Source organism: Pseudomonas costantinii (assembly GCF_001870435.1).
In the GTDB taxonomy this organism is placed as follows: Bacteria; Pseudomonadota; Gammaproteobacteria; order Pseudomonadales; family Pseudomonadaceae; genus Aquipseudomonas; species Aquipseudomonas costantinii.
In genome coordinates, this window is the sequence record NZ_MDDR01000022.1 from 1 (window position 1) to 54762 (window position 54762).

General features: G+C 57.7%; 61 protein-coding genes and 1 tRNA gene (1 of these 62 only partly in view). 26 read left to right on the top strand and 36 right to left on the bottom strand.

The window, feature by feature from the left end:
- Positions 1–62 precede the first annotated feature (62 nt).
- Positions 63–1213, top strand: a protein-coding gene (locus BFL40_RS11415; protein ID WP_139213470.1) for an IS3 family transposase whose coding sequence is annotated in 2 segments (ribosomal slippage) — positions 63–300 and positions 300–1213 — 1152 coding nt in all. Because the reading frame shifts where the segments join, the coding sequence is not laid out codon by codon here.
- Positions 1214–1261: 48 nt separating this feature from the next.
- Here BFL40_RS11415 and BFL40_RS11420 read toward each other — a convergent pair.
- From BFL40_RS11420 to BFL40_RS11445, 5 genes are all read right to left on the bottom strand, one after another.
- Positions 1262–1471, bottom strand: a complete 210-nt coding sequence (locus BFL40_RS11420) for a hypothetical protein (protein ID WP_071484086.1) — start codon at positions 1469–1471, stop codon at positions 1262–1264.
- 155 nt (positions 1472–1626) lie between these two features.
- Entirely contained in the window at positions 1627–2652 is a 1026-nt protein-coding gene (locus BFL40_RS11425; protein WP_071484207.1) for a sensor histidine kinase, read from the bottom strand.
- Between the two features lie 10 nt (positions 2653–2662).
- Positions 2663–4123 (bottom strand): ATPase domain-containing protein, encoded by a 1461-nt coding sequence (locus BFL40_RS11430; RefSeq protein ID WP_071484087.1) that lies wholly within the window; start codon positions 4121–4123, stop codon positions 2663–2665.
- Positions 4120–4554 (bottom strand): hypothetical protein, encoded by a 435-nt coding sequence (locus tag BFL40_RS11435; RefSeq protein WP_235864652.1) that lies wholly within the window; start codon positions 4552–4554, stop codon positions 4120–4122. Before BFL40_RS11435 ends, BFL40_RS11430 begins: the two co-directional genes overlap by 4 nt.
- Positions 4555–5185: 631 nt before the next feature.
- Positions 5186–5272: transfer RNA gene (locus BFL40_RS11445), tRNA-Leu, on the bottom strand.
- Positions 5273–5502: 230 nt separating this feature from the next.
- On the opposite strand from BFL40_RS11445, the gene BFL40_RS11450 reads away from it, so the two are divergent.
- Complete coding sequence (locus BFL40_RS11450) at positions 5503–5961, top strand: GFA family protein (RefSeq protein WP_071484090.1); 459 nt, start codon at positions 5503–5505, stop codon at positions 5959–5961.
- A gap of 2 nt (positions 5962–5963) precedes the next feature.
- On the opposite strand, the gene BFL40_RS11455 is transcribed toward BFL40_RS11450, so the two are convergent.
- Positions 5964–6491: a DinB family protein gene (locus BFL40_RS11455; RefSeq protein ID WP_071484091.1), complete on the bottom strand. Its 528-nt coding sequence runs from the start codon at positions 6489–6491 to the stop codon at positions 5964–5966.
- Between the two features lie 125 nt (positions 6492–6616).
- Between BFL40_RS11455 and BFL40_RS11460 the strand changes: the two genes are divergently transcribed.
- Complete coding sequence (locus tag BFL40_RS11460; protein ID WP_071484092.1) at positions 6617–7315, top strand: tellurite resistance TerB family protein; 699 nt, start codon at positions 6617–6619, stop codon at positions 7313–7315.
- Here BFL40_RS11460 and BFL40_RS11465 read toward each other — a convergent pair.
- The 7 genes from BFL40_RS11465 to BFL40_RS11495 all read right to left on the bottom strand — a co-directional run bounded on the left by BFL40_RS11465 (position 7312) and on the right by BFL40_RS11495 (position 14918).
- Positions 7312–8124 (bottom strand): PA4824 family protein, encoded by an 813-nt coding sequence (locus tag BFL40_RS11465; RefSeq protein ID WP_071484093.1) that lies wholly within the window; start codon positions 8122–8124, stop codon positions 7312–7314. The genes BFL40_RS11460 and BFL40_RS11465 overlap by 4 nt on opposite strands.
- Positions 8125–8142: 18 nt before the next feature.
- Positions 8143–8490, bottom strand: a complete 348-nt coding sequence (locus BFL40_RS11470; RefSeq protein WP_071484094.1) for a DUF2493 domain-containing protein — start codon at positions 8488–8490, stop codon at positions 8143–8145.
- Between the two features lie 65 nt (positions 8491–8555).
- Positions 8556–11270 carry a magnesium-translocating P-type ATPase gene (gene mgtA, locus BFL40_RS11475; RefSeq protein WP_071484095.1) on the bottom strand — a complete coding sequence of 905 codons (2715 nt, stop codon included), beginning with the start codon at positions 11268–11270 and terminating at the stop codon, positions 8556–8558.
- Positions 11271–11505: 235 nt separating this feature from the next.
- Positions 11506–11799, bottom strand: coding sequence for a hypothetical protein (locus BFL40_RS11480; RefSeq protein WP_071484096.1), 294 nt, complete (start codon positions 11797–11799; stop codon positions 11506–11508).
- A gap of 318 nt (positions 11800–12117) precedes the next feature.
- Positions 12118–12729 (bottom strand): LysE family transporter, encoded by a 612-nt coding sequence (locus BFL40_RS11485; protein WP_071484097.1) that lies wholly within the window; start codon positions 12727–12729, stop codon positions 12118–12120.
- Positions 12730–12803: 74 nt separating this feature from the next.
- On the bottom strand, positions 12804–13595 hold the full coding sequence (locus BFL40_RS11490; RefSeq protein WP_071484098.1) for an AraC family transcriptional regulator: 792 nt from the start codon (positions 13593–13595) through the stop codon (positions 12804–12806).
- Between the two features lie 39 nt (positions 13596–13634).
- Positions 13635–14918 carry an arsenic transporter gene (locus BFL40_RS11495; RefSeq protein WP_071484099.1) on the bottom strand — a complete coding sequence of 428 codons (1284 nt, stop codon included), beginning with the start codon at positions 14916–14918 and terminating at the stop codon, positions 13635–13637.
- A gap of 139 nt (positions 14919–15057) precedes the next feature.
- Here BFL40_RS11495 and BFL40_RS11500 point away from each other — a divergent pair, with 139 nt between their 5' ends.
- The 4 genes from BFL40_RS11500 to BFL40_RS11515 all read left to right on the top strand — a co-directional run bounded on the left by BFL40_RS11500 (position 15058) and on the right by BFL40_RS11515 (position 16874).
- On the top strand, positions 15058–15273 hold the full coding sequence (locus tag BFL40_RS11500; RefSeq protein WP_071484100.1) for a hypothetical protein: 216 nt from the start codon (positions 15058–15060) through the stop codon (positions 15271–15273).
- 71 nt (positions 15274–15344) lie between these two features.
- Positions 15345–16040 carry an AzlC family ABC transporter permease gene (locus BFL40_RS11505; RefSeq protein WP_071484101.1) on the top strand — a complete coding sequence of 232 codons (696 nt, stop codon included), beginning with the start codon at positions 15345–15347 and terminating at the stop codon, positions 16038–16040.
- The gene (locus BFL40_RS11510; protein WP_071484102.1) at positions 16037–16348 is read left to right on the top strand and encodes an AzlD domain-containing protein; all 312 of its coding nucleotides are present in this window, start codon (positions 16037–16039) and stop codon (positions 16346–16348) included. The genes BFL40_RS11505 and BFL40_RS11510 overlap by 4 nt, the downstream gene beginning before the upstream one ends.
- A gap of 172 nt (positions 16349–16520) precedes the next feature.
- Positions 16521–16874, top strand: coding sequence for a hypothetical protein (locus BFL40_RS11515; protein ID WP_071484103.1), 354 nt, complete (start codon positions 16521–16523; stop codon positions 16872–16874).
- Positions 16875–17019: 145 nt separating this feature from the next.
- Here the strand turns inward: BFL40_RS11515 and BFL40_RS11520 are convergent, their stop codons facing one another.
- The 6 genes from BFL40_RS11520 to BFL40_RS11545 all read right to left on the bottom strand — a co-directional run bounded on the left by BFL40_RS11520 (position 17020) and on the right by BFL40_RS11545 (position 23311).
- Positions 17020–17724: a YoaK family protein gene (locus tag BFL40_RS11520; RefSeq protein WP_071484104.1), complete on the bottom strand. Its 705-nt coding sequence runs from the start codon at positions 17722–17724 to the stop codon at positions 17020–17022.
- Between the two features lie 69 nt (positions 17725–17793).
- A complete protein-coding gene (locus BFL40_RS11525) occupies positions 17794–19428 on the bottom strand; it encodes an ATP-binding cassette domain-containing protein (RefSeq protein ID WP_071484105.1) in 1635 nt (544 codons plus the stop codon).
- Positions 19429–19597: 169 nt separating this feature from the next.
- Positions 19598–20677, bottom strand: coding sequence for a molybdenum ABC transporter ATP-binding protein (modC, locus tag BFL40_RS11530; RefSeq protein WP_071484106.1), 1080 nt, complete (start codon positions 20675–20677; stop codon positions 19598–19600).
- A 5-nt stretch (positions 20678–20682) separates the two neighbouring features.
- Complete coding sequence (gene modB, locus BFL40_RS11535; protein ID WP_071484107.1) at positions 20683–21363, bottom strand: molybdate ABC transporter permease subunit; 681 nt, start codon at positions 21361–21363, stop codon at positions 20683–20685.
- The gene (gene modA, locus BFL40_RS11540; RefSeq protein WP_071484108.1) at positions 21364–22131 is read right to left on the bottom strand and encodes a molybdate ABC transporter substrate-binding protein; all 768 of its coding nucleotides are present in this window, start codon (positions 22129–22131) and stop codon (positions 21364–21366) included.
- A 115-nt stretch (positions 22132–22246) separates the two neighbouring features.
- Positions 22247–23311, bottom strand: a complete 1065-nt coding sequence (locus tag BFL40_RS11545) for an NAD(P)H-dependent flavin oxidoreductase (RefSeq protein ID WP_071484109.1) — start codon at positions 23309–23311, stop codon at positions 22247–22249.
- A gap of 268 nt (positions 23312–23579) precedes the next feature.
- On the opposite strand from BFL40_RS11545, the gene BFL40_RS11550 reads away from it, so the two are divergent.
- Positions 23580–24041, top strand: coding sequence for a GyrI-like domain-containing protein (locus BFL40_RS11550; RefSeq protein WP_083374532.1), 462 nt, complete (start codon positions 23580–23582; stop codon positions 24039–24041).
- Here BFL40_RS11550 and ada read toward each other — a convergent pair.
- From ada to BFL40_RS11565, 4 genes are all read right to left on the bottom strand, one after another.
- Positions 24038–25090 (bottom strand): bifunctional DNA-binding transcriptional regulator/O6-methylguanine-DNA methyltransferase Ada, encoded by a 1053-nt coding sequence (ada, locus tag BFL40_RS11555; protein WP_071484110.1) that lies wholly within the window; start codon positions 25088–25090, stop codon positions 24038–24040. The two genes, BFL40_RS11550 and ada, sit on opposite strands and share 4 nt — an antisense overlap.
- Before the next feature lie 75 nt (positions 25091–25165).
- Entirely contained in the window at positions 25166–25831 is a 666-nt protein-coding gene (gene alkB, locus BFL40_RS11560) for a DNA oxidative demethylase AlkB (RefSeq protein ID WP_071484111.1), read from the bottom strand.
- A 3-nt stretch (positions 25832–25834) separates the two neighbouring features.
- The gene (locus BFL40_RS34065) at positions 25835–26002 is read right to left on the bottom strand and encodes a hypothetical protein (RefSeq protein WP_162843023.1); all 168 of its coding nucleotides are present in this window, start codon (positions 26000–26002) and stop codon (positions 25835–25837) included.
- Between the two features lie 26 nt (positions 26003–26028).
- A complete protein-coding gene (locus tag BFL40_RS11565; RefSeq protein WP_071484112.1) occupies positions 26029–26331 on the bottom strand; it encodes a DUF1883 domain-containing protein in 303 nt (100 codons plus the stop codon).
- 212 nt (positions 26332–26543) lie between these two features.
- On the opposite strand from BFL40_RS11565, the gene BFL40_RS11570 reads away from it, so the two are divergent.
- The 4 genes from BFL40_RS11570 (at position 26544) to BFL40_RS11585 (ending at position 28943) form a co-directional block, all read left to right on the top strand.
- Positions 26544–26897: a hypothetical protein gene (locus tag BFL40_RS11570; RefSeq protein WP_071484113.1), complete on the top strand. Its 354-nt coding sequence runs from the start codon at positions 26544–26546 to the stop codon at positions 26895–26897.
- 175 nt (positions 26898–27072) lie between these two features.
- Positions 27073–27720: a c-type cytochrome gene (locus BFL40_RS11575; RefSeq protein ID WP_071484114.1), complete on the top strand. Its 648-nt coding sequence runs from the start codon at positions 27073–27075 to the stop codon at positions 27718–27720.
- Positions 27717–28637: a c-type cytochrome gene (locus BFL40_RS11580; protein ID WP_071484115.1), complete on the top strand. Its 921-nt coding sequence runs from the start codon at positions 27717–27719 to the stop codon at positions 28635–28637. The genes BFL40_RS11575 and BFL40_RS11580 overlap by 4 nt, the downstream gene beginning before the upstream one ends.
- A 75-nt stretch (positions 28638–28712) precedes the next feature.
- On the top strand, positions 28713–28943 hold the full coding sequence (locus BFL40_RS11585; RefSeq protein WP_071484116.1) for a hypothetical protein: 231 nt from the start codon (positions 28713–28715) through the stop codon (positions 28941–28943).
- A gap of 8 nt (positions 28944–28951) precedes the next feature.
- On the opposite strand, the gene BFL40_RS11590 is transcribed toward BFL40_RS11585, so the two are convergent.
- Complete coding sequence (locus BFL40_RS11590) at positions 28952–29233, bottom strand: hypothetical protein (protein ID WP_071484117.1); 282 nt, start codon at positions 29231–29233, stop codon at positions 28952–28954.
- Between the two features lie 132 nt (positions 29234–29365).
- Complete coding sequence (locus BFL40_RS11595; protein WP_071484118.1) at positions 29366–29551, bottom strand: hypothetical protein; 186 nt, start codon at positions 29549–29551, stop codon at positions 29366–29368.
- A gap of 307 nt (positions 29552–29858) precedes the next feature.
- Here BFL40_RS11595 and galU point away from each other — a divergent pair, with 307 nt between their 5' ends.
- The gene (gene galU, locus BFL40_RS11600; protein ID WP_071484119.1) at positions 29859–30698 is read left to right on the top strand and encodes a UTP--glucose-1-phosphate uridylyltransferase GalU; all 840 of its coding nucleotides are present in this window, start codon (positions 29859–29861) and stop codon (positions 30696–30698) included.
- Between the two features lie 101 nt (positions 30699–30799).
- The gene (gorA, locus tag BFL40_RS11605; protein WP_071484120.1) at positions 30800–32158 is read left to right on the top strand and encodes a glutathione-disulfide reductase; all 1359 of its coding nucleotides are present in this window, start codon (positions 30800–30802) and stop codon (positions 32156–32158) included.
- 6 nt (positions 32159–32164) lie between these two features.
- Here the strand turns inward: gorA and BFL40_RS11610 are convergent, their stop codons facing one another.
- Positions 32165–33166 carry a DNA-binding protein gene (locus BFL40_RS11610; protein ID WP_071484121.1) on the bottom strand — a complete coding sequence of 334 codons (1002 nt, stop codon included), beginning with the start codon at positions 33164–33166 and terminating at the stop codon, positions 32165–32167.
- Between the two features lie 170 nt (positions 33167–33336).
- On the opposite strand from BFL40_RS11610, the gene BFL40_RS11615 reads away from it, so the two are divergent.
- From BFL40_RS11615 to ahpF, 3 genes are all read left to right on the top strand, one after another.
- Positions 33337–34269, top strand: coding sequence for a site-specific integrase (locus BFL40_RS11615; protein WP_071484122.1), 933 nt, complete (start codon positions 33337–33339; stop codon positions 34267–34269).
- A gap of 133 nt (positions 34270–34402) precedes the next feature.
- On the top strand, positions 34403–34966 hold the full coding sequence (gene ahpC, locus BFL40_RS11620) for an alkyl hydroperoxide reductase subunit C (protein ID WP_003173835.1): 564 nt from the start codon (positions 34403–34405) through the stop codon (positions 34964–34966).
- 127 nt (positions 34967–35093) lie between these two features.
- Complete coding sequence (ahpF, locus tag BFL40_RS11625) at positions 35094–36659, top strand: alkyl hydroperoxide reductase subunit F (RefSeq protein ID WP_071484123.1); 1566 nt, start codon at positions 35094–35096, stop codon at positions 36657–36659.
- 62 nt (positions 36660–36721) lie between these two features.
- On the opposite strand, the gene gloA is transcribed toward ahpF, so the two are convergent.
- On the bottom strand, positions 36722–37243 hold the full coding sequence (gloA, locus tag BFL40_RS11630; protein WP_024075354.1) for a lactoylglutathione lyase: 522 nt from the start codon (positions 37241–37243) through the stop codon (positions 36722–36724).
- Positions 37244–37439: 196 nt separating this feature from the next.
- Between gloA and BFL40_RS11635 the strand changes: the two genes are divergently transcribed.
- Positions 37440–37976: a DUF4946 domain-containing protein gene (locus tag BFL40_RS11635; protein ID WP_071484209.1), complete on the top strand. Its 537-nt coding sequence runs from the start codon at positions 37440–37442 to the stop codon at positions 37974–37976.
- A gap of 111 nt (positions 37977–38087) precedes the next feature.
- Here BFL40_RS11635 and BFL40_RS11640 read toward each other — a convergent pair whose 3' ends face one another.
- The 3 genes from BFL40_RS11640 to BFL40_RS11650 form a co-directional block, all read right to left on the bottom strand.
- Entirely contained in the window at positions 38088–38453 is a 366-nt protein-coding gene (locus BFL40_RS11640) for a histone-like nucleoid-structuring protein, MvaT/MvaU family (protein ID WP_071484124.1), read from the bottom strand.
- 195 nt (positions 38454–38648) lie between these two features.
- The gene (locus BFL40_RS11645) at positions 38649–40193 is read right to left on the bottom strand and encodes an EAL domain-containing protein (RefSeq protein WP_071484125.1); all 1545 of its coding nucleotides are present in this window, start codon (positions 40191–40193) and stop codon (positions 38649–38651) included.
- A gap of 107 nt (positions 40194–40300) precedes the next feature.
- Entirely contained in the window at positions 40301–41197 is an 897-nt protein-coding gene (locus BFL40_RS11650; protein ID WP_071484126.1) for a LysR family transcriptional regulator, read from the bottom strand.
- A gap of 77 nt (positions 41198–41274) precedes the next feature.
- Between BFL40_RS11650 and BFL40_RS11655 the strand changes: the two genes are divergently transcribed.
- The 3 genes from BFL40_RS11655 (at position 41275) to BFL40_RS11665 (ending at position 44930) form a co-directional block, all read left to right on the top strand.
- The gene (locus tag BFL40_RS11655; RefSeq protein ID WP_071484127.1) at positions 41275–42198 is read left to right on the top strand and encodes a DMT family transporter; all 924 of its coding nucleotides are present in this window, start codon (positions 41275–41277) and stop codon (positions 42196–42198) included.
- A 246-nt stretch (positions 42199–42444) separates the two neighbouring features.
- Positions 42445–43521: a 4-hydroxyphenylpyruvate dioxygenase gene (gene hppD / locus BFL40_RS11660; protein ID WP_071484128.1), complete on the top strand. Its 1077-nt coding sequence runs from the start codon at positions 42445–42447 to the stop codon at positions 43519–43521.
- A gap of 197 nt (positions 43522–43718) precedes the next feature.
- Positions 43719–44930 carry a dermonecrotic toxin domain-containing protein gene (locus BFL40_RS11665; protein ID WP_174555566.1) on the top strand — a complete coding sequence of 404 codons (1212 nt, stop codon included), beginning with the start codon at positions 43719–43721 and terminating at the stop codon, positions 44928–44930.
- Between the two features lie 69 nt (positions 44931–44999).
- On the opposite strand, the gene rarD is transcribed toward BFL40_RS11665, so the two are convergent.
- Positions 45000–45881 (bottom strand): EamA family transporter RarD, encoded by an 882-nt coding sequence (gene rarD, locus BFL40_RS11670; protein WP_071484129.1) that lies wholly within the window; start codon positions 45879–45881, stop codon positions 45000–45002.
- 257 nt (positions 45882–46138) lie between these two features.
- Between rarD and BFL40_RS11675 the strand changes: the two genes are divergently transcribed.
- On the top strand, positions 46139–46429 hold the full coding sequence (locus BFL40_RS11675) for a chorismate mutase (RefSeq protein ID WP_071484130.1): 291 nt from the start codon (positions 46139–46141) through the stop codon (positions 46427–46429).
- 162 nt (positions 46430–46591) lie between these two features.
- On the opposite strand, the gene BFL40_RS11680 is transcribed toward BFL40_RS11675, so the two are convergent.
- From BFL40_RS11680 to BFL40_RS11690, 3 genes are all read right to left on the bottom strand, one after another.
- Positions 46592–47602: an aldo/keto reductase gene (locus tag BFL40_RS11680; protein ID WP_071484131.1), complete on the bottom strand. Its 1011-nt coding sequence runs from the start codon at positions 47600–47602 to the stop codon at positions 46592–46594.
- Positions 47603–47762: 160 nt separating this feature from the next.
- On the bottom strand, positions 47763–48095 hold the full coding sequence (locus tag BFL40_RS32905) for a hypothetical protein (protein ID WP_083374531.1): 333 nt from the start codon (positions 48093–48095) through the stop codon (positions 47763–47765).
- Between the two features lie 230 nt (positions 48096–48325).
- Positions 48326–49228, bottom strand: coding sequence for a LysR family transcriptional regulator (locus BFL40_RS11690; RefSeq protein ID WP_071484133.1), 903 nt, complete (start codon positions 49226–49228; stop codon positions 48326–48328).
- A gap of 101 nt (positions 49229–49329) precedes the next feature.
- Here BFL40_RS11690 and BFL40_RS11695 point away from each other — a divergent pair, with 101 nt between their 5' ends.
- A complete protein-coding gene (locus BFL40_RS11695) occupies positions 49330–50034 on the top strand; it encodes an SDR family oxidoreductase (RefSeq protein WP_071484134.1) in 705 nt (234 codons plus the stop codon).
- A gap of 43 nt (positions 50035–50077) precedes the next feature.
- Here BFL40_RS11695 and BFL40_RS11700 read toward each other — a convergent pair whose 3' ends face one another.
- The gene (locus tag BFL40_RS11700; protein WP_071484135.1) at positions 50078–51388 is read right to left on the bottom strand and encodes an MFS transporter; all 1311 of its coding nucleotides are present in this window, start codon (positions 51386–51388) and stop codon (positions 50078–50080) included.
- Positions 51389–51548: 160 nt separating this feature from the next.
- Between BFL40_RS11700 and BFL40_RS11705 the strand changes: the two genes are divergently transcribed.
- The 3 genes from BFL40_RS11705 (at position 51549) to BFL40_RS11715 (ending at position 54454) form a co-directional block, all read left to right on the top strand.
- On the top strand, positions 51549–52649 hold the full coding sequence (locus BFL40_RS11705) for a sugar diacid recognition domain-containing protein (RefSeq protein WP_071484136.1): 1101 nt from the start codon (positions 51549–51551) through the stop codon (positions 52647–52649).
- Positions 52650–52746: 97 nt separating this feature from the next.
- The gene (locus tag BFL40_RS11710) at positions 52747–53892 is read left to right on the top strand and encodes a glycerate kinase (RefSeq protein ID WP_071484137.1); all 1146 of its coding nucleotides are present in this window, start codon (positions 52747–52749) and stop codon (positions 53890–53892) included.
- A gap of 49 nt (positions 53893–53941) precedes the next feature.
- Positions 53942–54454, top strand: a complete 513-nt coding sequence (locus BFL40_RS11715; RefSeq protein WP_071484138.1) for a GNAT family N-acetyltransferase — start codon at positions 53942–53944, stop codon at positions 54452–54454.
- On the opposite strand, the gene BFL40_RS11720 is transcribed toward BFL40_RS11715, so the two are convergent.
- Positions 54451–54762: the end of an aspartate/glutamate racemase family protein gene (locus tag BFL40_RS11720; protein WP_071484139.1), read on the bottom strand. It continues 381 nt past the right edge of the window; only the last 312 of its 693 coding nucleotides appear in the window; the start codon falls outside the window, past its right edge — the gene reads right to left on this strand; it ends in the stop codon at positions 54451–54453. The genes BFL40_RS11715 and BFL40_RS11720 overlap by 4 nt on opposite strands.

Consider the following 54762-nt stretch of genomic DNA (forward strand, 5'->3'; position numbering starts at 1 on the left):
TGAATCGCCCCGGGTTTCGTAGACACCTCTTTGCCTTAAACTGAGGCCAATTAGGAGGTGCCATGAGCAACCCGCGTTACCCCGAAGAATTCAAAATCCAAGCAGTCAATCAAGTGACCGAAAAGAAGCTGGCTGTCGCTGAGGTAGCGGCCCGTCTTGGTGTGTCGACGCATAGCCTCTATGCCTGGATAAAGCGCTACAGCAAACCTCAAGAAGAACGGCAGCAGGATGATGATCAGCACGCTGAACTGCGTCGTCTGCGAGCGGAACTCAAGCGCGTCACTGAAGAGCGAGACATATTAAAAAAGGCCGCCGCGTACTTTGCCAAGGAGTGCGGCTGAAGTACGCCTTTATCAAGCAGCGCGCTGGCGACTATTCGATTCGACGGCTTTGCCTGACGCTGAAAGTCCATCCCAGCGGTTATTACGCCTGGCTGTCTGAGCCGCAATCTGCACGCGCCAAAGACGACCAGAGACTGTTAGGTTTGATCAAGCACTCCTGGCTGGAGAGCGGCGGCGTTTATGGCTATCGCAAAATCCATGACGATCTGCGCGAGGTCGGTGAAGATTGTGGTCGACATCGTGTGGCGAGGCTGATGCGTCTTGAAGGTCTGCGTTCTCAGACAGGTTATAGACGCCGCCCTGGAAAGTACGGCGGTAAGCCAGCTGTCGCCTCACCCAATTTGCTGAAGCGCCAGTTCGATGTCGTGGAGCCCAACAAGGTTTGGGTTACCGACATCACCTACATTCGTACGTATGAAGGCTGGTTGTACTTGGCTGTGGTGCTAGATCTGTTTTCTCGCCAGGTTGTAGGCTGGTCAATGAAGTCGCAGATGACCAGCGATTTAGCCATTGATGCTTTATTGATGGCGGTTTGGAGGCGTAAACCGAAACAAGAGGTAATGATTCATAGCGACCAAGGCAGCCAGTACAGCAGCTCCGATTGGCGTAGCTTTTTGAAGGCAAACAATTTGGTTGCCAGCATGAGTCGCCGAGGCAACTGTCATGACAACGCTGTGGCCGAGAGCTTTTTCCAGCTTCTGAAACGGGAACGAATCAAGCGAAAAATCTACACCTCGCGGGAAGATGCTCGTAGTGACGTGTTCGATTACATCGAGATGTTCTACAACGTAAAACGCCGCCATGGTTTCAACAATCAGCTGTCACCGGTAGAGTTTGAAAAGCGTTACGCAATGAGCTTGCAAGGTGTCTAGAGAATCCGGGGCGATTCAAGATCACTCGAGCAACGAGCTATAGTTCGGTCAACTTTGCTCCATCAGCACTGCCAGGGTCGGCTTGATGAATTCCTCGTTCTCGTCGATGGTGTTTAGAGCGCCGCGTACGTTATCAGCCACATCAGCGGAGCCGCGCTGCTCAACCCAGTTCGATAGCTCCACGATGGAAGCCTCGAGGGCCAGTTGGTTTTCGTAGAGCTTTGAAAGGAGGGAAGGGAGTAGATCTGAGTTGGGCATCGGCATTCCTCTGATGGAGTGAACAGCGTAGCAGTTGGCGTTTGGGAATGGCGCTCTGAAGTAAGTTGTGACGTTGACAGCTACGTCTGCAAAAAATGCCTGCCAGATTAAAGCCCTAAACTCGATATTTTCAACCAGCTGGCTCTAAAGAAAAGCTAATGATTTAACAGCGGTATTCTCACCACGAACTCGCTTCCCTTCCCTTCCCCCGCACTCGTGGCGGCCACTGTTCCGCCATGGGCTTCAACCAACTCGCGTACCACAGTCAGACCAATGCCTAAGCCTGCGCCGTTGAAACCAACTGCGTGAACATCCTGGACAAACGGCTCAAAGATGAAGGGCAGTGCTTTGGAAGTGATACCAATGCCGGAATCCCAGATGCAAATTTCCAGCAGATTGGCTTCAACGGAAACTGCAAGTTTGACCGTTCCGCCCTTCGGTGTGTACTTGGCCGAGTTACCCAGCAGGTTACCGAGAATTTGCATCAGTCGTACAGGATCGCCGTTAACCGCTAAACGAGATTGCGAGAGTTCTGAGCTGAAATTTAAGCCGTGAGCGAGCATGACCGGCGTACAAATTTCTATTGCCTCGTTAATGATGTCAGCCATATTGATAACTTGGCAGTTGAGGCGAAATTTACCGGTGTTAGCGCGGGAAATGTCGAGTAAATCTTCCACCAATCGTGACATCTGCTGCACTTGGCCTTCAATCAATAGCTGCATTCGTGGCAACTCTTCGCGAGGAACCCTTACCAGACGGCCAGCAATCATGCTTATGGGCGTCAGAGGATTTCGCAGCTCGTGGGCCACTATAGAGAGGACGTTGCGCTGCTGCTCCAGCGCCTTTTCAGCTGCAACCTGTAAGTCTTGGGCGCTAAGCGCTGCTATCACCAGTTGCTCGTTGGCCTCACGCATCTCCAAGTACAGATGCTGCTCCGCCTGAGCGTTTTTCTGATCTTCAACACTCGACTGCGCCGATAAAATTGCCAGCACCAACTGTTGATTGGCCTCAATGAGTTGCTCGACTTGCAAGCTATCAACGAGCTGGCTGTTAGCGTCGCTGAGTTCTTTATGCAACGCCGCGAGTACCGCACGAGCCGCGACCGTTTTTCGACCCAGCAGGAACAGTTCGCGTGCAGCAGTGGCTATAGCCTGCTCATTCTTGCCGTTGGCCTCACTCATTATTTTTCGCTCATCCATCGACCTTGCTCAAACGCTGCCTTGTCGGTCGACCACCGAGCAAACCTTCTTGCTCCGGTAGCATGTCGCCGATGTGCAGGCCGTTATCGTCTATAACGTACTGACGTAATTCGTCAGAGTGCGCACTGGCTCGGACCTTGACCACGGCCATGATCCGCAGCAACCGGCTCTCTACTTCAATATAGCGCTGGACGATGATCGCATCGGTCAGAAAAGCCGTGCCATAAGGGCTGAAACGCAGATCGGTGTAGCGATCTTCCAGTTCCGATGTCATCAACACACTGACCCCTGAATTGGTCAAGGCTGTGACCATACGCGACAGCGACTCACGGAAGTCCTCGCGGAAGGTCGGCGCCACCGCCAGTTCGAAGCCCGACAGCGAATCAATAACCACACGGGTGGCTTTCAGGCGGGTAATCTCGCCAAGCAGCATTTGGACAATCTCGTCAATCGACAGATCGGGAGCGCGACTGTCGACCAAGCCGACCTTACCACTGCGAATCAAATCCGACAGGGTGGCATTCTGTGAGTGATTGGGTCGTTGCTCGAACACTGCGATCACGCCGGTTTCGCCATTACGCGCCCCTTCGGCGAGGAACGTCGCGGCCAAAATGCTTTTGCCGGAACCCGACGGCCCGGCCACCAGCAACGAATACCCCCGAGGCAGGCCGCCGCCGAGCATTTCGTCAAGCTGCGCTACCCCCATCTTCAGGCGATTGATCGGCAACGTCTGCGGTAATCCCGCTGGGCTGAGTACTACGGGTGCAAACACCTTGATCCCGGACGTTGCGATGCGGAAGGTGTGCAGGCCCGGCAGCGTCGGTTGACCGCGCATCTTCATGATTTCCAGTTTGCGCACCATCGAGTTGCGTTGAACGCTCTGACGCAGCCAGATCAGGCCATCGGCCACTGTGAAAATTGGGTTGGTATCAGTTTCCGTGAAGTACTCGCCGATTAGGAAGGTCGTCGCCTGCCAGGTTGTCATCAACATCCCCAACTGCTGAACGAACTGCGGCAGGTTGTTGTTGGGGTTGTCCTGGGTCTGGCTGGCCAGCACCACGGAGCGGAACGAATCTACAAACACCAGCGCCGGCGAGTGCGTTTCGACCTCGCTGACGATGCGCCGCAAAACCTCATCCAGATCCCCGGCCAGGGTGTCGTCGGCCAGGTTGATATAGCGGATGGACTGGTTGATCGCCTCGCTGTCGAAGAAGTCGAATTGCTGCTGATAGCGCAGCATCTTCAGTGGCGGTTCACCGAGCACGGTAAAGAACAGCGCCGGGCGTTCGGGCGTCGCCAGGTTGAACATTATCTGATGTGCCAGTGTGGTCTTGCCGCAACCCGGCGGGCCGGCGATCAGATTGAACGAAAATTCCGGCAATCCTCCGCCTAGCACCTCGTCCAGTCCTGGCACGCCGGTGGCCAGGCGGTTGATAGTCACTTTGGTGCTCATGGCGAATTTTCCTGCGAGGGGGTGTCGCTCAAAGAAGGTTCCCACACGCCACTCAGCAAACGTGCGGTGAGCGAGGGCCCGATCAATGTGGTCAGAAGCTCGTAAAGGGTGGTCAGCAACACTCCACCCAAAAACAGCGCATCGATGTCTGTCTGCTCGACGAGTACGGATTTGAGGGCAATCAGGTCCATCGCGGCCGGCAGACTTTCATAGGTGCCGGCGAGGCACGGATGGGCAGAGGCGCACAAATGCAAACTGCGCCGGTATAGTGCGATAAACCCATGCTGGCCAATAATCGGCGTTAGGGCTGCATCCATAGCCTGCAATATCGCAGCAATCGCTTCGGCGATGCTTGCAGTGTCAGAATGGGGACCAACACGGTGCGCCAGAGAAGCTACGATCCGGCGGCTCTCTTCGCTAAGTGTGGACATGGCTGGCTGATTCTGATGAGCTTAGTCTGATGGTACACCCTATGGCGAGCTATCTAGGCATCATCTGGCGCAGCATTATCATTTCGGTCATTTGAGTAGCGGAATTGGCCTGTTGCAGAACAATCTGATTGGTTGCTTTGGGTCGAAAGCGATCATGGTGCGCGTCATAAATCTTTGGCTTTTTGGTGGTTTGTGTTCATTCGGCAGGACGCCGGGTCGGACCTCTTCTACGCTTTGTGATAGGAGGCTGACATCTGGGCAGCCTAGTAGAAGTGGATTGAGGTTACCCATGTCCTTCGTAATGGCGTTCGTGGTCCTAGCATTAGGTGCGGCTATTTACCTGGGCCGAGATAGTCCACCTTCCAGACGCTGGTGGGAGGGGCTCGTCAGACCCTGGGTTCCACAATCATGGCAAAAGTGGTTCAAGGGGCTGCTTGGTCTTGGATTCCTGGCTATGGGAACTTTGATCATCATTGTTGAGGTGATTAGGCATCTGGGGGGGAGTGCGTAGGACGCCATTAATTTGGTCGGCAGGACGCCGGGGAGGGTAGTTGCGGTGCAAGGTCTAAAATTGCGGAGCAGAAACAATAAAGGCCTGCATGAGATAAATCATGCAAGCCCTTGATATGTATGGTGCCCGAAGCCGGAATCGAACCGGCACGCCCTTACGAGCGGGGGATTTTAAGTCCCATGCGTCTACCAGTTTCGCCATTCGGGCGGTAGCGCGTTGTAGCAGGGTTGGGAATATATAGACCCGGACGCTTCGACGCAAGGTCGTAAGCCGCCTTTCTTGCACAAAATATTGACTGAAAAAGCCCGACAGATCAGTGATCTACAGACGATTCTTGGCTTGACGCAGAGGATTTAGGCGGCGCGGTATTCGGTTTTGTTCTCGCGCCGGTACACGTTACCCTGTGACGCCAAAAATCATAAAAAAGGAATGAAATGATGAGCGTCGAAAACCTGCCGCTGGAAGGCAGTTGCCGCTGTAACCGGGTGCGTTTCAGCATCAGCGTGCCGCCGGTGATCACCATGGCGTGCCACTGCAGCGGCTGCCAGAAAATGACATCCAGCGCGTTCTCCCTCAGTGCCCTGATTCCCGCGAGTGCTTTCACCGTGACCCAGGGCTGTCCGGTCATAGGCGGATTGCACGGTGTAGACCGCCATTATTGCTGCCCCCACTGCATGAGCTGGCTGTTTACGCGTCCTCACGGCATCGACGAGTTCGTCAATGTGCGCGCGACGTTGCTGGATAATGCCCGCGACTACGTGCCATTCATGGAAACCTGGACCAGTGAAAAACTGCCCTGGGCATCTACCCCGGCCGTCGAAAGCTTTGCACAACTGCCCCAGCCGCAGGATTTCCCGCGCTTGATGCAGGCCTATGCCGAGTTCAGTGCCCGCTGATTTCAGTCAATCAACGCCAGCAGGTCTGTATCGCCTACATCCACTCCCGCCTGGGTCAGCAGGGTCGTTACCTGGCCTCGGTGGTGGGTTTGGTGATTGAAAAAATGCACCAGCAGGCTGAAGAACGGCTTGTCGGCCGCAATGCCGCGCATGTTGTGGTAGTGCAGACGATGGTCCAGGTCAGTCTCGCGCAGGCTGTGGGCCCAATCGATGATCAGTTGATCCAGCCAGGTGCGGCGGGTCGAGAGTTCGCGCAGATTGGCGAAGGCTAGCTGCTTGAGATTCGAGGGCAGGGCGATAGCGCTCAACGCTTCCAGTGCCGGAAACTCGGCGGGGTGCTGAGCAAAACGCTTGAGCCAGACGGTGTCGCCCAGCGTCAGGTGATTCAGCGTGCCGAAGATCGATCCGAAAAACGCGTGCCGATCTGCCGTCAACTCCGCGTCCGTCAGTTTGCCGGCGGCGTCATAGACCTTGCGGTTCATCCATTGGTTGTAGTTGGCCATCAACGCGATGTGCTCGATGTGGTTCACCTGCTTTCTCCCTAAACGGTGTGATGGCATCATCATAAAGCGCGCCCGCCCGGCGGTCATGGTGTTCCGATGGGGGCGGGCTATGGTTGTTGAACGCTAATACTGTGCCCTGGGAGGGTGACTTCATGAATACCGGCGATTTACTGGAACAGCTACTGCGCAGTGCGGGGCAGCAACAAGGCGGCACTTCTTCAAGCGGCGGCCTGGGAGGCCTGCTCGGCGGTTTGTTGAACAGCGCCAGCCCCGGCAATGCTTCGACCGGTGGCGGTTTGGGCGGATTATTGGGTGGACTCGGCGGTTTGTTGGGCGGGGCACCCACCGGCGGTACCACGCAGGCGCGTTCTGGTGGCATGAACTACGCCGCGTTGGCGTCGCTGGGGATGGCAGCATTCCAGGCGTATCAAACCTGGCAACGCCAGCAACCCACTGCGCCGCAGCAAGCCATCCAGACGGCAGACCAGCTCGAAGGCCCGGAAGCTGAAGCCCACAGCCATGCGGTGCTGCGTGCTTTGATCGCGGCAGCCAAGGCCGATGGCAAGATTGATGAGCAAGAGCAGCAGATGATTTCTGCCGAGATTGGACGCCATACCGATGACCCCCAGTTGCAACAGTGGCTCGACGCTGAAGTCGCCAAGCCTCTGAATGCTGCGGACTTTGCCGAGTATGCCAATGACCCGGCGCTGGCCGCGGAGATCTACCTAGCCAGCGTGATGCTGGTTAATGATCAGCAGGAAGCAGAACGCACCTACCTCGATGAATTGGCGGGGCAACTGCGCATTGATCCGCAGTTGCAGCTGCACCTGGAGCAACAGGCCAAACCCTAGAAGCGCAAGGTGGCGCCGGTGGTAAACCACTGGTTGCGGTCACCGGTCAGGCTTTGCCCGACCACCAGGTCCACGTCGACAAATTTACCGATATGGAATCGCGGCCCGGCCTGCCAGGCCTGGTCGCCACCTTCCTGGCCGTAGCGCTCACCGATCAACGTCAGCAGGTCTGCAACCTGATATTCGAAGCCGGTACCCCACGTCAGACGGTGGCTTTGCTCACCGCCGTTATAGGCATGTGTCCAGCCCCCATTCAGGTTCAGGCGCAGCGCTTCCACGGGCTGCCATGTCAATGGAACATTGAAATCCGCGCCATCGAATGCATGCTGGCGGTCCAACGCAAAATGGCTGGTCGCCGAAACAGCCATCTGGAGCCCCAAGTCGTCCCATGACACTATCTGCGCCTTCACTTGTGGGCTGACCTGCGTCTCGGCATCGCCTGCGTTGCTGGCGCGGGAAAGTGCCGCGCTCCACTGCACGGAAGGCAGTGCGCTGAAGGTGCAGGCGGGGTTCAGGGTTTCGTTATGAATGTTGCCGTTGTGCCGATTGGCGGTGTACCAGGCGTCGACATTGCATTCGCCCGGGGCGTTGACCGCACCGTCGTCGACCACATAAGAACCGCCGGCGGCATAGGCTTTTGAAAATAAGGCGACGAGCACAATAAAGCCAAGGGTCGTGCCGATAAAGATCAGGTTACGCCGCAACGCTCGCCGTTTGGCGGGCGGTAGCAGCAACAGGGTATTGCGAGCGCCGCGATAGTGACGTGCGCGGTATTTGGCAAACCCGTCCGGTGTGTTTTTTTTGTGCATGATGCACCTCGCTTGAATTCAGCTTTCTACGGTCAGCACCGAAATGCCGCTGGCTTTGGCCTGGCAGACCAGCTCCGATGTGTCGTCACCACCCGGCAGGGCGATGATCACGTCGGGATGGCTGTCGGTCAGCATGAAATGGTTGCGCTGGCGTTCCGCCTGCTTGCCGTGGCGTTGCCAGTTGGGCGGGTAGCGCACCACGTCGATGCCGATTTCCCGTGCCCACTCCTCGATGTCACTGCCGAGGAACTGGTTGCCGCCGTGGATCAATACCTGCACTGGGCGCAGGCGGTGGTAAGCGTCCAGCACTTGGCGGGACTTTTTGGTGTCGGCGTAATGACGACCTGCACAGATCAAGACGCGCATATTCGAAATCCTTGTGTTGCACGGTGACGGCCGGGCGACCGCCACCGTTTAAACGGCGGGAGTAATCAGTACCACTGCTTGAAGCGGCGGATGTAGATCGTCTTCATCAGTTGGGCTACGCAGCAGTAAGCGAGCAGGGTGCCGACCAGCCATGGGAAGTACGCCAATGGCAGCGGCTCCAGGCCTACCAGGGTGCCCAGCGGCGAGAACGGTACATAGATCCCCAGCGCGATCACCACCGCAGTCATCATCAACACCGGCCAGGCGGCCGTGCTCTGGAAGAATGGGATCTTGCGGGTGCGCAACATGTGCACCACCAGGGTTTGCGAGAGCAGCCCCTCGATAAACCAGCCGGACTGGAACAGGGTCTGCATTTCCACACTGTTGGCGGAGAACACGTACCACATCAGCGCAAAGGTGGTGATGTCGAAGATCGACGAGGTCGGCCCGATCCAGATCATGAAGCGGCCGATGTTTTTCGCATCCCACTTGCGTGGTTTGGCCAGGTATTCCTTGTCCATCTTGTCCCATGGCAAGGCCAGCTGGGAGATGTCGTACATCAGGTTTTGCAGCAGCAAGTGGATAGCCAGCATCGGCATGAAAGGGATAAACGCACTGGCCACCAGCACCGAGAACACGTTGCCGAAGTTGGAGCTGGCGGTCATGTTCAGGTACTTCATGATATTGCCGAAGGTTTCGCGGCCTTTGAGCACGCCTTCTTCCAGCACCATCAAGCTCTTTTCCAAGAGGATGATGTCGGCCGACTCCTTGGCGATGTCCGTCCCGCTGTCCACCGAAATACCCACGTCGGCGTCGCGCAGTGCAGGCGCATCGTTGATGCCGTCGCCGAGGAAACCGACGGTGTGGCCGTTGGCTTGCAGAGCTTTAAGTACGCGGGATTTTTGCAGCGGCGTCAGCTTGGCAAACACCGTGCGCTCTTCCACACGGCGCAGCAGGGTGGCGTCGTCCATCGCTTCGATTTCCACGCCCAACAGCGGCTGGCCTGGATCGAGGCCGACCTGGCGGCAGATTTTGCTGGTGACCACGGCGTTGTCGCCGGTCAGCACCTTCACCGCTACGCCGATTTCCTGCAGCGCAGCAATCGCCGGGCCTGCGGTTTCCTTCGGCGGATCAAGGAAGGTCAGGAAGCCCTGGATCACCAGGTTGCGCTCATCCGTGGTGGTGTACTGCTGGCGTGCCAGCGATTTAGGGATGTTGCGGGTTGCCACCACCAGCACGCGGAAACCATCCTCGTTGTAGTCGTTGGCCAGCGCCAGCAACTCTTCACGACGGCGATCATCCAAAGGCAAGGCTTCGCCAGCCTCCATGACGTGAGTGGAAATGTTCAGCATCTCTTCCACGGCGCCCTTGCACACCAGCAGTTGGTCGCCGGCAGCGTCCTTGACCACGATCGACAGGCGACGGCGTACGAAGTCGAACGGTAGTTCATCGACTTTGCTGTAGGCAAACGGCACCTGGAACTTAGGGTTCTGCTCCGAGAACTGCACCACGGCCTGGTCCATCAGGTTCTTCATGCCGCTCTGGTGAAAGCTGTTGAGCCAAGCCAGGGACAGCACCGAATCATCACGTTGGCCGAAGGCGTTGACGTGGTGTTCGAGGATGATCTTGTCCTGGGTCAGGGTGCCGGTCTTGTCGGTGCACAGCACGTCCATTGAACCGAAGTTCTGGATCGCGTTGAGGCGTTTGACCACCACTTTGCGCTTGGCCATGGCAGTAGCGCCCTTGGCCAGGTTAGCGCTGACGATCATCGGCAGCATTTCCGGGGTCAGGCCGACGGCAACTGCCAGGGCAAACAGGAAGGCATCGCCCCAGTCGCCTTTGGAGAAGCCATTGAGCAGGAACACGATCGGCACCATCACCAGCATGAAGCGGATCAGCAGCCAGCTGACACTGTTCACCCCACGGTCAAAGGCGGTCTGTACTCGTGAACCGACAATCGCCTTGGCCAGCGAGCCAAAGTAAGTGCGAGGCCCGGTGGCGACCACCACGGCTTTCGCCCGGCCGCTGACCACGTTGGTGCCCATGAAGCAGATATTGGGCAGGTCCAGCAGGTTGCCCTGGTCCGCCGCCAAGGAGGACGCGGATTTTTGTGTGACATCACCGAGGGTGTCGTATTTCTCTACCGGCAAGGCTTCGCCGGTCAACACTGCCTGGCTGATAAACAGGTCGCGGGATTCGATCAGGCGGATGTCCGCCGGGATCATGTCACCCGCCGACAGCTGCACGATGTCACCGGACACCAGGTCACGCATCGGCACTTCGCGCAAGGTCGGCTGGGCGCCCACTTGTTCGCGGCGCAGCACGGTGGCGGTGGTACGCACCATGGCCTTGAGGGCTTCGGCGGATTTGGCCGAGCGGTGTTCCTGCCAGAAGCGCAGCAAGCTGCTGAGCAGGACCATGGTCATGATGATGATGACTTTGGTCAGGTCGACTTCTTCACCGGCTTGCAACGGCAACCAATAGTCGGTGACAAAGCTGATGCCGGCCAGGGTCAGCAACACGTAGATGAAGGGGTTGTTCAGTGCTTGCAGGAACTGGACGATGGCGTGAGGTGGCTTGTCGTGGGCCACTTCGTTGTAGCCTTCGCGTTGCAGACGCGCGGCGGCGTCCAGTTCGGTCAAACCATCCTGGGTGGCTCGCACATTGGCAAGGGTGGCGGACAAGCCGTTCTGGGCTTCGCGGGCGGCACGCATCGACAGTTTGGTGTCGGCGTCGGTGCCATTTTTCTTGTGCAGTGGCGTGTTTTTTACGGCGCTCATTGTCTGTACTCCTGTCGCCAATTCTCGACAAAACATACCCGGTACTTACCTGAATACAGGCGAGCGAAAGCATGCCGAGCCGCGGACTTCGCGATCGGTTTAAATAAGGTGTTCACATAACTTCTACAGCGCCCGCTGCAAGCGCTTTAATTAACTAGCGCGCAGCGGGCTACTACTGGACTTGTTCATAAAGAACTCCAGAATATTAATCAGGAAGTTGCTGTTTCCAGCGGGTTTAAGCTGCGCGAGCGCTCATGTACAGATCGAGCATCAGGCTAGCTTGAGCCAGCATGGAAACCTGTCGTCTCTGCGGGTCTTGAGGGTCGGCGTGATCCCAGTGCTGCAGCAATTGGCCGCTGGCTGGGCAGATACGCCAGTGCGCCAGCGGAGGAGCCGGACGTACTTGGGGGGAGGGTGCAGCAAAGGTCGAGCGGGCAGGCGAAAAACCTACAGGCTCGCGGCACAGCTTGGCGCGCAGGGCTGCGGCAAGCGTACGGATGTCAGGCAAAACAATCAGTTGAAAGGTCATAACACACCTCGGGACCGGACGGGCGACCGGTGAGGCAGTTACGGTGGAGCATCAAGCTCTAGCGCAGCTTACCGGACCTGGAAGGCGAGTCCTGTCATATTCTGGGTTTGGCGCCCGATGCCCGCTGATGCGGTGCTCGGACAGCGACTAGATACTGTGTCCATTGGCTTCTTTTGTGAGGTTTAAAAAAGGCCCCAGTTGCGGGCAGGGGCAATCTACTCAGCCAGTTACAAAATGTCAACGCCTGATTAATTAAATCACCCTGTGTTCAGAGTTTATTCAGATAAGAGGCATTCATAAGTTGCCGGGTATATAACGTTAAATACCTAACGCGGCTAGAACAGCCAGATACAGTAATACCAAACCGCACGCGCCATAACTGATCCGTTGCCACGTAGGCGATGCGTTGTTACGCAACAGGTTGACCAGCGCGGCGATCAGGAAACATGACAGAACCGACGCGAACATGAACCCGGCGAAAAACATCAGCGTCTGGCCGTGAGTGGGGGTAGTGCCGACGATGCCGGACAAGGCACTGCCCAACGCGCCCCAATAAACAATGTTTTTCGGGTTGGCCAGGGAGATGGCGGCGCCTACCGCCAGCGCATTCTGCCCGGAACTGGCAGGTGTGCTGCACACTTGAGGTAAATGCCAGGCGTCGATCAGGCTGCGAACACCCAGCCACGCCAGGTACAGCGCGCAGATCACCGTCAGCGGCACGCGCACTGCGTCATGCTGGATCAATAAGGCGATGCCGGTCAGGCCGATCACCGCCCACACGGCGTCGCCCACCAGCGAGCCTACCTGTACCAGCAAGGCCGGGGTAAAGCCGTGGAGCAAACCACGGCGCAACGTCTCCGCCAACACCGCGCCGGGAGAGAGGCAAAACACAAAGCCGAATACCAGCGCGTAAAAAAAGATCGTCAACATGCCCGCGTTCCTTCAAGAGATGGCGGGCAGTGTGGCGGCGGCGGGTGCAGTCGTCTTGAACCAGATTGCGCTGTTCAGCGTTTCAACACGTTTTGATAGTGGACTGGGGTGATGCCGTAGGCGGCGCGGAAATGCCGGTTGAGGTGGCTCTGGTCGGCAAAGCCCAAGTCATGGGCGACTTCACTGGCTGCCGCGCCGTTGCGTAACAGGCCCTTGGCACGCCGGGTGCGCAGTTGCATGGCCCATTGCCTGGGGCTCAGCCCGGTTTCTTTCTGGAAGGCACGCAACAGATGGAACTTAGACAGCCCCAGTTCATCGCCGAGATGGTCCAGCGGTAGCGACTGATGCAGTTGTGAGGCGAGCAGTTCCTGAATACGGCCGATCATGCTTTTGCCCGTTGCAGTGCTGCCGGGCAGGCGCACACCGCTGACACTGACCACTTCACCCAGTAGTAATACCAAGGCTTCTTCATTCAGATCGCGGACCCATGCGTCGCTACTCGGTGCACCCTTCACCGCAGCCGCCAAGCGTTGCGCCAGCTCAGGTTGAAAGCACAGCGAGCGATCAAATTCCAAATGCACCAGCCCCAGGTCCGCCGCCAACTGATCCGCGGTGGCGTACAGGCTGACAAACTGCCAAGGCGCGCCCTGCGCAGCGCCGCCGCCCTGAATCTGCCCAGGGTTGTACAACGTGATGGTCCCGGGCCCTGCCTCGAACTCCCGGCGGTCCAGCCACACCTTTTCCTCGCCGACCAGATTGACGCCAATCACACATTCATCATGGCTGTGGCGGGCGAAGGTCAGGCCGGTACAGGTCGTGCTGCTGACTTCGTAGTTGCCCAGCCAGGCGTGTTGCATGGCGCTCATTCGGGTCGGCTCGCGGCAGGAGGAAAGCGCCGAGCATAACTAAATACTCAGGCGCAAGGCGAGGGCGGCGAGGGTGATCAACAGCACCGGCAGGGTCAGCACAATCCCGACTTTGAAATAGTAGCCCCAGGTAATGTTGATGCCCTTGCGCGCCAGGATATGCAGCCATAACAACGTGGCCAGGCTGCCGATGGGGGTGATCTTCGGGCCCAGGTCGCTGCCAATGACATTGGCGTAGATCATCGCGTCCTTGACCAGGCCCACGGCATGGCTGGACTCGATGGACAGTGCGCCAATCAACACGGTGGGCAGGTTATTCATGGCCGAAGACAGCAACGCCGTCAGTACGCCGGTGCCGAGCGCTGCCCCCCACACGCCATACCCGGCGAAGGTGTCGAGCCACGTCGCCAAATAGGTGGTCAGCCCGGCGTTGCGCAAGCCGTAGACCACCAGGTACATGCCCAGGGAAAAGATCACGATTTGCCAGGGCGCTTCCTTGAGCACCTTGCGCGTGGAAATCTTGTGGCCCTTGGCGGCGATCACCAGCAACAACACAGCGCACACGGCGGAAATTGCACTGATAGGAATGCCCAAGGGTTCCAGGGCAAAACAGCCAATCAGCAAAATACCCAGCACCCACCAGCCGGCGTGGAAGGTGGCACTGTCGTGGATGGCGCTGGCGGGGTCATCCAGGTCCGCCGGATCGTAGGTGGCGGGTATGTCGCGGCGGAAAAACCACAGCAGTACCGCCAGCGTTGCAGCGACGCTGACGATGTTCACCGGAACCATGACGGCGGCGTATTCGTTGAAGCCGATCTTGAAGTAGTCCGCCGAGACGATGTTGACCAGGTTCGAGACCACCAGCGGCAGGCTCGCTGTGTCAGCGATAAACCCCGCGCCCATCACAAACGCCAATGTTGCCGTCGGGGAAAAACGCAGGGCCAGCAGCATCGACATCACGATGGGCGTGAGGATCAACGCCGCACCATCGTTGGCAAACAGCGCCGAGACCAATGCGCCCAGCAACACCATATAAGCAAACAATCGCCGGCCACGCCCACGTCCCCAGCGCGCCACATGCAGCGCGGTCCAGGCAAAAAAACCGGCTTCATCGAGCAACAGGCTGATGATGATCAGCGCGACAAAGGTGCCTGTGGCGTTCCAGATGATCTGCCACACCACTGGGATGTCGGCCAGGCTGATCACGCCGCAGGCCAGGGCCAGGATTGCACCCAAGGTCGCACTCCACCCGACGCCCAACCCTTTGGGTTGCCAGATAACCAATATGATCGTGACTAGAAAGATGCCAATGGCAACGAGCATTGATGCCCCCAGAAAAGGAAAAACAACGTAAGGATTGACCTGCGACAACGCTTATTGATTCAGCGATAAGTGGCTGAAATTAAAATGAAACAATAGTGTCCTAAAGTGCCCGACCATTGGTGATAAAGGAAGTAACCGCGTGACCCGTGCCACTCGCAACCTGCGCAAGATCCTCGATTCCGTCGCGGAAAACAACGAAACCGCGGCGTTTGATTTGATGCGCGCCGTCGAAAAACTCGGCGATGAAGTGCTGCGCCAACGCCTGCTCAATACCATTCATCGACTCAACCAGGACGCCTATGAGCTGCGCGAAGCGCGCGACTCGGTGGAACAGGTGTCGGTCAAGCTCGCCTGAGCAAGATCGTTCAAGACAACCCCCTCATGACGCTGGCATGCTTGTCGACTGCCTGTCGATGAGCCGTCTCCATGCCTACAGCCTTACCCCATTATGCCTTCGCCCGTGGCGCTATCGCCGTTATTCCCTTGTCCCTGGCCTGCGCGCCCTGGGGGCTGCTTGCCGGCTCCATGGCGATTGATGCGCACTTTTCCCCCTTGGAAGCGCAAGGCCTGTCGGCCATTGTGTTTGCCGGTGCCGCACAGTTGGTGGCGATCGGCATGGTCAAAAGTGGCGCCAGCCTGATTTCCATTGTGCTGACCACCTTGCTGCTGACTTCCCAGCACTTGCTTTATGGCATGCACATGCGCCCGACATTGTCGTCACTCAATACCCGGTGGCGCATGAGCCTGGGGTTTCTGCTGACGGATGAATTCTTCGCCCTGGTCAACCACTATGACCGTGAAACCTTCAACCGCTGGTACGCGCTGGGCGTTGGCCTGACGTTTTATATCGCCTGGAACCTGTTTACCCTAGCTGGCATCGTGCTCGGAAAAAGTATTCCCGGCCTTGATCAACTGGGGTTGGAATTTTCCATTGCCGCCACCTTTATTGCCTTGATTACCCCGGTGGTGCGCGATGTGCCCACGGTAGTGTGCGTTGCAGTTTCCCTGTTGTTCTCGGTATGGCTGAGTTTCTTGCACTGGGAATCGGCGGTCGTGGTGTCGGGCATGCTGGGGATGAGCGCAGGCTATGCCTGCAAGCGACTGGGGGTAGGGCAGCAATGATCTACATCATGATTGTGACCATGGGCCTGGCGGTGTTTCTCAACCGTTACCTGTTTATCGAGCCGCGTCTGCCGGTTCGCCTCAATCGCGGCGCACGGGAGTTTCTCGGCTTTGCCGTGCCGGGCATGCTCACGGCGATTTGCGGGCCGATCATTTTTCTCGCTGACCATAAGCTGAACCTGAGCCCGGCCAACCCCTATTTACTGGCCGGTATTTGCGCCGTGGCGTTGATGTTCTGGACGCGCAACGTGTTGATCACCGTGCTGCTGAGCATGGCGTTGTTCTATCTGTTTCGCTGGTGGCTCTGACGCTTAGGCGAAAAAAAGCCCGCGGGAGGGCGGGCAGAAGGGAGACTTCTTAAAAATGAGCCCGGCAACTATAGGTGACACATTGTGCTCTTACAGTGAAACAAAGTTCATGCACGCGTCAGTCAGCCCTGCTGCAATGGTACAGTCGCGTTTTTTCCAAGGAAGCGATGGCATGTACAAGCTGGTAATTGGCGCATTGGTTTTGGCAGCATTGGCCGGTTGCGCAGGGTCGAAGATGAAAGACGCGCGCGCAGGCCAGCCTTACAAGACCCTGGCGTCGGACAAGGCCCCGTTGGTGGTTGCCCAATGCATCCAATTCGGCTGGCAGGACGAAGCGGTATTCGGCGTCGACGCCGGCGGTTTCAAAGAACCGCTTGAAGCAGGCGGCTTTACGGTCTACACCACCGGTGGCGACTATTTTGCAGACGTGCGCAGCGCGGGCGCCGGCGCTACGGTTAAATACTACGCTGCAGAAGACGGTATGCCTGCCAAACGCCGCCAGGCAGCACTTGCTACCTGCCTGTAAGGTTTTGCCTAAGTAATTTTCGGAAATGCCCGGCGGGACAGCCGCCGGACATTCGCTTATCATTCTCAACGCTCGCTCGGCGTATTGGCTCTTTACCAGTACACGGACGTCGAGGCCGAAACGTCGGGCGGGCATCCTTTCCTCCTCATCGCGGCATGTAACCCAAGTGCCAGCGCCGTGGAATCTTCAGTGACACAAGCCCTAGCAGCGCTGCCAACCCCCCGCTGACCAGCAGCGCCTTCAGGCCGAGATGATGCTCGAGCACCGCGCCGATCACCGCCCCCACAAACATCCCGGCCCACGGGATCAGTTGCACCCGCCAACCGTTTCGTCGTTCCCCCAGTAGCCAACGTCCCAGCCCGCGACCAAAACGTGACAGCGCCCCCGTCACATACGTCAGGCCCACCGGCAAACCGTTGACCTCCTCGACCGCGGCGTTGAGCATACCCATGGCAATTATCGCCGCCAGCAGTGCGGGCAAGGTATCGGCCAAAGGCCATAACGCACCGCCGCACAGCAAGGCGGCGATACATAACAGCAAGGGCAGGGCATGCCGTCGGCTAATGCGACTGATCACTGCACCCAAGGCGTTACCTGCGACGAATGTCACGACCAGCAACAGCAAACGCCCAGTCAAGCCAATGTCACCGGCACTGATTGCCACTGCCAGACGCGTGGTATTTCCGCTCATGAACGACACAAAATCCCCACTGGCCATAAAACCAATGGCGTCGGTCATACCTGCGAGCACGGAAAGACTGGCCACCAGCATCAAGCCGACCCGGCCGCGCCAGCGCTGCCGATGGGCGAGTACGGCATTAGCGAAAGGCTTTTGGGACGAAGGCAGCATGCGGCCGGGCTCCTGGGTGAGATTATTCGGCCACTACCGTAGGACGCTTTGATAGCGCGCGCAATGATCTCAGACACACTCAAGTCGCCAGCCTTCACTTTGCCAGGTCAAAAGATGGGTTGGCCTGATCGCTTGCACAAACGCCTCGTCATGGGACACCGCCAGCATCGCGCCGGTAAAACCTTGCAGCGCTTGCTCAAAAGCGATCACTGATTCCAGGTCCAGGTGATTGGTAGGCTCGTCCAGCAATAGCAACTGAGCGGGCGTTTCGCGCCATAGGGCAATCGCCATGGCGGCTTTCAAGCGCTCACCGCCGCTGAGCAGCCCGACCGGTTGTGTGACCCGCAACGCGTCAAGTTGCAGCAATGCCAGTCGGGTACGCAATTCGGCTTCGGCCAGGGGGGTGTCGAGCAGGTTGAGTTGCTCGACGATGGAACGTTGGTCATCCAGCAGTGCCAAGTGTTGATCGATGTAGGCACTGGGTACATGCGCCAAGCATTCGCCGCTGATGGCCTGCCATTGACCGGCGAGCAGCTTGAGCAGTGTTGATTTGCCGCAACCGTTCGGCCCTCGAACGGCTACACGTACCGGGCCCATCAGGTTGATATTGACGTAGGTTGAAGGTCTCAACGGATCGAGCCACGGCAGTTGGGCATTTTTCAGTGTCAGGACTTGCCTGCCGTTGGGCACTACCGAGCCGGGCAGTGCCAGCAAGGTGGGTGTTTCATCCACGACGCATTCGTAAGCTTGGCGTACCTGTGCGTCGAGTTCGTTTTTATGCGCACGATGTGCGCTGCGCACCGTGCTGACGATTTCCGTGGCCGCGCCTTTCCAGGCTGCCTTGGTAAACCGAGCGACGTTGGCGGTTTCTGCATGTTTGCGTGAGCGGGCGGCATTGCGTTGCAGGCTGTCGTGGTCTTTTTGCAGGCGCCGACGCTCGCGGCTGCGCTCCAAGCGCGCGTGCTCGAGTGCGGCAATGGCGGCATGTTGTTCGGTGTCGCGCTGGAACCGGTAAGCATCGTAGTTGCCGCCATACACCCGGGCGCCGAGGGGCGACAGTTCGATGATGCGTTCCAAGGTGTTAAGCAACTGCCGATCATGGCTGACCACCACCAGACCTCCACGCCAATCCCGCAGTACCTGTAGCAGCCAACCGCGTCCCGCGTTGTCGAGGTGGTTGGTGGGCTCATCGAGTATCAGCAGCTGTGGCTTCGCCAGCAGCGCACCGATCACCACGATCCTGGCCAGTTGACCGCCGCTGAGTTGATTGGCCGGTGTGGCAGCACCAAGCGAGTGCAAATCCGCTGTGTCCAGCGCGGTGCGCAAGCGCTCGGCAAGGTCCCAGCGATCGTCGATCAGTTCCAGATCGTTCGCGTGGGCGTGACCCAAAGCCATACGCTCGAGCGCGGCCAACACCTCGGCGGTACCGGTTAAATCAGCTAGGGTCTCTCCCGGTTGTATGGCCAGCGCCTGAGGGACGTATGCCACGCTGGCCAGCCCCTTCAGCGTGCCGGAAGAGGGCGCCAGGCGTCCGGCGAGCAACTTCGCCAGGATACTTTTGCCGCGACCATTACGGCCGACAATCCCGGTGGGCGTGTGATCAATCGACAAAGTGAGGTCTTCCAGCAAGGTTTCACCGTTGGCGAACTGGAAAGACACGTGTTGCAGGGAAACAAGGACGGGCAGCCGGTTGACGTCAGTCATCAGCACCTCCAAAAAATGTCGAATAGGCCAACAAGCGCGCCAGGCGGCTCGTTGCAGATACATTTTGGAAGGCTTAGTTGTTCACGTCGGCGGTCATCCCGTGAGTCAGAAGGGACCCGAAGGCTAACTCACCTTGGCTTTCTTCGGCAAGCCTGGCCGTGTTTGTGGCCTATGCGAGCACGGCCACCGCCTTGATTTGCGCCCAGAGTAATTGGCCGGGGTGCAGTTGCAATTGGTCGCGGGAGAAGCGGGTGATACGTGCCAGCAGCGGTGTGTCGCCCGCGTCCAGGCGTACCAGCACATGGGCGTTGTTATCCGCCGAAATGTCCTGGGTGACCGTCACCGGCAAACGGTTGAGGATGCTGCTGTGTTCTTCTGCCTGCAGGCTGAGGCTTACGTCCCGCGCCTGCACCTTGACCCGCAGCTGTTTACCCAACGCCAGCGGCGCGTGGGCCACGCGTATCTGTAGCGGGCTGTCGGGCAATTGCAGGGTCAGCAGTTGATAGTGTTCGTCATAGGCGCTGACCGTGCCATTGATTACCACACCGGCGTCGTCACCCAAGGCCATGGGCAAATCGAGCCGCGCCAGGGTTTCACCGATGGGGCCACTGGCCAGAGCCTTGCCATCGCTGAGCAAGACGATATGGTCGGCTAGTCGCGCCACTTCGTCCTGAGCATGGCTGACGTACAGCACTGGGATATCCAGCTCGTCGTGCAGGCGTTCGAGGTACGGCAGGATCTCGCTTTTACGCTTGCTGTCTAGGGCCGCCAGCGGTTCATCCATCAACAACAATTTTGGGCTGGTGAGCAAGGCTCGGGCGATGCCAATGCGCTGGCGTTCGCCGCCGGATAAGTGCTGCGGATGGCGCTCGAGCAAGTGGCCAATTCCCAGCAGCTCAGTGGCCTGGGCCATATCCACGCGCCGTTGCTGACGCGGGATGCGCTTGAGGCCGAATTCCAGGTTGGCCCGCACCGACAGGTGAGGAAACAGGCTCGGCTCCTGGAACACATAACCTAACGCGCGCTTATGCGGCGGCACGAATAACCCGTTACGGCTGTCTTGCCAGACCTCATCGTTGATCTGGACAAAACCGTCTTCGGCTTGCTCAAGCCCGGCGATGCAGCGCAGGCAAGTGGTTTTTCCGGAACCGGAATGCCCGTACAGCGCGGTCACGCCACGACCAGGTACATGCAGGTCCACATCCAGTGCAAAGCCGGAATATTTTAGTTGCAGACGTACATCAATCATCGCAATCAGCTCCAGCCCATCTTGGTTTTACGGCTGGAGTAGAGCGCCAGCAATACGAGGAAGGCGAACACCACCATGGACCCGGCCAGCCAGTGGGCCTGGGCATATTCCATGGCTTCGACGTGGTCGTAGATCTGTACCGAGACCACCCGGGTCTTGTTCGGGATATTGCCGCCGATCATCAACACTACGCCAAACTCACCGACGGTGTGGGCGAAGCCGAGAATCGAAGCGGTGATAAACCCCGGGCGTGCAAGGGGCAGGATCACCGTGAAGAATGTGTCCCAGGGATTGGCGCGTAAGGTTGCAGCCACTTCCAATGGGCGAGTGCCGATTGCGGAGAAGGCGTTTTGCAGCGGCTGCACCACGAACGGCATCGAATAGATCACCGAGCCAATCACCAGCCCGGCGAAGCTGAAGGTGAGGGTGCCCAGGCCTAGCCATTGGGTGAACTGGCCGAAATAGCCATTGGGGCCCATGGTCAACAGCAGATAGAAACCGATGACCGTCGGCGGTAACACCAACGGCAACGCGACGACTGCCCCAATGGGGCCGCGCCACCAGGAACGGGTGCGCGACAGCCACAGGGCTATCGGAGTGCCGATGACCAGCAAGATCGCGGTGGTCAGTGACGCCAGCTTGATGGTCAACCAGATAGCGGAAAAATCGGCACTCGACAGCGGCATTTAGAGCTCGTAACCGTAGGATTTGATAACTGCGGCGGCTTTGGGGCCTTTCAGGTACTCAACCAGGGCCTTGGCAGCGGCGCTGTCTTTACCTTTGTTGAGGATCACCGCATCTTGTTTGATCGGGTCGTGCATGGAGGCCGGAACGATCCACGCCGAACCGCTGGTGACTTTGCCGTCTTTATAGATCTGCGACAAGGCGACGAAGCCCAGTTCGGCATTGCCGGTGGACACGAATTGATAAGCCTGCGTGATGTTCTGGCCTTCAACGATCTTGTCCTTGACCTTTTCGGTCAAGCCTTCCCTGGCCAGCACCTGGGTGGCGGCGAGGCCATATGGGGCGGCTTTCGGGTTGGCGATGGACAGGTGCTTGAAGTCATTTTTCTTCAGTACTTCACCCTTGGCATCCACGTAGCCTTCCTTCGCCGACCACAGTGCCAGAGTGCCGACCGCGTAGGTGAAGCGCGAACCTTTAACGGTGTCGCCTTCGGATTCGAGTTTTTGCGGGGTGGTGTTGTCAGCGCTCAGGAACACTTCGAACGGTGCGCCGTTCTTGATCTGTGTATAGAACTGGCCGGTGGCGCCATAGGCGGCTACCAGTTTGTGGCCGGTATCTTTCTCGAAGTCGGCGGCAATCGCCTGGATCGGTGCGGTGAAGTTGGCGGCGACGGCGACCTGCACTTCATCGGCGTGGGCCGAACCGAAGGCAAAGGCGGCAATCAGGGTAGCCAGGGCAGTGGGGGCCAGGCGTGAGGCGCGGATCATCATGAAGCAGCTCCTTTTGGGGTGTGTACGGCTTGTTATAGGTAGAAGGCTTTACCGCTATGTATGGGAATATATAGCGGTTAGCCAGCGCCGGTACAGTGCAAAGTTGCCCCAGGTGTCAGTTTTGCTTGAGCTTGGCCAATGCCTGTTCGGCCAATTGTCGCGTGAGGTCATAAGTGGGTATGTCTTTACCCAGGCGGAGCGCCTGGCCTGACCACAGGTTGCTGAAACCCGCTTCATCCTTGGCCTTGAGTGGCATCAAGGCACCGCCGGATCTGGGGAACGCGGGGGCGGCCGGGTTGATTGCGCCGAGCTCTCGCATGACTCGATTGACGATGCCGCGTGCCGGGCGGCCGGTGAACAGGTTGGTCAGGGCAGTTTCACTGGCTTGGGCATGACGCAGCGCATGGTGATGGGAGGCGCTGATAGTGGCTTCGGGGGTAAACAGGTACGCGGTGCCGATCTGTACCGCTGAAGCGCCCAGGGCGAATGCCGCGACAATGCCTCGCGAATCGCCGATACCGCCAGCGGCAATCACCGGCACGCGGACGGCGTCGACAATTTGGGGCACCAACGCCATCAGGCCGATCTGGCTATTGAGTTCGTCAGTGAGAAACATGCCGCGATGTCCACCAGCTTCAATGCCCATGGCGATGATCGCGTCACAGCCATTTTTTTCCAACCAAATGGCTTCTTCTACGGTAGTGGCCGATGACAGCACTTTGGCACCGGTGGCTTTTACCCGGTCCAGCAGAGATTTTTCCGGCAAGCCGAAATGGAAACTGACCACCTCGGGACGAAACGCTTCAACGATTTGGCAAGCAGCCTCGTTGAACGGTGCACGGTTTGACACCTGAGTGGGTGCATCAAAATCGGCGCCGAGTTCACGGTAGTAGGGTTCCAGCAAATCTTTCCAGCGACGGTCACGCACTTCATCTGCTTCGGGCGGCTGATGGCAGAAGAAGTTCACATTGATAGGGCGTGTGCTGCCCTGGCGAATGGTGATCAACGCCTCGTGCAATTGCTCGATGCTCAGCGCTGCGGCGGGCATTGAGCCCAGGGCGCCCGCTTCGTTGGCGGCGATAACCATGGCGGCAGTCGTAGCTCCGGCCATGGGCGCCTGGATGATGGGCACCTCGATGCCCAGCAAGTCGAGGATTCGGGTGTCTGGCCAGGTGCTCATAGGATGCGTCTCCAGCGTAAGTAAGGCTTTTCGCTGTTTTAGCAGGGCGCTCGACACCCGGCCAGTCCGTTTTATTCACTGGACGACGCTAAAAATTCGTGCAGCGACTATCAGTGAATTGTTAACAGCAGACTGCGGAGCAATTTTTGTCGCCGATTATCGAAGCAGCGGCTAATTTATGGTGGGCCGGTAATTTCATCTTCATCCGTTGGTGCGAGCATCCGGAATAAATCTTGAACGTAAACTGAAGCTTTAAAAGGAGAAGGCTTTGCACGCAATCAAGGAACAGGTGGTGGCGGCAGTCAGGGTTTCCGGGCTGAAAGTTCGGACACGTAATGCCGATGAGGCGCATCCCTTAAATGCGAAAATTGGCCCCCTATGGCAGAAGTTTTTCGGTGAGGGGCTTTACGAGAAAATCCCGGGCAAGCAACTCGATTCGCCGGTTTACGGGATTTACAGCGGTTATGAGTCCGATGCGCGGGGGCTGTTTGATGTCACAGCTGGAGTGGCGACCCATGCACCGGCGCAAGGCTTTGAAAGCATGGTGATTGAACCGGGGCGTTACTTGGTGTTTGAGGCTCGCGGACCGATGCCGGATGCAATCATCAAAACCTGGCAGCAGGTCTGGGCTTATTTCGAGCAGCCAGGTGTCGAGTCGCGTGCGTTTATCACTGACTTTGAGCTCTATCAAGCGGACGATGTGGCGCTGATTTACATCGGTATCCGCTAGCTTTTTACTGGGTTTTCCCGTTCCAGTAACTGCCGTTTGCGCTCTACGCCCCAGCGGTAGCCCGAGAGTTCGCCGTTACTGCGCACCACACGATGACAGGGGATCGCCACCGCCAGGCTGTTAGCACCACAGGCCTGGGCCACAGCGCGAAAGGACTTGGGGGCGCCGATCCGCTGGGCAATCTGTGCGTAGCTGGCGGTACTTCCCACCGGGATTTCGCGCAGCGCCTGCCACACCCGTTCCTGAAAGGCGGTACCCCGTAGGTCCAGAGGCAAATCCAACCCCAGGGCAGGCGTTTCAATAAAGCCCACCACCTGGGCGATCAATTGTTCGAAACTGCGGTCCGCGCCCAGCAACTCGGCTTTGGGGAATTGGTCCTGCAGGTCGCGCACCAGTTTGTCTGGATCATCCCCGAGCAAGATCGCACATACGCCGCGTTGACTTTGCGCCACCAGAATCGCCCCCAGTGAGCATTGCCCCACGGCAAAGCGTATTTCGTTATTGGTGCCGCCGGCTTTGTAATCGCTGGGCTTCATGCCAAGTAATTGGTCCGCCGATTCATAAAATCGGCTGTTGGAGTTGAAGCCCGCGTCATACAGCGCTTCGGTCACTGAGTGTTGGCCCTTGAGACTATCGCGTACTTTGCGAGAGCGAAGGGCGCCGGCATACCCCTTGGGGGTCAGGCCGGTGATGGCTTTGAATACACGATGGAAATGGAAGGAACTCAACCCGGCCAAACCGGCAAGTACTTCCAGGCTGGGTGGCGTTTCAGCCAGCTCTATTTGCTTGCACGCGTCGGCCACTACCTGTGCATGGTGCGCAGCCAGTTGGGTCTGGTCGCTGGAGGCCCGTTTGCTGGGGCGATACCCGGCTGCTTCGGCTTGCGTCGGGGTGTCGAAGAACTCGATATTTTCCGGCCTGGGCAAACGCGAGGAACTGCTGGGGCGGCAATACACGCCGGTGGTTTTCACGCCGTAGACAAACAGCGCGTCGGCTTTGGCGTCGCGGGCGATGATTGCGGCCCAGCGGGGATCTTGTTCGATGGTCATGGCGTGCACTCTTTACGGGTCACGGGCAGATTAGCCGTGGCGATCGCTCTCGACACTCTGAAGCTTGCGGTCAAATTAGCCGGCGGTGCGAAAAGTCAGGTTGATGCGTTGCGGGCCCATGATTGGATGCACGCCTTCCTTGATTGGCGTCACTCCATGAAAGCGCAGTCGATCGACACCGCCCCAGACCACCACATCGCCATGGAACAGCGAGATCTTTTGCGTCCTGTCGTTGCGCATGTGGCCGCCGAACAGGAAAATTGCCGGTAGACCGAGGGACACTGAGACCACCGGAGCGCTGTAGCGACGCTCGTTCTTGTCCTGATGCAGGGACATTTTGGCGCCGGGTATATAGCGGTTGATCAGGCAGGCATCCGGGGAGAAATCGCTGAAACCGGCCTCTGCCGCCGCCAGTACGGCCAGTTGGCGCAAAGTCTCGGGCATCGCCGGCCAGGGTTGCAGGCTACGCGGATCAAGGGGGCTGTAGCGATAGCCGGCGCTGTCGGTCGTCCAGCCCAACTCGCCGCAACTGCTCAACGCCGCTGACATGGTAAAGCCGCCGGGCGTGATCATCTGTCGAAACGGCGCTTGGGCCAGCACAGATCGCAATTCAGGCAGTAGACGATCAATCCAGGGCAGGGCGTAGCCCCTCAGCACGTAAGACTCAGCACCCATTTGTTCGCGTCCTGCGGGTTGCTGCAGGGCTTCATCGGCGAACAAATCGGCAGTAGGGCCTGGCATGACTTACAGCGCCTTGCTCACATTGATGTCGGTGATGACGTCGCTGGCATCGTGGATTTTCGCCAGGGCTTGCTTGGCTTCTTCCACGCTGCTGCTTTGTAATTGCGCGAACTCAAAGCGACGTTCGCCGTTGAGCTTGTACTTGATGACGTATTTAGTCGTGGTGGTCACAGCTTTTTTCCTGTCAAGTGTTCGGATCAGCTCAGTTTGGTGCTGGTACGACGAACGATGCGAATCTTATGGGACAGCGCTGGTTTGCGAGTAACGCTGATGGCGCGGCGCGTTACCACATCCAGGGTGATATTCCAGAAACCGGTGCTGGGTGCGGTGATTTTCGCCGGGAATTTGTCGAAGGCGCCACCGTGGTAGGTGTGGCGACCACCGTTCTTGAAGCTGCGAAAGTTGGCATCGCTCATCAGGCGAATATTGCAGGTCTGCGAGCATTCGATGACAACGATGTCGCCCTCGTTGAGGTGCTCGCGCTGGTGGATGTATTTCATGGGGTGTCTCCAGAAGGGCTTTTTCTGAAAAATCAGAATGATACGTAGGTTAAGATGGAGTTTATCAGCCCCAGCGCGTTTATTATCGGGTCGTCGTCGACGACTTCGACAATTTAAAACAGTTATTTACCGAGTTTTCAGAGATAAATCCTACATTGGCGGGAGAAAATTACTCTCTACGCTGTCGTAGGGTCTTTATCGGAGGTTTTAGTATGAAGTGGAGTGTGTTGGTTCTGGCCTTGGCGATAGGTGGGTGTGCTTCGGTTGCAGATATCAAGCAGACCCCGCCAACATTGGTGGTCATTTCAGGGAAAAAACCGCCGGAATATGCCGCATGTGTCGTGCGCAAATTAGCCGCAACCCGCCGACCGCCGCAGATCGAGCCCCATAAGGACGGTGTGCAGGTGATTGTTCCGCAGAAATACTCGGCCGACCCTTCGGCGATCTTCGAGATTGAAGAGCGCTCCAGCGGCAGCAGTATCAAGCTCTATGAGAGCATGTCCAATGTGCCGATCCGCCCGGGCGATGTGAAGAAAGCCGGGGAGGATTGCATTTCCGGCAGCTAAGCCTTCAGGGTCACCCTACATACATGAATCCGATAAAAAAGCCTGACCCTGCCGTTGCAGTGTCAGGTTTTTTTTGTGGTGCTTTTGTGTGGTTGTAGCAATGGGATCATTACCCTACTATTTATAGGCTTATGTGTTTTGGGGCTAAGCATATAACTATAAAAATGGAGCCGTGATGATGTCTCTGGAACGAGTGTTGATGGGCGGCGCGTTGTTATTGCTGTTGGGCAATGCACACGCGCTGGATGGGAAAAAGATTTTTACCGAGGGCGGTTCACAGCCTGGTGCGATGCCCTGTGTCGCGTGTCATGGCGCTGATGGGTTGGGCCTAGCCGCCGCAGGGTTTCCCAGGTTGGCGGGGTTGTCGGCGGAGTATGTGCGCAAACAGCTGACCGACTTCAGCAGCGGAGCGCGAAGCAATCCAGTGATGCAGCCGTTGGCGAAAGCACTGACTGACGCAGAAATCGCAGCGGTAAGCCAGGCGTTGGCGGCGATGCCTTACCCGCTACCCGTGACGGTGTTCCGTAGCGAGATGCCAACCAGCGCCGCACAGAAACTCGCGCTTCAAGGTGCCTGGGAGCGGCAGATTCCCGCTTGCGTCAGTTGCCATGGACCAGCAGGTGTCGGAGTGGGTGACGCGTTTCCGCCCTTGGCCGGTCAGCCTGCCGCTTACCTGGCGGCACAGTTGACCGCCTGGCAAAGCGGCACGCGCCGCAATGATCCCAATGACTTGATGGGCCACATTGCCAAGTCCCTGACCCCAGAGGAAGTGCAGGGTATCGCTCAGTATTTCGCGTCGTTGAACCTGGAGGCCAAGCCATGAAGCCATTCATGATTGCCACCGCGCTGGGGTTGCTGATTGCAGTGCCTGTCCAAGCCGCCACGATTGCCATGGAAGACCAGTCCCAGTTGCAACCCTCCGCTCATCCGGCTGCCGTGCAATTTCAGCCGCCTCAAGAGAGCGAATTACCCGACAACGCCTACGGCAAACTGGTCAGGCAGGGTTATGCGTTGTTCGTGGACACCCAGCGCCTGGCGCCTAAATTTGTCGGTAACGGGCTCAATTGCAGTAACTGCCATCTGGATCAGGGGCGCCTCGACAACTCGGCACCGCTGTGGGCTGCCTATCCGATGTACCCTGCCTATCGACAGAAGAACGATAAGGTCAACACCTTCGCTGAGCGCTTGCAGGGCTGCTTCCAGTTCAGCATGAACGGGGGGACGCCGCCGGCAGCTGATAGTCCCGAGATTACCGCGCTCTCAGTGTATGCCTACTGGCTGGCGAGCAAGGCGCCCTTGGGCGTAGAGCTTCCGGGACGCGGCTACCCCGATGTGGCGCAACCGGCCAAAGGCTACAACCTGGCCCAAGGCGCCGAGGTCTACAAGGGGCAATGCGCGGTGTGCCATGGTGCAGAAGGGCTGGGGCAAAAAGCCGGAGACAGCTACGTCATGCCACCGTTATGGGGTAAAGACTCCTACAACTGGGGGGCCGGCATGCACCGAATCAACACCGCGGCGTCCTTCATCAAGCACAACATGCCGTTGGGCAAGGGTGGCAGTTTGAGTGATCAGCAAGCCTGGGATGTCGCCGCCTACGTCAACAGCCACGAGCGGCCGCAAGACCCGCGATTGGTGGACGGTTCGGTGGAGAAAACCCGGCTTAAATTTCATGCCAATGATGGCGTCAATCTCTACGGACAAACGGTTGATGGCGTGTTGATCGGGCAAGGCATCCGTTAAACTGTCTGGTATTCAATGCAAAAATGCCGTGCAAGCCTTGGGTTTGCGCGGTGTTTGTTTTTTCTGGAAGCCGTCATGAAACGTGAACACGTCAGAGCCCGCCATGCCGAGGGTCAGATCTCGGCCACCCATGTCATCCCTAATCCCGCAGACTTGGGCGAATGGATCGTATTTTTCAAGAAAAGTGGCGGGCGCAGTTATTTCCTGGTGGATGAGCAGGATGAGGTCGAGTCGTTTCCGCGCCTGGATGACCTGGTCGAGATCCTGCGTGGCCTGGGCATCAAGTTCGCCGAAATTCATCTGTAGCATGCCGCTTACTTGCAGACCACCACCACGCTACGGCTCTTGAAGTTACCCACGTCTTTGCCGAGGGTTTTGTCACTTTCTTTCAATGATGGCGTGCCCTCGGTGCCGACAATGCGGTAACCGGTGCCCGCGCACGAGGCGTCGGCTTTTTCGTAGCAACTGGCCCATGAGTTGGCCTCGCCCGAGCAATCGATAGTCAGGCCTTGCTCGCCATTTTTCAGGTAAGTCTCGGACGTGGTGGTGCAGCCGACCAGAGTCAGTAGCGCAGTCAGTGCCAGAATCTTGTTCATAATGGGGTCGTCGTCGAGGGTGTTGGAAGGGCGCTGATACTGTCATTGGGCGTCGGCAGCAGATTATAGCGAACGGCCAACAAACACAAAAAAGCCCCGTTCACCGGGGCTTTATGCGCAGGGCGGCGAGGCTTACTTACCCTTGGGTCGTTTGCTCGACGCGTGGCCAGCTTCATCCACAAATACTTCAGCGACCGCAATGGCTTCACGTTCGGTCGCGAATGCCCCGGCGACGCTGTCTCCGTGGAAGTTGATCAAGTGCCAGCCATCTGCTCGCTGTGTGATCAGGTAGCCGTTCACGCCTTTTGGTTCTGACATCTATCAATCTCGTGGTGTGGTTCAAGCGGGCAATGATAGCGCCAAATGCCATAGAGGCGCGCAAGTTGTTGCAGGTCAGTGTCGCGTACCGAAAAGCGTGCTAAAACGGTTGTAGCCCTTTTAAACAAAGGGGCTTAGGCTTGTTTTGTCGCACTGTTGGGGAGGCTCTTCGTAGGATCAGCGGAACTTACGCCGACATTTTTTCTCTATGATGACATCGCAACGCCAGCAGGACCCATTGTAAGGTGACTGCGGCCTGATTAGACTGCGCCGAATTCCGTACGCACAGCCCTTTGTAAGGACTTATATGATCAAGAAATGCTTGTTCCCAGCAGCCGGTTACGGTACTCGCTTCCTGCCAGCGACCAAAGCCATGCCCAAAGAGATGCTGCCGGTGGTGAACAAGCCACTGATTCAGTACGGCGTCGAAGAGGCACTGGATGCCGGCCTGAACGAAATCTCCATCGTGACCGGCCGTGGTAAGCGCGCACTGGAAGACCACTTCGATATCAGCTACGAGCTGGAAAACCAGATCAAGGGCACCGACAAGGAAAAATACCTGGTTGGCATCCGTCGTCTGCTGGACGAGTGCTCGTTCTCCTACACCCGCCAGACCCAGATGAAAGGCTTGGGCCACGCGATCCTGACCGGCCGCCCACTGATCGGTGACGAACCGTTCGCCGTGGTACTGGCCGATGACCTTTGCGTCAACCTGGACGGCAAAGGCGTACTGGAGCAGATGGTCGATCTGTACAAGAAGTACCGCTGCACTATCGTTGCGGTCCAGGAAGTGGATCCTTCGGAAACCAACAAGTATGGCGTGATCGCCGGTGATGAAATTGGCGATGGCCTGATCCGTGTGCGTGACATGGTTGAAAAACCGGCACCGGAAGATGCCCCGTCGAACCTGGCGATCATCGGTCGTTACATCCTGACTCCGGATATCTTCAAGCTGATCGAAGAAACCGAGCCAGGCAAGGGTGGTGAAATCCAGATCACCGACGCCCTGTTGAAGCAGGCCAAAGACGGTTGCGTGATTGCCTACAAGTTTAAAGGCAAGCGTTTCGACTGCGGCGGCGCTGAAGGTTACATCGAAGCAACCAACTTCTGCTTCGAGCACTTCTACAAAACTGGCAAGGCTTACTGATTCAAAGTAATCCTGCTATGCAAAAAGCCACCTTCGGGTGGCTTTTTCGTTTTTCAGCCCCATGTAAGTCGGTATGCTGATGTCCTGCCGAGGAGAGTGAAATGGCCTACGATTTTGACCTGTATGTAATTGGCGCCGGTTCCGGCGGTGTTCGCGCGGCGCGCTTTGCCGCAGGCTTTGGCGCCAAAGTGGCCGTGGCGGAAAGCCGCTACCTGGGCGGTACGTGCGTTAACGTCGGCTGCGTGCCGAAGAAACTGTTGGTATACGGTGCGCATTTCGCCGAGGACTTCGAGCAAGCCAGCGGTTTTGGTTGGTCACTTGGCGAGGCGAACTTTGATTGGGCGACCCTGATCGCCAACAAAGATCGCGAGATTAACCGCCTTAATGGCATTTACCGCAATTTGCTGGTCAACAGCGGCGTGACCCTGCATGAGGGGCATGCACGTCTGGTCGATCCGCATCAGGTGGAGATCAACGGCGAGCGCTTTACCGCCAAGCACATCCTGATTGCTACGGGTGGGTGGCCGCAGATTCCGGAAATTCCAGGGCGTGAACACGCTATTGGTTCCAACGAAGCGTTCTTCCTGAAAGATCTGCCTAAACGTGTGCTGGTAGTGGGCGGTGGTTACATTGCTGTTGAGTTCGCGGGTATTTTCCATGGTTTGGGCGCGCAAACGTCGCTGCTGTATCGCGGTGACTTGTTCCTGCGCGGTTTTGATGGCTCGGTGCGCAAGCATCTGCAAGAGGAGCTGACCAAGCGTGGCTTGGACCTGCAATTCAATGCCGATATCGAGCGCATCGACAAGCAAGCGGACGGCAGCCTTAAGGCCACGCTGAAAGACGGTCGCGTGCTGGAAGCTGATTGCGTGTTCTACGCCACGGGCCGTCGTCCGATGCTGGATAACCTGGGGCTGGAAAATACCGGCGTCAAGCTGGACGAGCGCGGCTTCGTCGAGGTGGACGACCTGTACCAGACCTCCGAGTCGTCGATCCTGGCGATTGGTGATGTGATTGGTCGCGTGCAATTGACGCCGGTTGCCTTGGCCGAAGGGATGGCGGTGGCCCGTCGTCTGTTCAAGCCTGAGCAGTATCGCCCGGTCGATTACGCGATGATCCCGACGGCGGTATTCAGCTTGCCGAATATCGGTACCGTCGGCCTAAGCGAAGAAGAGGCGAAGAAGAACGGCCACAAGGTGCAGATCTTCGAAAGCCGTTTCCGGCCGATGAAACTGACCCTGACCGAGTGCCAGGAACGCACGCTGATGAAGCTGGTGGTCGACGCCGACACTGACAAGGTGCTTGGGTGTCATATGGTCGGCCCAGATGCCGGCGAGATCGTGCAAGGCTTGGCGATCGCGCTTAAGGCGGGCGCGACCAAACAGCACTTCGACGAGACCATCGGCGTACACCCCACGGCGGCGGAAGAGTTCGTCACCATGCGCACGCCTGTGGCCGGCTGATCAGGCTTATGGTGTTGCCTCGGGCGTCGTTGCAACGACGGCCGCCAGGCGCAACGCCTCGATACTGGACTGGGCCTTGATAAGGTCCAGTTCCAGGGTTTTGTTGGTCAGTTGGTGTTCGGCCAGCGCTTCCTGGCGTGACTGACTTTCCAGCGCGGAAACCCGCAGACGCTCCTGAAGCAGGGTGCGTTCGTTCTCAATCAGGCTGACCTGTTCGCTCAACTTGAGTTGCACGGCCTGGTCTTTGCGGGTTTGCTCCTGTAGGGCGGTCAATTCCTTCGCCGTCACTCGGTGCTCGATCAGTAGTCGCTCATTGTCGCGATGCAGTTGGGTGATCTCATCCTGGCGCACCATGGCGCTTTGTTGGGCTTGGCGCAGCTCCGCCTGCACCTGCTGCAATTGGCCTTCATGGCGCCGCTGCTCTTGCTCGCGCTGGTCTTTGACCGCATTTCTGTAGTGCTCAAGCGCCTCTCGAGCATGCAGGTGTTTTTCTTCCAGTGAACGAATCTGCGCGTCCTTGTCGTTGACTCTTAACTCATAGTCGCTGCACGCCTGGCTGAGCCCCGCGTTGCGGGTTTGCTCGGTCTGCAAGCTGGTGCTCGCGGTTTGCAGCGCAGCGCTTTCTTCTGCCAGGGCCGCTGCCTGGATATCAAATTGCTGCTTGAGCTGGCTGCGAGCCTCTTCAAGTGCCTCTACCTGGGCGAGCAGGGCGGTTTTCTGCAGCTCAAATTGCGCCAGGGCCAGATCGATCGGCTCTTGGGCTTTTTCTTTGAGGCGCTGGGCCAGTCGTGCCACCAGCTCGCCAAGCTCGTCGTCGATCGGGGCTTGGGTGATGTAGAGCCGGGCTTCGCTCTCGTCCAGCTCTTTCAAATAGCGATGAATCGTGGTTTTCGAGCCGGTATTGCCCATCTCTATGCGCACGGCATCGATGCTGGGGTTTTCGCCACGGGCAAGGATTGCCAGGCGTGCCGTTTGAACAACTGCTTTGTTTATGCCGCCGCGCGCCATGGGGTCTCCGTCGATTTAGTACTGTGGTACGTAGTATGTAGATACATACTATAACACGAATAAAAAATCGTTTAAATTCATGATTTCACAGATGGGATATTGGCGTATTATCCCGTGCCATAGCGGTTTTAATCGTCGATACACTCGTTAGCAGTACGAATAGGCCTCACATGAGCGATATGGATCGTTATCTCAATGCCGCCACACGCGATAACACGCGTCGCAGCTATCGCGCGGCGATCGAACACTTCGAAGTGAATTGGGGCGGGTTTCTGCCGGCGACCAGCGATAGCGTCGCGCGCTACCTGGTGGCACACGCCGGACTACTGGCAGTCAACACCTTGAAGCTGCGGCTCTCGGCATTGGCGCAGTGGCACATAAGCCAAGGTTTTCCAGACCCAACCAAGGCGCCGGTGGTACGCAAAGTGCTCAAAGGCATTCGTGCTGTGCACCCGGCGCAAGAGAAGCAGGCGCAACCATTGCAACTCAACCATCTCGAGCAGGTGGTTGCTGCTCTTGAGATGGAGGCAAAGGAGGCGAGCGATGCCCAGGATCAGCCTCGTTTGTTGCGAGCCAAGCGTGACACCGCATTGATTCTTTTGGGGTTCTGGAGGGGCTTTCGCAGCGATGAGTTATGCCGCCTGAGTATCGAGCACGTGCAGGCGATACCTGGCGCCGGAATCAGTCTGTATCTGCCGCGCAGCAAAAGTGACCGAGACAACCTCGGCAAGACTTACCAAACCCCGGCGCTGCTGCGTCTGTGCCCGGTGCAGGCCTACAGTGAATGGCTCAGTGCCTCAGCCCTGGTACGCGGTCCGGTGTTTCGCGGGATCGATCGCTGGGGCAACCTGGGCGAGGAGGGCTTGCACCCCAACAGTGTGATCCCGCTTCTGCGCCAGGCCTTGGAGCGCTCAGGCATCCCTGCCGATCTGTACACCAGCCATTCGCTACGCCGAGGCTTTGCGACCTGGGCTCATCAAAGCGGCTGGGATTTGAAGTCGTTGATGAGTTACGTCGGCTGGAGCGACATGAAATCTGCCATGCGCTATGTTGAAGCGACGCCCTTTCTCGGCATGACCCTGGCGATCCAGCCGCTGATTTGAGTTTTCTTCTATTAATACAGTTACCTGATAGGGAAAACCAATCGTCAGCATCAGGTTTGCCAATGAGCCATCGTCGGGAAGAGTGGGTAGGATTCATCTCATCAACTTCTTAACCCCTGACGGAGAGTCAACGATGCCTATCATCAACAGCCAAGTAAAACCGTTCAAAGCCACTGCATACAAAAACGGCAACTTCGTAGATGTGACTGACGCTGACCTGAAAGGCAAATGGTCCGTAGTGTTCTTCTACCCAGCCGACTTCACCTTCGTTTGCCCAACCGAGCTGGAAGACCTGGCTGACAACTACGCCGAATTCCAGAAGCTGGGCGTCGAAATCTACAGCGTTTCCACTGACACCCACTTTGCCCACGCTGCCTGGCACAACACTTCGCCAGCCATCGGCAAAATCCAGTACACCATGATCGGCGACCCAACCCTGACCATCTCCCGCAACTTCGACGTGCTGATCGAAGAAGCTGGCCTGGCAGACCGCGGTACCTTCGTGATCAACCCAGAAGGTCAGATCAAGATCGTTGAGCTGAACGACGGTGGTGTGGGTCGTGACGCTTCCGAACTGCTGCGCAAAATCAAAGCCGCTCAGTACGTAGCCGCCCACCCAGGCGAAGTGTGCCCAGCCAAGTGGAAAGAAGGCGAGGCCACCTTGGCACCATCCCTGGACCTGGTCGGCAAGATCTAAGTCTGTGAAGTATCAAGGGCGGGATTCCGCACCTAAGTAAGCTGCATCCGCCCTCAAAACGCCCGGGCGATATTCGCTCGGGCGTTTTTTTGTCTGCAATAAACCGAATTAATAGGAAATCGCCCGTATGTTGGACGCCAATCTTAAAGCTCAGTTGAAGTCATACCTGGAACGGGTCACCCAGCCGATCGAGATCGTCGCCTCCCTCGACGACGGCGCGAAATCCCAGGAAATGCTGACCCTTTTGCAGGATGTAGCAGGCCTTAGCACGCTGATTACCCTGAAAACCGATGGTGATGATGCGCGCAAGCCTTCGTTCTCCATCAACCGCCCGGGTGCCGATATCAGCCTGCGTTTTGCCGGCATCCCCATGGGCCATGAATTTACTTCGCTGGTGTTGGCCCTGCTGCAAGTCGGTGGCCACCCGTCGAAGGCCAGTGTCGAAGTGATTGAACAGATTCGCGCCCTGAAAGGCGAGTTCAGCTTCGAGACTTACTTCTCGCTGTCGTGCCAGAACTGCCCGGACGTGGTCCAGGCGCTGAACCTGATGGCCGTGCTCAACCCGAACATCCGCCACGTTGCCATCGACGGTGCACTGTTTCAGGCCGAAGTCGATGAGCGCCAAGTCATGGCGGTGCCAAGTGTGTACCTCAACGGTGTGAACTTCGGTCAGGGTCGCATGGGCCTGGAAGAAATCCTCGCCAAGCTCGACACCAGCGGCATCGAAAAAGCTGCCGAGAAAATCAGTGCCAAAGATGCTTTTGATGTACTCGTGGTGGGTGGTGGTCCGGCAGGTTCTGCGGCCGCTATCTACGCCGCACGTAAAGGCATTCGTACGGGTGTGGCTGCTGAGCGCTTCGGTGGTCAAGTGCTGGATACCATGTCCATCGAGAACTTTATCTCGGTGCAGGAAACCGAAGGGCCGAAACTGGCCAGTGCGCTTGAGGCCCACGTACGCCAGTACGACGTGGATATCATGAACCTGCAGCGTGCCAGCAGCCTGGTCCCGGCGAAAAATGCCGGTGACTTGCACGAGATTCGCTTCGAAAGCGGTGCGACCCTCAAGTCCAAGACTGTAATCCTGGCCACTGGTGCGCGCTGGCGTGAAATGGGTGTGCCGGGCGAGCAGGAATATAAGGCTAAGGGCGTGTGCTTCTGCCCGCACTGCGATGGTCCATTGTTCAAAGGCAAGCGCGTGGCAGTGATCGGCGGCGGTAACTCAGGCGTTGAAGCCGCTATCGACCTGGCGGGTATCGTCAGCCACGTGACCTTGCTTGAGTTCGATAGCAAATTGCGCGCCGACGCCGTGTTGCAGCGCAAGCTCTACAGCCTGCCGAATGTTGACGTGATCACCAGTGCGCTGACCAGCGAAGTCAAAGGTGACGGCCAGAAAGTTACTGGCCTGGCATACAAGGACCGTGACAGCGGTGAGTTCAAGACCATCGACCTGGAAGGCATCTTTGTTCAGATCGGTTTGCTGCCTAACACCGACTGGCTCAAAGGCACTGTGGAACTGACCCCGCGTGGCGAGATCATCGTCGATGCGCGTGGTGAGACTTCGCTGCCGGGTGTGTTTGCCGCCGGTGACGTAACAACGGTGCCGTACAAGCAGATCGTGATCGCAGTAGGCGAGGGCGCCAAGGCTTCCCTGAGCGCTTTCGATCACCTGATCCGTACTTCCGCACCCGCGTAAATTCGGACCCGGAAATGAAAAACCCCATGAGTGATCATGGGGTTTTTTATTGTGCGGGACTTTTACAGCGGCGCTGGCTGAATGATCTCAACCCAGTACGCGTCCGGGTCCTTGATGAACGCCAGGCTTTTCATGCGGCCATCGGTCAGGCGCTTTTGGAAATCACAACCCAGGGCTTCGAAGCGTTCGCACGCAGCCACGATATCCGGCACCGAGATGCAGATGTGGCCAAAGCCACGAGGGTCGGTGTTGCCGTTATGGTAGGCAAAGTCGGCATCGTTTTCGGTGCCGTGGTTGTGGGTCAGTTCCAGGATGCCCGGGATCGACTTCATCCACTGGGTGCGCTCAGCGGCGTCGGCCGGGATCTGGGCCTTGTCCACCAGAGCGAGGAAGTACAGGCTGAATTCGGCTTCCGGGAAGTCGCGCTTTTCAACCAGAGAGAAACCCAATACGCGGGTGTAGAAGTCCAGCGACTTGGTGATGTCCTTGACCCGCAGCATGGTGTGGTTGAACACGAAGTTCGCGGTGGCGGTGTCAGGTTGGGCGGTGACACCCGGGAAAGTGTTCAGATCGTGCAGGCTCATGGGCCCTCCAGAAAAAATGGGGCAAACGCAGCTTGGGTGAGAGAACGGTCCCTTGGCTCGCGGCCGGTAACCCAGCAGCCGAGTCATGATACGCAAGGCCCGCCCGCCGCGCCAAATGAAAAAGGTCAAGCAGGCCTTGCGAGCAGCGGGTGCCGAGGCTCAAACTTTGTTGCTTGAACTTTGGGTGTTTTTCGCAATGATTGAATTTCGTAAACCGTTGTTGAGCTCCTTGTGTTTGCTGTTGGGCAGCCCGTTTGTGCTCGCGGCTGACCCGGAAATTCATTGGCCCAGCGGCTGGCAAGTCGAAGAGGTGGTGCCCGACGGCGAGGCGTCAGTAAATCCCCAGACCGTGTCTCGGCAGCGGGCGATCAAGAATGATGCAAATGGTACAACCTTGATGGTTATGGAGTTGACCGGCACACCGATTGAGGCCGGGCATAAAGTTAATCTTCAAGGCGTATTGCTGGAAATGCGTAAATCCATCCAGAAAGATTTTGCTCATGGCGGTTATCAAAGCGTGTGCAGCAAGATGCACTCAACCACGTTGAGCCGCCTTGAAGCGCTGGAAACTACTTGCGTGATTACCGAGAACGGGCGACACGTATTGTCGCAAACATTGGTGGGCGCGGTGGATAATGATAAGGCGTATGTTTTTTCATACGCGGGCCAAGCGCAAGCGTACGAAGCCAGCAAGGATGAAGTCAGTTCGGTGCGCGCCAGCCTGAAACTTTGAAGTCGATGCGCTGGTCGATTATGAACAAAGTGAAATGTTGGTTAAGTTCGTTTTCGAACCCTTCAACAAAAAAGCCCCGCCAGTGCGGGGCTCTTTGTTAGTGCGCGCTGATCAGCCGCGCAGCCAGGAATCTACAGTGGCGGCGCCGTACTGTTCTTTCCAGGCTTTCAGGCCGCGATGGTTGCCGCCCTTGGTCTCGATCAACTCGCCGGTGTGTGGGTTGTGGTAAACCTTGACCACGCGCGCGCGGCGCTGTTTCGGTGCGGGGGCGAGCGCAGCACCGGCCTTGCCAGGGTTTGGATCAAGGATCGAGATGATGTCGCGCAGGCCTTTGCCGTAGCTCTTCATCAGCGCTTGAAGTTTTTCTTCAAATTCGATTTCTTTCTTCAGGCCGGCGTCATTCTTCAGGGATTCCAGCTGGGCAAGCTGCTCTTGAAGGGCTTTTTCTGCTGCGCGAAATTCGGCGAGTCTGGACAAAATCTGTACTCCAATAGTGTAGTTGGCTGATATCAACTGCAGACAAAGCTATAAGCCAAGAGCTTTAAGGTGACTCAAAGAAAGAGGTCTCTCTGCGAGTTCTGCACAGGCAGAAAAAATTGTAGTAGTTAATGCGTCATGAGTAAATCACGTCTTCTATCTAAATAAAATTATTTCATCGCGGGTAGTAGATGGCTATTCATGATTGGCCAAAGACTTAATGAACTCATCGCAGGGCAACGGTCGGCCGAAGAGGTAACCCTGTAGGAAGTCCACACCTTGTGCCGCGAGGTATTCGCACTGTTCTGTTGTTTCTACGCCCTCGGCCACGATACCCAGATCCAGCTTGCCGGATAATTCGATAATGCTGTCGAGAATATGCCGTGAGAGTGCATCTGCCCCGATCATGGCCACAAAGCTCTGATCGATTTTCAAGTAGTCGACATTGAAGTTGCGCAAGTAACCCAGGCTTGAGTGGCCGGTACCGAAGTCATCAATGGCAATCATCACCCCCAGTTGATGCAGTGCGTCGAACAAACGTCGGGTGATATCGGTAGGCTCGATCAGCTCGCGCTCGGTCAGCTCCAGCACCAGTGTCACCCGGCCAGGAGGGAAGGCGGCGAGAAACTCCCGACAGTCATCGACTAATGCCAAATCCTGGCAGTGGCGTGCAGTGATGTTCACACCTATATGAAAGCCTGGGCTGAAACGCCCAGCATGGGGTGCGAGCTGCACGGCGGTCTGGTGTAGCAACGAGCGGGTCATTGGCACGATAAGGCCGGAATGCTCGGCCAGGGGAATAAACAGGTCCGGGCGCACCAGACCTTCCTTTGGGTGTTGCCAGCGCATCAGCACTTCACAACCGGCCCATTCGCGGGTATCACCGCGTACCACAGGCTGGAAATACGGAATGAATTCGTTGGCGCCTAATGCACGTTGCAATTCGTGGGTGGGAGCGGATGAACGCTTTTGCAGCCAGTGAGCAAGGGTGCCTGCCAGTACGCCAAAGAACACCAGCAGGCTGAAGAGTGCCGGGTAGCGAGCTTCCATGTACCGCCACACCTCACCGGACGGCATGCCGGCCTCGACACTGTACTGATAGCGCTCGGACGCCAGGTGATCATGGGCCACGGCAAATACCGGCACGGCCGTGTTATGCACTTTGCCGTCAGCGTCCAACCAATTGGGTCCCACTTGCAGAACCAGTTCTGCGTAGCGGCTGATCAGGCGTAAAGCGTTGGTCAGGTGGTAGCCGTCAATCGATGCAAATGCGGCCTTATCGCCTTCGACCAAGCGGTAAACCAGCAGCGCCGTATCCGGTGTAACCGGGTTGCCGTTCATCAACCACAGTTTGCCGCCAACGTAGTCATCCGGGTTGACCGGCGACTGGTAATTGCCACCGAACAGCGAGCTGCAATAGATATTTTTCTGCCAGGACAGGGTCGTCGCCCGCACAAATGGTCGACGCGTGACCTGTTCCCGCAGCGCCAGTTGTGCACCGTTGTCGCAAGGCTGCCCCGCCAGCGGAAGCAAGGCCTGGGCGGCGAGGGCGGTGTTGTCGAGCATCAGGTCAAATTGGCGCACCGCTTCCAGGGCGGTCTGCGCTGTACTTTGTTGCAGGGTGCGTTCGGCTTGCCAATGCAGGATCACCAGGCCCAATGCGATCGGCAGCAGGCCGCTGAGTGCGGTGACTAAATTGCGGGTGGCACGCTTTCGCGGGCCGTTTACGGTCAGGGGCATGGGAAGAACGGCCTGGTGCAGGGTGGGAAAAGCGCCGAAGGGCTAAACAGATTAATTCGATGATAGATGGCGCAAGCGAAATAAGCTCGCCGCACCTAGCCGTTCGGTCAGTAGTTACCTGCGGATCGCCACCCGTTAGAAATCAAGGTTTGCGCCAATTGAACAAACGCCAGGGTCGCCGGCGTCGACTCACGCTGATCCAGTACCGCCAAGCCGATTTCACGGCTGACCGGTGGGGAGAGGGAACGTACCTGATAACGTGGGTCCGGCGTCTCAGGCAACGACGCCTGCGCTACGATACTCACACCATCGCCTCGGCTCACCGCTTCCAAAGTACTGAGCAGTTGTGAGTAGCGGTAACGCACATTCGGTGTAAGCCGAGCGATGCTGAACAGCCGCGAGACCAACTCCAGCGAGCCGGCTTCAGTCAGTATGAACGGGTCATCGCACAGCGCCTTCAACTCTACGCACGATCGCTCGGCAAGGGGGTGCGCCGCCGGCAACAGTGCGACCATCTGGTCCTTGAACAGCGTAAACGTATCGAAACGCTCCTGCTCCAGTACCACAAACCCCACGTCGATGCGCCGCTCGTCCAGCCACTGGATCACCTGGCGATCCGGGCCTTCGTCCACATGCACCTCAATGCCCGGATGCTCTAGCCGAAATTGCTTGAGGATGCGCGGCAGCAGGTGATTGGACGAAGTAGGGCCGAAAGAACCGATGCGCAGCGTGCCACGCTTCATACCGCGTGCATCTGAGGCTTCCTGTTGCAGGGTGTTGGCCACGCCGAGGAGGGTGCGTGCGCGTATCAGCAGTTGCTGGCCAATATCGCTGAGTTCTACCTGGGACTGATGGCGTCGAAACAACTCGACCCCCAATTCCTGTTCAAGGGCTTTAATAGCATGGGACACGGCTGACTGGCTGATACCCAGACGGTGGGCGGCGCTGGTGAAACCTTGCAGCTCTGCCACCCGAGAGAAAATTTCCAGTTGCGTGAGTGTCATGAGTATTTGCTCATTTTACGATGACTCGTCATTAGCTCGATGATACGCCAATCCTGATAGTGAAAGAGCACTCGCTGATGACGTCTTCCTCCGACCGCCTGACCTACCTCAAGCTTGCCGCCGTCACCATGATTTGGGGCACGACCTTCGTGGCCGGTCGTTATTTGGCCGCCGACGTTGATCCGTTGCTGGCTGCGACGTTGCGCTTTGTGCTGGCAAGCGTGGCGCTGCTGGTGTTCATGGCCCTTGCACGGGTTCGCCTGGTTCGACCCAGTGTTGGGCAATTCTTGCAGTTGTCGATGCTGGGTTTCTTCGGCATCTTTTTCTACAACCTGTGCTTTTTCTACGGGCTGCATTACATCAACGCATCGCGCGCTTCACTGATTGTGGCGTTGAACCCGGCCGTGATCGGCCTGGCTTCATGGTGGTTGTTCAAGGAGCATCTGGGGCGGGCCAAACTGTTGGGCATTGCCTTGTGCCTGGGCGGCGCAGGAACCGTTATCGTCAGCCGTAACCCTCAACTTCTAGAGGGCGGCGCAAATACCTGGACGGGCGACTTGCTGATCTTCGGCTGTGTGATGGGGTGGGGCGTGTACTCGCTGTTCTCCCGTGGCCTCAACCAGCGCCTGGGTTCATTGCAGACGGTGACCTGGTCCATTCTGCTGGGCACCTTAATGTTAGCGATTACCACGACGCTCAGTGGCAGGATGACAATCGCTGCCGTGCACGCCATTCAACTGCCGCAGTGGTTGAGCCTGTTGTACTTGGGCGTACTCGGTTCGGCGCTGGCTTACATCGCCTGGTACGACGGTATCCGCCGCATCGGCGCGACACGTGCCGGCGTGTTTATTGCGCTCAATCCGCTGACGGCGGTCATCTGTGGCGCAGTGCTGTTGGGCGAGCAACTGACCGAGCCCATGCTGCTGGGCGGTGCGGTAATCCTGCTCGGCATCTATCTATGCAACAAACCCCTTGCGCAAGCCAAGCCAATGGGGATTTGATAAGAGTACGGACAAACACTGTTACGCTGTGTAGAATCGATTTACGCATACAAGAATACGGACTTGCGCTCACGCAAGCCTCGGCCGTCAGAGACTGATGTAACCATGAAGCTACTCGGCTCCCCCCTCATCTTTGGTGACTTCCTCGCCCGCAGCGTGCGAGGTCTCTCCTGTGCGCCTCCCTTCGACCTCATCCTTGCTCGCAAATAACCAATTGCTACCTACAAGAATGATGAGGCGCCGAAAATGGCAGACCAATACGAAAACCCAATGGGCCTGATGGGCTTTGAATTTATCGAATTCGCATCGCCGACCCCGGGTATCCTGGAGCCGATCTTCGAGATCATGGGCTTCAGCAAAGTCGCGACCCACCGCTCCAAGAACGTGCACCTGTACCGCCAGGGCGAGATCAACCTGATCCTCAACAACGAACCTGACAGCCTCGCATCCTATTTTGCGGCCGAGCATGGCCCGTCGGTGTGCGGCATGGCGTTCCGTGTCAAAGACTCGCAACAGGCCTACAACCGCGCGCTGGAACTTGGCGCCCAGCCAATCCATATCGAAACCGGCCCGATGGAGCTGAACCTGCCGGCGATCAAAGGCATCGGCGGCGCGCCGCTGTACCTGATCGACCGTTTTGGCGAAGGCAGTTCGATCTATGACATCGACTTCGTGTACCTCGAAGGCGTAGACCGTAACCCGGTGGGCGCAGGTCTCAAGGTTATCGACCACCTGACCCATAACGTCTACCGCGGGCGCATGGTCTACTGGGCCAACTTCTACGAGAAATTGTTCAACTTCCGTGAAGCGCGTTACTTCGACATCAAGGGCGAATACACCGGCCTGACCTCCAAGGCCATGAGCGCCCCGGATGGCATGATCCGTATTCCGCTGAACGAAGAATCGTCCAAGGGCGCCGGCCAGATCGAAGAGTTCCTGATGCAGTTCAACGGCGAGGGCATCCAGCACGTTGCGTTCCTCACCGACGACCTGATCAAGACTTGGGATGCGCTGAAGAAGATCGGCATGCGTTTCATGACCGCACCGCCGGATACTTACTACGAAATGCTTGAAGGCCGCCTGCCGAACCACGGTGAGCCGGTGGATCAACTGCAAGCACGCGGCATTCTGCTTGACGGTTCCTCGATTGAAGGCGACAAGCGCTTGCTGCTGCAGATCTTCTCGGAAACCCTGATGGGCCCGGTGTTCTTCGAGTTCATTCAGCGCAAGGGCGACGATGGGTTTGGCGAAGGCAACTTCAAGGCATTGTTCGAATCGATCGAGCGTGACCAGGTGCGTCGTGGTGTATTGACCGCCGACTAAAAACGGTGATGCATGAAAAGCCCGGCAGAGGAGTCTCTCTGTCGGGCTTTTTTGCTTGCGATGTACGCTGTAGTAATTTGGCAGTAGCAGGCTTGGAACAGGATGTAGGCCAGTACCCACATAGAAGATGGGAGGCGGAAAATCGCCTATTTCCCGAAGTGAAAATGCCTTCCTTTCTGTCATTAAAGGAGTCTTCTATGACTATTACATCCCCTACGCCCCAACTTCCGATTCCTTTGCCTACGGCGCAGGCAACGCAAAACGAGCCCGCCATCCCAATCAGCAGTACGTACTCAATGAGCCCTATCGACAGGGCATGTCAAATGTTCCTGGACGCCACTCAGTCAGAGTTCCGGGACGGTTTACTCAGCAAGAAAGGGCAGATGCTCGCTTACGCAGCGGTGGAGCCGAATTGGAAAGGAGCCCCTAGCGTGCAGGTTTCCACCTTTGCGGTTGATGGTGCTCAGTCCAGTAATATCATGGTAGTCAAGCGCGTGCCTGCTATTGCCGAAGGGCCCAATTTCTTGCTGTACGTCCCGGAAGAGAATGGAGCGTCATTTCACGAGTTCAATACGTCTCAAGCCATGACGGCCTGGGTTAAAGCGGTTGCCAACGATCCGGATAAACTGCAAAAGTTTGCCGCTCACTTCTCCAGCGATGCAGCGCCTGGACAAATTGAGCGAGTCAAAAACACCATGACCCAATTTGCCGCTGGCGACGGCAATGCAGTGATCGGAAGTTTTGGCCATGAGGAGGGTGACATTTTTGAGCGCTTGCACAAAGACGCCACTGTTCCACCCGTTCTCGTCAACGGGTTGACCCGTACGCAACTCCATCGGATCGACTCAGACGGCAATGTCAGTTATCGGGGAACCCGATCCGATGGCGAGCAAGTAATTTACAAATACGACGCTCATGGAAACCTGCATGGTGGCAGCAAGGACGGCTTCTACTTCGTGAAAGACGGGCTGAATAATAACGATCCGCTCGTGCTGATGACGAAACAGGAATATGGCGGGAAAGTGGTCAGTGCCGCCTTGGATAACGTTGGCGCCAACGACCCGCAGAGCCTGTTGAGCGAGTTCATCAAACAACTGCGTAACCCTGGTCATGGCCTTGGAACAGCACTGATCGAGTTAGGCGTTCCTGAGGATGTGGCGCATTCGCTTGAAACCATCCTGACCAATCCAATTATCGGTACATTAACGGAATTGAACCGGAATAATCGAATCGGGTGTGTGTTTGGTATCGACGAAAAAACGATGAATAACCACCTGGAAAAAATAGGCAATGAGGTGCAAAGCAATTTACTGCAGTACGGCATGGTGAGAGGATTGATAGATTATGCTGCCGATGTGCTCGAGCCCTTGAATGCGCCGCAAGTCATGCCTCAGGTAAACACTCGCTAACCTGTGCCGCACCACTTTGAAAGAGGGGTATGGATGCCCCCACAACTGACATCCACTACGCGACGGCGTTTAAGTCTTGCGCTGACGTACCAGATGCTTGAAACCTTCATACACCAGCACCATCACCGCCAGCCAGATCGGGATGTAGGTCAACCATTCTCCCGCCTTGATACCTTCCCCCAGCAACAACGCGACGCCCAGCAGCAATACCGGCTCTACATAGCTGAGTAGACCGAACAAGCTGAACGCCAACAGGCGACTTGCAATGATGTAGCTCACCAACGCCGACGCACTGATCAGGCCCAGTATTGGAATCAGCGCGTACAGCTTGGGATGAGCATCCATTACGGCAAACCCCTGCTCGCCGCTCTGCACAAACCACCAGGCCACCGGCAGCATCAGCGCCATATCCAGCCAGAGCCCGCCCAGATGGTCGGTCTTGAGATATTTACGCACGATGAAGTAAATCGGGTAACCAATGATTACCACCAGTGTCGCCCAGGAAACCCCACCGGCTTGAAACAACTCGTTGAGCACACCCAATCCCGCAAAAAACACCGCGATCCGTTGCAGGTATGAAAGTTGTTCGCCCCACACCAGGCGCCCGGTCAGCACCATGGTCAGGGGCAGCAGGAAATATCCCACCGACACATCCAGGCTACGCCCATTCAGCGGTGCCCACATAAACAGCCACAATTGCACACCCAGCAGAGCTGACGACAGCAGCACGCCAACAATCAGGCGCGGTTTAGCCGCGAGCATTCGCACCAGCTCCCATACCCGCCGCCATTCGCCGCTGACGATCATGAACACCGTCATGCACGGCACGGTCAGCAGCATGCGCCAGCCGAAAATCTCCAGACCACTTAACGGCGTGAGCAACGATGTGAAGTAGTACATCACGGCAAACAGCACCGATGCCAAGACTGATAACACAACACCTTTAGACACACTGTCCTCGCGAAAACCGATGGATACAAAAAGAGGGGGGATTTAAGGAGAGGATTATGGTGCTTTTGGCGGGAGACGGTTGCGCTGTTTTGGGGCGTTTTGCGGAAAATTTTCTCACCGCGGGAAGTATGGATGAATTCCAGTGGCGAGCGGGCTCGCCCTAATGCTGTTCAGTTAAGCCCAGGATGACATTATCAAAGCCTGATCTAGACACGATACACTCAGACGTAATTACTAGTGACTTTGAGGCGACCGGCATGAGCGGCGATGAGCTGGGACAATTGAGGGCGGAAATAGATAGTTTGGATGAAAAGATCATCAGGACTCTCGGACTGAGATTTATCGCTACGAGCAAGGTTGGCCTTATCAAGGCCGCACAGAGCCTGGAAGCTGTTGATCCTTCTCGCGAGGCCGCGCAAGCGCAACGGTATTCCCTTCTCGCTGCCCAGTACGGGGTCAGTATCGAGTTAATTCAGAAAGTCTTCAGAACCGTCATAGACGAAGTCGTGGTAAATCACCAAGTCATCCGGGAAGGCACATTGAAATAGGCTGTATTCAAAGCAGGGCACATTCGTGACATCTGGTCGCACCCTGATCAAAGCGGTCTGGATCAACACGGTACCTGTCAGATTGTCGCGGGCAAACTCGCCTCTACAAAAAACCGCAACTGAACGGCATTAGGGCAAGTCTGCTCGCCACAAGAAGCCAGCCTACGAACGAGCCACACGGCCCGACACGAAATGGCCGACATCGTTGAACCCTGGTGTGGACGAATGCCCCGGCGTTACCAACGAGTCGATAAATGCTTCATCTTCAGCGGTAATCTTCACATTCAGCGCTCCGGTGTACGCATCCCACTGCGCTTCCGTACGCGGCCCGACAATCGCTGAACTCACCGCCGAGTTATTCAGTACCCAGGCAATCGCAAACTCGACAATCCCTACGCTGCGCCCTTGAGTGTACTGCTGAATCTGCTGGGCGATGCGCAACGACTCCACGCGCCATTCGGTTTCCAGAATGCGCTTGTCCTGGCGCGCCGCGCGGCTGCCGGCTTCGGGTGTTACATCGGGCGCGTACTTGCCGCTGAGCACGCCTCGAGCCAGCGGGCTGTAAGGCACCACGCCCAAGCCGTAAGCCGCCGCCGCGGTAATCTGCTCGACCTCGGCCTGGCGATTGACGATGTTGTACAGCGGCTGGCTGATGATCGGCTTGTCCACGCCCAAACGCTCGGCCACGCGAATGACTTCGGCGATGCGCCAGCCGCGATAGTTGGACAAGCCCCAATAGCGAATCTTGCCTTGGCGGATCAGGTCACCAATCGCCGACACCGTCACTTCCAGTGGCGTGTCGTGGTCTTCGCGGTGCAGGTAGTAGATGTCCAGGTAGTCAGTGTCGAGGCGTGACAGGCTGGCTTCGAGTGCATTGAAAATGCGCTTGCGGCTCAAGCCGCTGCGGTTAGGCAAACCGTCGGTGGGGCCAATCGCAACCTTGGAGGCGACCACCCAGTCCTCGCGGTGGCGGGCGATGGCCTCACCGACGATTTCCTCGGAGCGCCCGCCGGTATAGACGTCGGCGGTGTCGATAAAGTTGATGCCCTGGTCCCAGGCCTTGTCGATGATGCGCAGCGAGTCTTCGGTGCTGGTCTGTTCGCCAAACATCATGGTGCCCAGGGTCAACGCGCTAACCTTCAACCCGGACTGGCCCAATGTGCGGTAAATCATGCAAAGCTCCTCATGGCAGGGAAACATGAGCCATGCAATACCAGACTCGACGGCTCTGGAACAAGCCCTGCGCGTTACTTTTCTAACGCATAAACAAAACAGGTCCCGTTTTCAGACGGGACCTGTGTCACTGGAAACAGAGTTGATGCCCAACGCGGGTTTAATAACGCGGTACCGGAACCGGTTGGGGCGCGTAGTAATAGCCTGGCGGTGGCGCTTGATAGTAGACCGGAGGTGGTTGTTGGATATACACCGGCTGCGGTTGGACATAAACCGGTTGTTGGACGTAAACCGGCGGCTGGGAGTTGGCGACGACCGAGCCTACGACGAGACCGCCGACCACAGCTCCGAGTAAGGCTGGGCCACCCCAGCCCCAACCACCACCGTGACCCCAACCATAGCCATATCCACCACGGGCCTCTGCCTGCCCTGCAATCGCGAGTGTGGCAATGAGCAAGACGGCTACTTTCATTGTTGAGAGTCGACTGATCATGATAAGTCCTCTTCATATGCACCGAACCGGCTTTAATAATACTCCGGGCATACGTTTCAGACAGTTATTTCTGATGAGTTCACGACGTGCCAAAGTAAATACTAGGTAAAGTTTGTAGGTTGTTTGTTACTTACAATAAATGCTGAAATTAATACGGGTGTTGGGCGATTTTATGAATATAAAAAACCCTTAAATAAATAATTTCAGCTCGTGATAATGACGCCGCGGCGTCAGACGCTCAACAAACGCTGGCAGCGCTCCTGTAGAAATCGATGCAGCACTTTCACGCGCTCCGACACCTGCAAGCGGTGAGGGCACATCAGGTTGAAAGGCGTCGGTTCGCCTTGCCAATCGGTTAACAGCGGCACCAGTCGTCCGGCCTTGATATCGCGGGCAATATCCAGGTTGGCTTTATAGGCGATGCCGTGCCCGGCCAACGCCCAGCGCCGGACAATTTCGCCGTCATCGCTCAGGTAATCGCCTGTTACTTCGACTTCCTGCAGTTGTGCGCCTTGGCGAAAGTACCAGGTGTTGTTGGGCTGCCCCCGGCGCATGTAGCGCAGTGTACTGTGCTGCGCCAGATCCGCAGGCGTGCGCGGTGTGCCGTGACGTGCGAGGTAGTCGGGGCTCGCGCAGGGGATGCGGTGGTGGCCGGGCACTACCGGCAGCGCCACCAGGCTGGAATCCCGTGGCACACCAAAGCGCAGGGCAATGTCGACGGTGTCGCGGAACAAATCGGCGTTGCTGTCATTGAGCAACAACTGGAGGCGGATATTCGGGTGCTCGACCTTGAATTCATCCAACCACCCCAGCAATACATTGCGCCCAAAATCCGAAGGTGCCGCCAACTGCAATAAACCGCTGAGGCTTTGGCCTTGCTGTTTGATCGCGTGCTCACCTTCCGACAATGCTTCCAGTGCCACCCGCACGCTGTCCAGATAGCGCCGACCTTCTTCGGTCAGGCGCATGCTGCGGGTTGAGCGGGCGAGCAGGCGGATACCCAGCCGGGTTTCCAGGCGTTTGAGGGCGATACTGGCGGCTGCCGGAGTCAAGCCAAGTCCACGTGCGGCGGCAGACAAGCTTCCTGTGTCGGCTGTACGCACAAACACTTCAAGGTCCAGGATTGAGCTCATTTGTAAAAATCCTTTAAAGATCTTGTCGTTTTACCGGGATTTTTCGCCGATTGCCAAGCTGGGAAGATGAACGCTCACTTTCTTACCCAGGTAGTTTCCCCATGACATCTTCCCTCAGTGGTAAAACCGTCATCGTGATTGGCGGCAGCAGCGGTATCGGCGCCGCAGTGGCTGAAGCAGCCGCAGCCCGCGGTGCACAGGTGGTGCTGGCTGGTCGCCGATTGACGTCCAGTGTCGACAACGGTGTGCGCAGCGAGCCGGTCGACGTCACCGATACCGTTTCCCTGCAACGTTTGTTCGAGACCGTGGGGCGCTTTGATCACTTGGTCTATACCTCCGGTCCGTCGGTGCGGGCCAAGCCCCTGATCGACACTGACCTGGACGAAGCTCAGGACAACTTCAACGTAAAACTCTGGGGTGCACTGCGGGCAATCCAGCAGGCGCTGCCCTTCTTGAATGAGCACGGCAGCATCAGCCTGACGTCGGGGCAACTGGGCCGTAAGTTGGCGCCAGGCCAATTCATCAAGACCGGTATCAATGCCGCGACCGAAGCATTGGGCAAGCAATTGGCAAAAGAACTGGCGCCACGCCGGGTCAATGTTGTCAGTCCCGGGGTGATAGACACGCCGGCGTATGCAGGGTTGGCCGAAGAACAGCGTCTTGCACTGTATGCCAAGGCGAGCGGGGCGTTACCAGTGGGGCGCGTGGGGCGAGCAGAAGAAGTGGCGGCGGGGTATGTGTTGGCCATGGAGAATGGCTTCATGACCGGCGCCGTGATCGATATCGACGGCGGCGGCCTGTTGTAAACACCCAGCAAAACTGTGGGAGCTAGCTCCCACATAGGCCGAGTTATACCTTCAGGGTGCGCGTCATCCGCAGGGCTAACACGCTGCCTGCGACAATCACCGCGGCAAGCAGGTATAGCGCGATATCCGTGGACCCTGTGGCATCCTTCACAAAGCCGACGATATACGGGCTGAGGAAACCTGCCATCTGGCCCATGGAGTTGATCAACGCAAGGCCACCGGCCGCCGCGCCCGCACTGAGCATGGCGGTGGGCACCGGCCAGAACATCGGCAGGCCGGTCAGGGCACCCATCGTGGCGATGGTCAGGCCGAGAATCGCAATCGCCGGAGTAGTGGCGAAATTCACCGCGATCACCAGGCCGATAGCCCCCATCAACATCGGCACCACCAAGTGCCAGCGGCGCTCCTTACGCAAGTCAGCGGAGCGGCCCACCAGCAACATGAACACGGCGGCCAGCAGATACGGGATCGCGCTGAGCCAGCCGATCACCAGGTTGTCGCTGAAACCCAGGTTTTTGATGATCGACGGCAGCCAGAAGTTGATGGCGTATACGCCGCTCTGGATGCAGAAATAAATCAGGCCGAATGCCCAGATCGCCGGATTCTTGAACACTTCCGCCAGCGAGTCGGTACTGGTTTTTGGCTTGTTCGCCAAATCGGTCGCCTGGTCCGCTTCCAACACCGCACGTTCGTGGGGTTTGAGCCACTTTGCATTGGCAAAGTTGTCACTGAGCAGGAAGTAGGCGAGGGCACCCAGAATCACGGTCGGGATGCCTTGCAGCAGGAACATCCACTGCCAGCCCGCCAGGCCACCTTGGCCTGCTGCGAAGTGATTGAGGATCCAGCCGGAGAACGGGCTGCCAAGCAAGCCGGACACCGGTATTGCCGACATGAACAGCGCCATGATCCGCCCACGGCGGAAGGTCGGGAACCACTGCGAGAGGTACAACACCACACCGGGGAAGAAGCCGGCTTCGGCGGCGCCGGTGAACAGACGCAGGGTGTAGAAGTGCGTCGGTGTAGTGACAAACAGCAGGCAGGTGGACAGCGTGCCCCAGACGATCATCATCAACGCAATCCAGCGCCGTGGACCGAACCTGGTCAGCGCCAGGTTGCTCGGCACGCCACATAGCACGTAACCGATAAAGAAGATCCCGGCACCGAGGCCGTATACGGTTTCACTGAATTTCAACGCGTCGAGCATCTGCAACTTGGCAAAGCCAACGTTTACCCGGTCGAGGTAGTTGAACAGGTAGCAGATGAAAATGAAGGGGATCAGGCGCAGGGTAATGCGCTTGTAGATGGCGTTTTTATCGTCATCGGTGGCCAGTGTGGCAGCGGCGCTCTGTGACATGGCAGTCTCTCTTTATTATGATTTTTCGCGATGCGAGGGTAACGTTGATCGCCCAATGAGTCTCGGCCACCTTGCGGGGTGCTGTCTTTGTGCTCGCGCACAGCGAAGCGGAGTTTGCGCTGTGCCTATGAACAATCACGCTTTCTAGGAATTTAGCCCCATGTTCGAGCTGGATCATGACCTGGCGCAGGATATTGTCGATCGCACCATGGCCATCCTGCCCTATAACGTCAATGTCATGGACAGTCAGGGGCTGATTCTTGGCAGCGGCGAGCCGGAACGGATCAACACCCGCCATGAAGGTGCGCAACTGGTACTCGCCAATGGTCGCGTGGTGGAAATCGACGGCCAGACCGCCAAGCACCTCAAGGGCGTGCAGCCTGGAATCAACCTGCCGCTGATGCATGACCAACGCCTGATCGGCGTGCTGGGTATCACTGGCGAACCAGAGTTGCTGCGCACTTACGCTGAACTGGTGCGCATGACGGCCGAAATGCTGGTCAGCCACCGCCATCAGCAAGCCGAGCAACAGTGGCGACGCCAGCGGTGCGATGACCTGCTGGCCCTGCTTCTTGCGGAAGCGGGCGACTCGCCGCGCCTGGTGGATGAAGCGCAGCAACTGGGCCTCAAGCCGCAGATGGCACGCACGCCGTACTTGTTTGAACTGGGCGTGGGCCAGTCGGCCGATGCGTTAAGTGCCTGGCTCACCAGCCGTTACCCGGACAGCTGGTGCGTCAGCTCCGCGCAGTTTTCCCTGCTGTGGTGTCGACCCGCCGCACTGCAAGTGGACAACCCCAGGTTGCTGGAAAAACTCCAGGGCCTGGGGTGGAATATCCTGCGGGTTGCCGTCGGCGGCCAAGCCGATGGCCTGGCAGGGTTACGCCGTTGCTACCGTCGGGTCGGCGACTTGTTGGCCTACGGTCGGGACGTTCTGCCTCAATCACGTTTGCTCACGCTCAATCGCTACCGCCTGCCTGTAATGCTTTGGCGTCATCGCAATGACGATGCCCTTGATGAGTTACTCAACCCATTGCGCAAAGTATTGGCCAAAGACAGCAACGGGCAATTACTGGCCACGCTGCGCAGTTGGTGTGAACACGATGGCCAAAGCCAAGCCTGTGCCGACGCCTTGGGCATTCATCGCAACAGCTTGCGTTACCGCATGGAACGCATTGCGGAATTGAGCGGTGTCGACCCGCTGACCCTCGATGGCATGCTTGCGCTCTACTTGGGCGTGCAACTGCTGCCCCAGGTTTTGTAGAAATGAACAACAAACCTCACCCGCACTTGTGCATCGGACCGGCGTCATTACCGGAGCCAAATGGCAGCATGGGCGTTATAAAAACCGGAGAAAGCCCATGAAAATCATCATCGCCCCCGACTCGTTCAAGGACAGCCTGAGCGCCGAAGGCGTCGCCCAGGCCATCGCCCAAGGGTTGGCCCAGGTTTGGCCGGATGCACAATTGGTCCAGTGCCCGATGGCGGATGGCGGTGAAGGTACGGTGGATTCGGTACTCGCTGCGTGCAATGGCGAGTTGCGCAGCCAACCGGTAAACGGCCCTTTGGGCGGCACCGTTGAAGCACGCTGGGGCTGGTTGGCCGACAGCCACACCGCAATTATCGAGATGGCCGAAGCCAGTGGTTTGCAATTGGTCCCACCGGGCAATCGCGATGCTTGTTCCAGCACGACTTATGGCACGGGCGAACTGATCCGCGCCGCCCTGGATCTCGGTGCCCAGCGCATTATCCTGGCGATTGGCGGCAGTGCTACCAACGACGGTGGCGCGGGTGCGATGCAGGCACTGGGTGTGCAACTGTTCGATACGCAGGGCCAAACGTTACCGCCGGGAGGCCTGGCCTTGACCCGCCTGGCGCGTATCAGTCTTGAACAGCTGGACCCACGCTTGGCCCAAGTACGCTTTGAAATCGCCGCCGATGTGAACAACCCGTTGTGCGGTCCTCACGGTGCTTCGGCCATTTTTGGTCCGCAAAAAGGCGCCAGTCCGCAGCAAGTCCAACAGCTGGACGCTGCCCTTGGCCATTTCGCCGACCATTGCGCCGAGGTCCTGCCCAAAGACGTGCGCGACGAACCTGGCAGTGGTGCCGCGGGTGGTTTGGGCTTTGCTGCCAAGGCCTTTCTTGGCGCACAGTTCCGTGCGGGTGTGGACGTTGTCGCCGAACTGGTCGGCCTGGATCAAGCCGTACGCGGTGCCCACCTGGTGATCACCGGCGAGGGGCGCTTCGACGCTCAGACCCTGCGCGGCAAAACCCCGTTCGGCGTGGCGCGTATCGCCCAGCGACACAACGTGCCCGTGATCGTGATCGCCGGCACCCTGGGCGATGGCTACGAGCAGATGTACGACCACGGGGTTAACGCCGCCTTCGCCTTGCCTTCCGGGCCGATGAGCCTGGAGCAGGCGTGCAGTGAAGCGCCGCGGTTGCTGCGTGAGCGCGCGGCGGATATTGCGCGGGTGTGGCGGGTGGCAGCGTTGCGCGGCCGGTAGCGCCGCCTCTACACTGCTCTGCCACTTGTCTTTCAAAGGATGAAACACAATGCACACACCTGAACCCCATATCGTGATCCAGCGCTTTACCGAGGCCCATCTTGAAGGCGTCACTGCGCTCTACAACGACCCGGCGGTGTGCCGTCAGGTGCTGCAAATGCCTTTCCAGTCGATTGAGGCTTGGCGTAAACGCTTGGTGATGGACAACGAGCGGCGGCTACAGCTGGTGGCGATGCATGGCGGTGAGGTGGTCGGCCAACTCGGCTTTGAACAGTACCTGCGCGTGCGCCAGAGCCACGTCGGTTCGTTCGGCATGGGCGTGGCGACAGCCTGGCAGGGCAAGGGCGTCGGCTCCCGCTTGCTGGCGGCTGCACTGGAGGTGGCCGACAACTGGATGAACCTGCACCGCGTGGAGCTCACGGTGTACGCCGACAACGAAGCCGCCCATAACCTGTACCGCAAGTTCGGCTTCGAAGTCGAAGGCCGGTTACGCGATTACGCCCTGCGTGACGGCGTCTTCGTCGACGCCCTGAGCATGGCGCGCCTGCGCAAATCAGCCTAGTCCTGTAGAGCAAACGCCACCGCAGCCTGCGCATGCAGCTCGGTGGTGTCCAGCAGCGGCAGGTCGCTGTGCTCAGGTTTGATCAGCAAGCCGATCTCCGTACACCCGAGGATGATTGCCTGGGCGCCACGTGCGGCCAGGGACTCGATCACGCGCAGGTAGATTTGGCGTGATGCATCGCTGATCACGCCGACACACAACTCGTCATAGATGATCCGGTGCACGGCCTGGCGATCATCCGCGTCGGGCACCAGCACAGTCAGGCCCTGAGCGGCCAGACGGGATTTCAGAAACTCCTGTTCCATGGT

What these genes read in the sequence shown, in the direction of transcription:
- BFL40_RS11420 (WP_071484086.1), bottom strand. Translation starts at nt 1,471, where the DNA reads ATGCCCAACTCAGATCTACTCCCTTCCCTCCTTTCAAAGCTCTACGAA.
- BFL40_RS11425 (WP_071484207.1), bottom strand. Translation starts at nt 2,652, where the DNA reads ATGAGTGAGGCCAACGGCAAGAATGAGCAGGCTATAGCCACTGCTGCA.
- BFL40_RS11430 (WP_071484087.1), bottom strand. Translation starts at nt 4,123, where the DNA reads ATGAGCACCAAAGTGACTATCAACCGCCTGGCCACCGGCGTGCCAGGA.
- BFL40_RS11435 (WP_235864652.1), bottom strand. Translation starts at nt 4,554, where the DNA reads ATGTCCACACTTAGCGAAGAGAGCCGCCGGATCGTAGCTTCTCTGGCG.
- BFL40_RS11450 (WP_071484090.1), top strand. Translation starts at nt 5,503, where the DNA reads ATGAGCGTCGAAAACCTGCCGCTGGAAGGCAGTTGCCGCTGTAACCGG.
- BFL40_RS11460 (WP_071484092.1), top strand. Translation starts at nt 6,617, where the DNA reads ATGAATACCGGCGATTTACTGGAACAGCTACTGCGCAGTGCGGGGCAG.
- BFL40_RS11465 (WP_071484093.1), bottom strand. Translation starts at nt 8,124, where the DNA reads ATGCACAAAAAAAACACACCGGACGGGTTTGCCAAATACCGCGCACGT.
- BFL40_RS11470 (WP_071484094.1), bottom strand. Translation starts at nt 8,490, where the DNA reads ATGCGCGTCTTGATCTGTGCAGGTCGTCATTACGCCGACACCAAAAAG.
- mgtA (WP_071484095.1), bottom strand. Translation starts at nt 11,270, where the DNA reads ATGAGCGCCGTAAAAAACACGCCACTGCACAAGAAAAATGGCACCGAC.
- BFL40_RS11480 (WP_071484096.1), bottom strand. Translation starts at nt 11,799, where the DNA reads ATGACCTTTCAACTGATTGTTTTGCCTGACATCCGTACGCTTGCCGCA.
- BFL40_RS11485 (WP_071484097.1), bottom strand. Translation starts at nt 12,729, where the DNA reads ATGTTGACGATCTTTTTTTACGCGCTGGTATTCGGCTTTGTGTTTTGC.
- BFL40_RS11490 (WP_071484098.1), bottom strand. Translation starts at nt 13,595, where the DNA reads ATGAGCGCCATGCAACACGCCTGGCTGGGCAACTACGAAGTCAGCAGC.
- BFL40_RS11495 (WP_071484099.1), bottom strand. Translation starts at nt 14,918, where the DNA reads ATGCTCGTTGCCATTGGCATCTTTCTAGTCACGATCATATTGGTTATC.
- BFL40_RS11505 (WP_071484101.1), top strand. Translation starts at nt 15,345, where the DNA reads ATGCCTACAGCCTTACCCCATTATGCCTTCGCCCGTGGCGCTATCGCC.
- BFL40_RS11510 (WP_071484102.1), top strand. Translation starts at nt 16,037, where the DNA reads ATGATCTACATCATGATTGTGACCATGGGCCTGGCGGTGTTTCTCAAC.
- BFL40_RS11515 (WP_071484103.1), top strand. Translation starts at nt 16,521, where the DNA reads ATGTACAAGCTGGTAATTGGCGCATTGGTTTTGGCAGCATTGGCCGGT.
- BFL40_RS11520 (WP_071484104.1), bottom strand. Translation starts at nt 17,724, where the DNA reads ATGCTGCCTTCGTCCCAAAAGCCTTTCGCTAATGCCGTACTCGCCCAT.
- BFL40_RS11525 (WP_071484105.1), bottom strand. Translation starts at nt 19,428, where the DNA reads ATGACTGACGTCAACCGGCTGCCCGTCCTTGTTTCCCTGCAACACGTG.
- modC (WP_071484106.1), bottom strand. Translation starts at nt 20,677, where the DNA reads ATGATTGATGTACGTCTGCAACTAAAATATTCCGGCTTTGCACTGGAT.
- modB (WP_071484107.1), bottom strand. Translation starts at nt 21,363, where the DNA reads ATGCCGCTGTCGAGTGCCGATTTTTCCGCTATCTGGTTGACCATCAAG.
- modA (WP_071484108.1), bottom strand. Translation starts at nt 22,131, where the DNA reads ATGATGATCCGCGCCTCACGCCTGGCCCCCACTGCCCTGGCTACCCTG.
- BFL40_RS11545 (WP_071484109.1), bottom strand. Translation starts at nt 23,311, where the DNA reads ATGAGCACCTGGCCAGACACCCGAATCCTCGACTTGCTGGGCATCGAG.
- ada (WP_071484110.1), bottom strand. Translation starts at nt 25,090, where the DNA reads ATGACCATCGAACAAGATCCCCGCTGGGCCGCAATCATCGCCCGCGAC.
- alkB (WP_071484111.1), bottom strand. Translation starts at nt 25,831, where the DNA reads ATGCCAGGCCCTACTGCCGATTTGTTCGCCGATGAAGCCCTGCAGCAA.
- BFL40_RS11565 (WP_071484112.1), bottom strand. Translation starts at nt 26,331, where the DNA reads ATGAAATACATCCACCAGCGCGAGCACCTCAACGAGGGCGACATCGTT.
- BFL40_RS11570 (WP_071484113.1), top strand. Translation starts at nt 26,544, where the DNA reads ATGAAGTGGAGTGTGTTGGTTCTGGCCTTGGCGATAGGTGGGTGTGCT.
- BFL40_RS11575 (WP_071484114.1), top strand. Translation starts at nt 27,073, where the DNA reads ATGATGTCTCTGGAACGAGTGTTGATGGGCGGCGCGTTGTTATTGCTG.
- BFL40_RS11580 (WP_071484115.1), top strand. Translation starts at nt 27,717, where the DNA reads ATGAAGCCATTCATGATTGCCACCGCGCTGGGGTTGCTGATTGCAGTG.
- BFL40_RS11585 (WP_071484116.1), top strand. Translation starts at nt 28,713, where the DNA reads ATGAAACGTGAACACGTCAGAGCCCGCCATGCCGAGGGTCAGATCTCG.
- BFL40_RS11590 (WP_071484117.1), bottom strand. Translation starts at nt 29,233, where the DNA reads ATGAACAAGATTCTGGCACTGACTGCGCTACTGACTCTGGTCGGCTGC.
- BFL40_RS11595 (WP_071484118.1), bottom strand. Translation starts at nt 29,551, where the DNA reads ATGTCAGAACCAAAAGGCGTGAACGGCTACCTGATCACACAGCGAGCA.
- galU (WP_071484119.1), top strand. Translation starts at nt 29,859, where the DNA reads ATGATCAAGAAATGCTTGTTCCCAGCAGCCGGTTACGGTACTCGCTTC.
- gorA (WP_071484120.1), top strand. Translation starts at nt 30,800, where the DNA reads ATGGCCTACGATTTTGACCTGTATGTAATTGGCGCCGGTTCCGGCGGT.
- BFL40_RS11610 (WP_071484121.1), bottom strand. Translation starts at nt 33,166, where the DNA reads ATGGCGCGCGGCGGCATAAACAAAGCAGTTGTTCAAACGGCACGCCTG.
- BFL40_RS11615 (WP_071484122.1), top strand. Translation starts at nt 33,337, where the DNA reads ATGAGCGATATGGATCGTTATCTCAATGCCGCCACACGCGATAACACG.
- ahpC (WP_003173835.1), top strand. Translation starts at nt 34,403, where the DNA reads ATGCCTATCATCAACAGCCAAGTAAAACCGTTCAAAGCCACTGCATAC.
- ahpF (WP_071484123.1), top strand. Translation starts at nt 35,094, where the DNA reads ATGTTGGACGCCAATCTTAAAGCTCAGTTGAAGTCATACCTGGAACGG.
- gloA (WP_024075354.1), bottom strand. Translation starts at nt 37,243, where the DNA reads ATGAGCCTGCACGATCTGAACACTTTCCCGGGTGTCACCGCCCAACCT.
- BFL40_RS11635 (WP_071484209.1), top strand. Translation starts at nt 37,440, where the DNA reads ATGATTGAATTTCGTAAACCGTTGTTGAGCTCCTTGTGTTTGCTGTTG.
- BFL40_RS11645 (WP_071484125.1), bottom strand. Translation starts at nt 40,193, where the DNA reads ATGCCCCTGACCGTAAACGGCCCGCGAAAGCGTGCCACCCGCAATTTA.
- BFL40_RS11650 (WP_071484126.1), bottom strand. Translation starts at nt 41,197, where the DNA reads ATGACACTCACGCAACTGGAAATTTTCTCTCGGGTGGCAGAGCTGCAA.
- BFL40_RS11655 (WP_071484127.1), top strand. Translation starts at nt 41,275, where the DNA reads ATGACGTCTTCCTCCGACCGCCTGACCTACCTCAAGCTTGCCGCCGTC.
- hppD (WP_071484128.1), top strand. Translation starts at nt 42,445, where the DNA reads ATGGCAGACCAATACGAAAACCCAATGGGCCTGATGGGCTTTGAATTT.
- BFL40_RS11665 (WP_174555566.1), top strand. Translation starts at nt 43,719, where the DNA reads ATGACTATTACATCCCCTACGCCCCAACTTCCGATTCCTTTGCCTACG.
- BFL40_RS11675 (WP_071484130.1), top strand. Translation starts at nt 46,139, where the DNA reads ATGAGCGGCGATGAGCTGGGACAATTGAGGGCGGAAATAGATAGTTTG.
- BFL40_RS11680 (WP_071484131.1), bottom strand. Translation starts at nt 47,602, where the DNA reads ATGATTTACCGCACATTGGGCCAGTCCGGGTTGAAGGTTAGCGCGTTG.
- BFL40_RS32905 (WP_083374531.1), bottom strand. Translation starts at nt 48,095, where the DNA reads ATGATCAGTCGACTCTCAACAATGAAAGTAGCCGTCTTGCTCATTGCC.
- BFL40_RS11690 (WP_071484133.1), bottom strand. Translation starts at nt 49,228, where the DNA reads ATGAGCTCAATCCTGGACCTTGAAGTGTTTGTGCGTACAGCCGACACA.
- BFL40_RS11695 (WP_071484134.1), top strand. Translation starts at nt 49,330, where the DNA reads ATGACATCTTCCCTCAGTGGTAAAACCGTCATCGTGATTGGCGGCAGC.
- BFL40_RS11700 (WP_071484135.1), bottom strand. Translation starts at nt 51,388, where the DNA reads ATGTCACAGAGCGCCGCTGCCACACTGGCCACCGATGACGATAAAAAC.
- BFL40_RS11705 (WP_071484136.1), top strand. Translation starts at nt 51,549, where the DNA reads ATGTTCGAGCTGGATCATGACCTGGCGCAGGATATTGTCGATCGCACC.
- BFL40_RS11710 (WP_071484137.1), top strand. Translation starts at nt 52,747, where the DNA reads ATGAAAATCATCATCGCCCCCGACTCGTTCAAGGACAGCCTGAGCGCC.
- BFL40_RS11715 (WP_071484138.1), top strand. Translation starts at nt 53,942, where the DNA reads ATGCACACACCTGAACCCCATATCGTGATCCAGCGCTTTACCGAGGCC.